At 48.0% G+C, this 57,671-nt stretch carries 51 protein-coding genes (1 of these 51 running past the window's edge); 22 read left to right on the top strand and 29 right to left on the bottom strand.

Annotated elements, in window-relative coordinates; all coding sequences use genetic code 11:
* The 7 genes from O3C43_06520 to O3C43_06490 form a co-directional block, all read left to right on the top strand.
* On the top strand, nucleotides 1–908 hold the 3' portion of the coding sequence (locus tag O3C43_06520) for a Gfo/Idh/MocA family oxidoreductase (GenBank protein ID MDA1066141.1). The gene continues 133 nt to the left of window position 1, outside the view; only the last 908 of its 1,041 coding nucleotides appear in the window; its start codon lies beyond the left edge, outside the window; it ends in the stop codon at nucleotides 906–908.
* Between the two features lie 90 nt (nucleotides 909–998).
* Nucleotides 999–1,847 (top strand): sugar phosphate isomerase/epimerase, encoded by an 849-nt coding sequence (locus O3C43_06515; protein ID MDA1066140.1) that lies wholly within the window; start codon nucleotides 999–1,001, stop codon nucleotides 1,845–1,847.
* Between the two features lie 136 nt (nucleotides 1,848–1,983).
* A complete protein-coding gene (locus O3C43_06510; protein ID MDA1066139.1) occupies nucleotides 1,984–3,912 on the top strand; it encodes a Na+:solute symporter in 1,929 nt (642 codons plus the stop codon).
* Nucleotides 3,909–5,489: a sulfatase-like hydrolase/transferase gene (locus tag O3C43_06505; GenBank protein MDA1066138.1), complete on the top strand. Its 1,581-nt coding sequence runs from the start codon at nucleotides 3,909–3,911 to the stop codon at nucleotides 5,487–5,489. Before O3C43_06510 ends, O3C43_06505 begins: the two co-directional genes overlap by 4 nt.
* A gap of 49 nt (nucleotides 5,490–5,538) precedes the next feature.
* A complete protein-coding gene (locus O3C43_06500; protein MDA1066137.1) occupies nucleotides 5,539–6,939 on the top strand; it encodes a Gfo/Idh/MocA family oxidoreductase in 1,401 nt (466 codons plus the stop codon).
* A 19-nt stretch (nucleotides 6,940–6,958) separates the two neighbouring features.
* Nucleotides 6,959–8,098, top strand: a complete 1,140-nt coding sequence (locus tag O3C43_06495; protein MDA1066136.1) for a DUF5009 domain-containing protein — start codon at nucleotides 6,959–6,961, stop codon at nucleotides 8,096–8,098.
* Nucleotides 8,099–8,112: 14 nt separating this feature from the next.
* The gene (locus O3C43_06490; protein ID MDA1066135.1) at nucleotides 8,113–9,666 is read left to right on the top strand and encodes an arylsulfatase; all 1,554 of its coding nucleotides are present in this window, start codon (nucleotides 8,113–8,115) and stop codon (nucleotides 9,664–9,666) included.
* 69 nt (nucleotides 9,667–9,735) lie between these two features.
* Here the strand turns inward: O3C43_06490 and O3C43_06485 are convergent, their stop codons facing one another.
* The 3 genes from O3C43_06485 to O3C43_06475 all read right to left on the bottom strand — a co-directional run bounded on the left by O3C43_06485 (nucleotide 9,736) and on the right by O3C43_06475 (nucleotide 12,694).
* Entirely contained in the window at nucleotides 9,736–10,332 is a 597-nt protein-coding gene (locus O3C43_06485) for a hypothetical protein (protein ID MDA1066134.1), read from the bottom strand.
* A 24-nt stretch (nucleotides 10,333–10,356) separates the two neighbouring features.
* Nucleotides 10,357–10,809 (bottom strand): hypothetical protein, encoded by a 453-nt coding sequence (locus tag O3C43_06480; protein MDA1066133.1) that lies wholly within the window; start codon nucleotides 10,807–10,809, stop codon nucleotides 10,357–10,359.
* Between the two features lie 607 nt (nucleotides 10,810–11,416).
* The gene (locus O3C43_06475; GenBank protein MDA1066132.1) at nucleotides 11,417–12,694 is read right to left on the bottom strand and encodes a serine hydrolase; all 1,278 of its coding nucleotides are present in this window, start codon (nucleotides 12,692–12,694) and stop codon (nucleotides 11,417–11,419) included.
* Between the two features lie 221 nt (nucleotides 12,695–12,915).
* Here O3C43_06475 and O3C43_06470 point away from each other — a divergent pair, with 221 nt between their 5' ends.
* The 6 genes from O3C43_06470 (at nucleotide 12,916) to O3C43_06445 (ending at nucleotide 20,427) form a co-directional block, all read left to right on the top strand.
* The gene (locus O3C43_06470) at nucleotides 12,916–14,820 is read left to right on the top strand and encodes an arylsulfatase (GenBank protein MDA1066131.1); all 1,905 of its coding nucleotides are present in this window, start codon (nucleotides 12,916–12,918) and stop codon (nucleotides 14,818–14,820) included.
* Nucleotides 14,817–16,079, top strand: coding sequence for a Gfo/Idh/MocA family oxidoreductase (locus O3C43_06465; GenBank protein MDA1066130.1), 1,263 nt, complete (start codon nucleotides 14,817–14,819; stop codon nucleotides 16,077–16,079). The genes O3C43_06470 and O3C43_06465 overlap by 4 nt, the downstream gene beginning before the upstream one ends.
* Before the next feature lie 113 nt (nucleotides 16,080–16,192).
* The gene (locus O3C43_06460; GenBank protein ID MDA1066129.1) at nucleotides 16,193–17,500 is read left to right on the top strand and encodes an MFS transporter; all 1,308 of its coding nucleotides are present in this window, start codon (nucleotides 16,193–16,195) and stop codon (nucleotides 17,498–17,500) included.
* A 116-nt stretch (nucleotides 17,501–17,616) separates the two neighbouring features.
* Nucleotides 17,617–18,642, top strand: coding sequence for a Gfo/Idh/MocA family oxidoreductase (locus O3C43_06455; GenBank protein MDA1066128.1), 1,026 nt, complete (start codon nucleotides 17,617–17,619; stop codon nucleotides 18,640–18,642).
* A gap of 7 nt (nucleotides 18,643–18,649) precedes the next feature.
* Entirely contained in the window at nucleotides 18,650–20,185 is a 1,536-nt protein-coding gene (locus tag O3C43_06450) for a sodium/solute symporter (GenBank protein ID MDA1066127.1), read from the top strand.
* A 5-nt stretch (nucleotides 20,186–20,190) separates the two neighbouring features.
* Nucleotides 20,191–20,427: a hypothetical protein gene (locus tag O3C43_06445; GenBank protein MDA1066126.1), complete on the top strand. Its 237-nt coding sequence runs from the start codon at nucleotides 20,191–20,193 to the stop codon at nucleotides 20,425–20,427.
* A gap of 117 nt (nucleotides 20,428–20,544) precedes the next feature.
* Here O3C43_06445 and O3C43_06440 read toward each other — a convergent pair whose 3' ends face one another.
* From O3C43_06440 to O3C43_06415, 6 genes are all read right to left on the bottom strand, one after another.
* Nucleotides 20,545–21,912: a DEAD/DEAH box helicase gene (locus tag O3C43_06440; protein ID MDA1066125.1), complete on the bottom strand. Its 1,368-nt coding sequence runs from the start codon at nucleotides 21,910–21,912 to the stop codon at nucleotides 20,545–20,547.
* Between the two features lie 247 nt (nucleotides 21,913–22,159).
* The gene (locus tag O3C43_06435) at nucleotides 22,160–22,948 is read right to left on the bottom strand and encodes a hypothetical protein (protein MDA1066124.1); all 789 of its coding nucleotides are present in this window, start codon (nucleotides 22,946–22,948) and stop codon (nucleotides 22,160–22,162) included.
* Between the two features lie 14 nt (nucleotides 22,949–22,962).
* Nucleotides 22,963–24,339: a sulfatase gene (locus tag O3C43_06430; protein ID MDA1066123.1), complete on the bottom strand. Its 1,377-nt coding sequence runs from the start codon at nucleotides 24,337–24,339 to the stop codon at nucleotides 22,963–22,965.
* A gap of 288 nt (nucleotides 24,340–24,627) precedes the next feature.
* A complete protein-coding gene (locus O3C43_06425) occupies nucleotides 24,628–25,161 on the bottom strand; it encodes a sulfatase-like hydrolase/transferase (protein MDA1066122.1) in 534 nt (177 codons plus the stop codon).
* Nucleotides 25,162–25,292: 131 nt separating this feature from the next.
* A complete protein-coding gene (locus O3C43_06420; protein MDA1066121.1) occupies nucleotides 25,293–26,378 on the bottom strand; it encodes an alpha/beta hydrolase in 1,086 nt (361 codons plus the stop codon).
* A gap of 226 nt (nucleotides 26,379–26,604) precedes the next feature.
* Entirely contained in the window at nucleotides 26,605–26,808 is a 204-nt protein-coding gene (locus tag O3C43_06415) for a hypothetical protein (GenBank protein ID MDA1066120.1), read from the bottom strand.
* Nucleotides 26,809–27,181: 373 nt separating this feature from the next.
* Between O3C43_06415 and O3C43_06410 the strand changes: the two genes are divergently transcribed.
* Nucleotides 27,182–27,562, top strand: coding sequence for a DoxX family protein (locus O3C43_06410; protein ID MDA1066119.1), 381 nt, complete (start codon nucleotides 27,182–27,184; stop codon nucleotides 27,560–27,562).
* Here the strand turns inward: O3C43_06410 and O3C43_06405 are convergent.
* On the bottom strand, nucleotides 27,542–27,892 hold the full coding sequence (locus tag O3C43_06405) for a DoxX family protein (protein MDA1066118.1): 351 nt from the start codon (nucleotides 27,890–27,892) through the stop codon (nucleotides 27,542–27,544). The two genes, O3C43_06410 and O3C43_06405, sit on opposite strands and share 21 nt — an antisense overlap.
* Before the next feature lie 196 nt (nucleotides 27,893–28,088).
* Here O3C43_06405 and O3C43_06400 point away from each other — a divergent pair, with 196 nt between their 5' ends.
* Together O3C43_06400 and O3C43_06395 are read left to right on the top strand one after the other, a co-directional pair.
* Nucleotides 28,089–28,277, top strand: coding sequence for a hypothetical protein (locus O3C43_06400; protein ID MDA1066117.1), 189 nt, complete (start codon nucleotides 28,089–28,091; stop codon nucleotides 28,275–28,277).
* A gap of 163 nt (nucleotides 28,278–28,440) precedes the next feature.
* Nucleotides 28,441–28,896 carry a DUF4174 domain-containing protein gene (locus O3C43_06395; GenBank protein MDA1066116.1) on the top strand — a complete coding sequence of 152 codons (456 nt, stop codon included), beginning with the start codon at nucleotides 28,441–28,443 and terminating at the stop codon, nucleotides 28,894–28,896.
* 47 nt (nucleotides 28,897–28,943) lie between these two features.
* On the opposite strand, the gene O3C43_06390 is transcribed toward O3C43_06395, so the two are convergent.
* A complete protein-coding gene (locus O3C43_06390) occupies nucleotides 28,944–29,213 on the bottom strand; it encodes a hypothetical protein (protein ID MDA1066115.1) in 270 nt (89 codons plus the stop codon).
* Nucleotides 29,214–29,329: 116 nt separating this feature from the next.
* Between O3C43_06390 and O3C43_06385 the strand changes: the two genes are divergently transcribed.
* A complete protein-coding gene (locus O3C43_06385; GenBank protein ID MDA1066114.1) occupies nucleotides 29,330–29,788 on the top strand; it encodes a hypothetical protein in 459 nt (152 codons plus the stop codon).
* Here O3C43_06385 and O3C43_06380 read toward each other — a convergent pair.
* From O3C43_06380 to prfB, 6 genes are all read right to left on the bottom strand, one after another.
* On the bottom strand, nucleotides 29,785–32,130 hold the full coding sequence (locus O3C43_06380; GenBank protein ID MDA1066113.1) for a DUF3987 domain-containing protein: 2,346 nt from the start codon (nucleotides 32,128–32,130) through the stop codon (nucleotides 29,785–29,787). The two genes, O3C43_06385 and O3C43_06380, sit on opposite strands and share 4 nt — an antisense overlap.
* Complete coding sequence (locus O3C43_06375; protein MDA1066112.1) at nucleotides 32,127–32,405, bottom strand: hypothetical protein; 279 nt, start codon at nucleotides 32,403–32,405, stop codon at nucleotides 32,127–32,129. The genes O3C43_06380 and O3C43_06375 overlap by 4 nt, the downstream gene beginning before the upstream one ends.
* Nucleotides 32,406–32,767: 362 nt before the next feature.
* The gene (locus tag O3C43_06370; protein MDA1066111.1) at nucleotides 32,768–33,439 is read right to left on the bottom strand and encodes a hypothetical protein; all 672 of its coding nucleotides are present in this window, start codon (nucleotides 33,437–33,439) and stop codon (nucleotides 32,768–32,770) included.
* Nucleotides 33,426–34,697 (bottom strand): site-specific integrase, encoded by a 1,272-nt coding sequence (locus O3C43_06365; protein ID MDA1066110.1) that lies wholly within the window; start codon nucleotides 34,695–34,697, stop codon nucleotides 33,426–33,428. Before O3C43_06365 ends, O3C43_06370 begins: the two co-directional genes overlap by 14 nt.
* Nucleotides 34,698–34,888: 191 nt before the next feature.
* Nucleotides 34,889–36,304: a hypothetical protein gene (locus O3C43_06360; GenBank protein MDA1066109.1), complete on the bottom strand. Its 1,416-nt coding sequence runs from the start codon at nucleotides 36,302–36,304 to the stop codon at nucleotides 34,889–34,891.
* Between the two features lie 2 nt (nucleotides 36,305–36,306).
* Nucleotides 36,307–37,450 (bottom strand): peptide chain release factor 2 gene (gene prfB / locus O3C43_06355; GenBank protein MDA1066108.1). Its coding sequence is split into 2 segments (ribosomal slippage): nucleotides 36,307–37,377 and nucleotides 37,379–37,450, totalling 1,143 coding nucleotides; the frame shifts between segments, so codons are not numbered across the junction.
* Nucleotides 37,451–37,544: 94 nt separating this feature from the next.
* On the opposite strand from prfB, the gene O3C43_06350 reads away from it, so the two are divergent.
* A complete protein-coding gene (locus O3C43_06350) occupies nucleotides 37,545–38,093 on the top strand; it encodes a dihydrofolate reductase family protein (GenBank protein MDA1066107.1) in 549 nt (182 codons plus the stop codon).
* Here O3C43_06350 and O3C43_06345 read toward each other — a convergent pair.
* Together O3C43_06345 and O3C43_06340 are read right to left on the bottom strand one after the other, a co-directional pair.
* Complete coding sequence (locus O3C43_06345) at nucleotides 38,090–38,833, bottom strand: phosphoadenylyl-sulfate reductase (GenBank protein MDA1066106.1); 744 nt, start codon at nucleotides 38,831–38,833, stop codon at nucleotides 38,090–38,092. The genes O3C43_06350 and O3C43_06345 overlap by 4 nt on opposite strands.
* A gap of 93 nt (nucleotides 38,834–38,926) precedes the next feature.
* A complete protein-coding gene (locus O3C43_06340; GenBank protein MDA1066105.1) occupies nucleotides 38,927–41,305 on the bottom strand; it encodes a cation-translocating P-type ATPase in 2,379 nt (792 codons plus the stop codon).
* Here O3C43_06340 and O3C43_06335 point away from each other — a divergent pair.
* Nucleotides 41,291–43,348 (top strand): DEAD/DEAH box helicase, encoded by a 2,058-nt coding sequence (locus tag O3C43_06335; GenBank protein MDA1066104.1) that lies wholly within the window; start codon nucleotides 41,291–41,293, stop codon nucleotides 43,346–43,348. The genes O3C43_06340 and O3C43_06335 overlap by 15 nt on opposite strands.
* Nucleotides 43,349–43,350: 2 nt before the next feature.
* The gene (locus tag O3C43_06330; protein ID MDA1066103.1) at nucleotides 43,351–43,887 is read left to right on the top strand and encodes a hypothetical protein; all 537 of its coding nucleotides are present in this window, start codon (nucleotides 43,351–43,353) and stop codon (nucleotides 43,885–43,887) included.
* 4 nt (nucleotides 43,888–43,891) lie between these two features.
* On the opposite strand, the gene O3C43_06325 is transcribed toward O3C43_06330, so the two are convergent.
* The 3 genes from O3C43_06325 to O3C43_06315 are packed head-to-tail and all read right to left on the bottom strand — an operon-like array spanning nucleotide 43,892 to nucleotide 46,213.
* Entirely contained in the window at nucleotides 43,892–44,818 is a 927-nt protein-coding gene (locus tag O3C43_06325) for a tyrosine recombinase XerC (protein MDA1066102.1), read from the bottom strand.
* On the bottom strand, nucleotides 44,815–45,510 hold the full coding sequence (locus tag O3C43_06320; GenBank protein ID MDA1066101.1) for a SprT family zinc-dependent metalloprotease: 696 nt from the start codon (nucleotides 45,508–45,510) through the stop codon (nucleotides 44,815–44,817). The genes O3C43_06325 and O3C43_06320 overlap by 4 nt, the downstream gene beginning before the upstream one ends.
* A 40-nt stretch (nucleotides 45,511–45,550) precedes the next feature.
* Nucleotides 45,551–46,213 carry a MazG family protein gene (locus O3C43_06315; GenBank protein MDA1066100.1) on the bottom strand — a complete coding sequence of 221 codons (663 nt, stop codon included), beginning with the start codon at nucleotides 46,211–46,213 and terminating at the stop codon, nucleotides 45,551–45,553.
* A gap of 86 nt (nucleotides 46,214–46,299) precedes the next feature.
* Between O3C43_06315 and O3C43_06310 the strand changes: the two genes are divergently transcribed.
* Nucleotides 46,300–47,088, top strand: coding sequence for an indole-3-glycerol phosphate synthase TrpC (locus tag O3C43_06310; GenBank protein MDA1066099.1), 789 nt, complete (start codon nucleotides 46,300–46,302; stop codon nucleotides 47,086–47,088).
* A gap of 18 nt (nucleotides 47,089–47,106) precedes the next feature.
* Nucleotides 47,107–47,961, top strand: coding sequence for a 16S rRNA (adenine(1518)-N(6)/adenine(1519)-N(6))-dimethyltransferase RsmA (gene rsmA, locus O3C43_06305; GenBank protein ID MDA1066098.1), 855 nt, complete (start codon nucleotides 47,107–47,109; stop codon nucleotides 47,959–47,961).
* Here the strand turns inward: rsmA and O3C43_06300 are convergent.
* The 7 genes from O3C43_06300 to O3C43_06270 all read right to left on the bottom strand — a co-directional run bounded on the left by O3C43_06300 (nucleotide 47,934) and on the right by O3C43_06270 (nucleotide 57,193).
* Nucleotides 47,934–49,313, bottom strand: a complete 1,380-nt coding sequence (locus O3C43_06300) for a nucleotide sugar dehydrogenase (GenBank protein ID MDA1066097.1) — start codon at nucleotides 49,311–49,313, stop codon at nucleotides 47,934–47,936. The two genes, rsmA and O3C43_06300, sit on opposite strands and share 28 nt — an antisense overlap.
* Before the next feature lie 31 nt (nucleotides 49,314–49,344).
* Nucleotides 49,345–50,607, bottom strand: a complete 1,263-nt coding sequence (locus O3C43_06295; GenBank protein MDA1066096.1) for a PLP-dependent aminotransferase family protein — start codon at nucleotides 50,605–50,607, stop codon at nucleotides 49,345–49,347.
* Nucleotides 50,608–50,676: 69 nt separating this feature from the next.
* Nucleotides 50,677–52,749, bottom strand: a complete 2,073-nt coding sequence (gene ftsH / locus O3C43_06290) for an ATP-dependent zinc metalloprotease FtsH (protein MDA1066095.1) — start codon at nucleotides 52,747–52,749, stop codon at nucleotides 50,677–50,679.
* 42 nt (nucleotides 52,750–52,791) lie between these two features.
* Complete coding sequence (gene tilS, locus O3C43_06285) at nucleotides 52,792–54,216, bottom strand: tRNA lysidine(34) synthetase TilS (GenBank protein ID MDA1066094.1); 1,425 nt, start codon at nucleotides 54,214–54,216, stop codon at nucleotides 52,792–52,794.
* An 8-nt stretch (nucleotides 54,217–54,224) separates the two neighbouring features.
* A complete protein-coding gene (gene serS, locus O3C43_06280) occupies nucleotides 54,225–55,487 on the bottom strand; it encodes a serine--tRNA ligase (protein ID MDA1066093.1) in 1,263 nt (420 codons plus the stop codon).
* A 141-nt stretch (nucleotides 55,488–55,628) separates the two neighbouring features.
* A complete protein-coding gene (locus O3C43_06275; protein MDA1066092.1) occupies nucleotides 55,629–56,279 on the bottom strand; it encodes a PEP-CTERM sorting domain-containing protein in 651 nt (216 codons plus the stop codon).
* A 212-nt stretch (nucleotides 56,280–56,491) separates the two neighbouring features.
* Nucleotides 56,492–57,193 carry an exosortase-associated EpsI family protein gene (locus tag O3C43_06270; GenBank protein MDA1066091.1) on the bottom strand — a complete coding sequence of 234 codons (702 nt, stop codon included), beginning with the start codon at nucleotides 57,191–57,193 and terminating at the stop codon, nucleotides 56,492–56,494.
* Between the last annotated feature and the right edge of the window lie 478 nt (nucleotides 57,194–57,671).

Raw genomic sequence — 57,671 nt, 5'->3', positions numbered from 1 at the left:
CCAGCGCCGCGAAACTACAATCCTTCGGAACACCAGCTCCCGTTTTCTCCAATTTGGAAGAAGCATTAGCCAACACCGACTGCGACTTCGTAGACATCTGCTTACCAACGAAGTTACATCGACCATTCGCCATAACCGCCATTGAGGCCGGCAAGGCTCTGTTTTGTGAAAAGCCTTTGGCTTTAACCATGGAAGAAGCAGGCGACATTCTTGCCGCAGCAAAGACTCATGGAACCATCGCTCAAGTCGGGCACTGTATCCGCTTTTGGCCCGAGTATCAGACTTTGATGGATTTTCACAAATCCGGCAGAGGAGGAAGATTGCTCAACCTTCACTTGATGCGTCGCGCCGGTCGCCCCGGTTACGGAGTCGACAACTGGCTCAACGATGCCAATCAGGCAGGAGGAGCAGCGCTCGACCTCCATATTCACGATACCGATTTTGTATTAGCGCTTCTCGGGCAACCGCTGACTTTCACCAGTCGGGTTACGGAGGATTACAGTGGTCCGGTTCATATCTTTAATCTCCTCGATTACGATGGCCTTACCGTTTCAACCGAAGGTGGTTGGAATTACCCAGCCAAGTGGGGTTTTCAAATGTCGTTTCAAGCTCTGTATGAAAATGCGGTGTTGGACTTCGATTCGAGTAACGGAAAAGGTCTCATGATCTGTGAAGGCGAAAACGAACCGCAACCTTTGGAAGTCGCCAAACCGGACTCTGGAGAATCGACCTCAGGCGAGGGCAATGTATCTGATCTCGGCGGTTATTATAACGAGCTCCTCTATTTCACCAATTGCCTAAAGGCTGGCATCGCGCCTACGATAGCTACGCTGGAAGATGCCCATGCTTCGCTTGCCCTTACGCTAAATGAAATTCAATCTGCCTGTGATAATAAATATGAAATGTAGGAGCAAACTTGTTCGCGACCGGTACGCCTGTTTATATTCGTGTCGCGAACAAGTTTGCTCCTACATTTTGAATCACCAATTCTTTCTTTTATGAAAAAATCTATAAGCATCTGGTCCTTCTACGGAGATTGGGACCTCAAACAGAAACTGCAAATTGCCAAGGACGCCGGTTTCGAAGGTTTTGAAATCGACGTAAGTGGAGACGGACCGATCAACCTGGATACCACGGAAACCGAGCTCGACCAGATAGCTGATCTCGCCAATGAAGTGGGTATCACGTTGAGCGGTTTGGCCACCGGCATGTATTGGGGATTAAATCCGGCCAGCGAAAATGAAGAAACCCGGGCCAATGCGCGGAAAGTATTAGACAAACAGATACGCACAGCTTCTCACCTGCATATTGATACCATTCTCGTCGTCCCTGGATCCGTAGGCGCCGATTTTATTCCCGGTTGCGAGGAGCTATCTTACGACAAAGTCTGGGAACGCGCGACCGCCTTCATCGAGCAAGCGGTACCGTTAGCGGAAGAATTGGGTGTAAATATCGGGATTGAAAACGTCTGGAACAAGTTCCTCTTAAGCCCGATGGAGATGAAGGTGTTTATAGACCAATTTGATACTCCCCACGTCGGGAGTTATTTCGATGCAGGAAATGTTCTGGCCACTGGTTATCCCGAACATTGGATTCCTATTCTTGGCGAACGGATCAAGCGTGTTCATTTTAAAGACTACCGCCGTGCGGTTGGTTCCGTGGATGGGTTTTGTGACCTCCTGTCAGGTGACGTCAATTGGCCCGCAGTTATGCAGGCCCTATCCGAAATTGGTTACGACGGCTGGGTCGCCGCCGAAATGATACCACCAGTACCGTTTTATAAATACGCACCTGAAACACTCATCGAAAACACCTCAAGAGCCATGGACAAAATATTCGCTCTGTGACTTTTTTTATGATTTTCTTTTACTGAACGAACTCCACGGCATCGCGAGGACGCGATGGCCCTACCCATTAGCTGTTATGGTAGGGCAACTGCGTCCCCGTAGTGCCGAAAACCACGACTGAAAATATTTCTCAATTATGCAACTTGAACTCATCGATTGGATTTTCATCATAGGATACTTCCTCGCCGTTATAGCTGTAGGATTAATTGTAGCAAAAGCGGCAGGAAAGGACAGCGGTCAGTTCTTCCTGGGAGGTCGGCAAATGCCCTGGTGGCTACTTGGCTTCTCTATGGTAGCGACAACATTCTCCACCGACACGCCGAACTTCGTAACCAATGTAGTCCGAATCGATGGCGTATCTGGAAACTGGATGTGGTGGGCATTCCTAATAACTGGAATGCTTACCGTTTTCCTATACGCCAAACTATGGCGACGATCTGAAGTGCTCACGGATATTGAGTTCTATGAATTACGATATAGTGGAAAGAGCGCTGCATTTTTAAGAGGATTTCGAGCCGTTTACTTAGGGGTTTTCTTTAACATAATGATTATGGCTGCGGTGTCATTGGCAGCCATAAAGATTGGCGGGGTCATGCTGGGCCTGAGTCCGTTACAATCCATCATGTGGGCTGGGCTTGCCACAGTTATATTTTCCTCCGCAGGAGGATTCCGTGGAGTTGTTTTCACAGATTTCCTCCTTTTCATAGTTGCGATGGTAGGTTCAATTGCAGCAGCGTATTTCGCTATTAGTCATGTGGAAATCGGATCGCTCAGCGAAATGCTGGAACATCCCAATGTAGCGGATAAACTTAGCTTTTTCCCGACCATTGAAAAAGATTCAACCGGCGCATGGACCGACGAGAGCCTCAACCTATGGATGACGCTGTTAATCATCCCTCTCGTAGTACAATGGTGGAGCGTTTGGTATCCTGGGGCCGAACCTGGTGGTGGCGGTTACGTCGCTCAACGCATGTTAGCAGCAAAAGATGAAAAACACGCCACCGGAGCGGTGCTTTTTTTCAATTTTGCCCACTACGGCCTACGTCCGTGGCCATGGATACTTGTAGCACTGGCTTCACTCATTGTGTTTCCAATGGATACAAAGGATGTCAGAGAACAAGCAGCCAATACCCTGGAGACCCCGGAAATGGTCATTCTTACAGAAAAGTTGAAAGACACTCCAGAACTAGTCAGTGATATCGAGAAACAAGTTTTAAGAGATCTTAATATTCAAAAGTCAGGTCTTACATCACTACGCCAGACCTTTTCAAATGAAGATGTCCCCGATGATAAACTAGGCCACGATCTTGCTTATCCGGCGATGCTAACCTTTCTTCCACACGGCTGGCTCGGGCTGGTTCTAGCATCATTGATTGCCGCCTACATGTCGACAATCTCAACCCACCTCAACTGGGGGTCTTCCTACGTTGCGAACGATTTCTACAAGCGCTTCCTCAAACCAGATGCCACAGAAAAACAACTGGTTACCGTCGGCCGTATTTCCACAGTAGCGATGATGATTCTGGCAGGGTTGTTGGCTCTCCAATTACAAGATGCGCTTGATACCTTTCAGATTTTACTCCAGGTCGGAGCCGGAACAGGACTCATATTTATACTTCGCTGGTTCTGGTGGCGTATCAACGCTTTCAGTGAACTGAGCGCCATGGTGGCTTCATTTGTCTTTGCCGTTGCTTTCAGAACGATTGAACACGGCATGCCTTGGTGGATGGAGCTCATTATAAGCATCGGCCTGACTACCGTTGTTTGGTTAACGGTTACCCTGATGACTCCTGCTTCGGATATGGAAACCCTAAAGAGCTTTTATAAAAAAGCTCGTCCCGGTGGAAACGGTTGGAAACCGGTTCGAAACCAACTAGACAACCTTTCAAAAAGTGAATCCTTGGCACCTCAAATACTCAATGTATTCATCGGCGTCTTTTCCGTTTACGGATTTCTGTTTGGTATAGGGAAAGTGATTTATGGAAACTACCTGATGGGTTTTGGCTTACTTGTCATCGCATCAGTACTTGGACTGCGGTTAATTTCGAAACAATCACAATCATGAACTGGAGACGTTTCTGTAGGAGCATACTTGTTCGCGCCCCCTTTGCCTGTGTCGACTTAAAAGTCGCGAACAAGTTTGCTCCTACAATTTTAGCTGTAGCGACAACACTGGCATTTATTTCAGGTTGTAGGTCGAATGAAACATCAAACTACGAAAAACCCAACATCATCCTCATCGTTTCGGATGACCAAGGCTATGCGGACATGTCGATCGCTGGAACTCTCGACGATGTTTCTACACCAAATATTGATCGTCTGGCATCGCAAGGAACACGTTTCACCCAGGCCTATGCCAGCTCCCCTATTTGCAACACCTCACGCTGCGGGATAATCACAGGTGCCTATCAGCAACGATTCGGCATGCAATGGTATGGTGGCCCCGGAATTACCAATTGGGACAACCAGACTTTGGCCGAGCTTCTAAAAAAAGCAGGTTATACCAACGGCTATGTTGGCAAAGTCCATTACGGCTCCCCCAATGGACCTGGAACCCGAAACTTTCCATTGGAACATGGTTTCGATGAATTTTTCGGATCTGAAAATGCGCGTATCCATTATCTGAAACACAGTCAGAAAATGATCGACGAATTCGATGCACTGAGAGCAACGAATCCTGAGCCGAGCAATTCCTGGGGGATGGGACCGTTTCGTGACGGCCTGGACGAAGTGGATATGGAAGGCATGAGCACTGAAATATTTGGTGAAAAAGCCAGAGATTTCATAACCCGCCAAAAGGAGAATCCGTTTTTCTTGTACCTCTCTTTCAATGCGGTTCACAATTTCACGCATCAACTCCCTCAGGAGTACCTCGATGAGCACGGACTGAAGGACTACGGAGACTGGGATCCAAAAAAAGAACCTTACATCCATTGGTATCGCCGATCAAGGCGGCCAAATAATCCCGATGGGCGTGCGCATTATTTAGGCCAGCTTCATTACCTGGACCAGGAGGTCGGACGGATATTGAAACAGGTCGAAGATCTGGGGTTAAGTGAAAACACCTTGGTAATTTATATCGGTGACAACGGAGGCTCCACTCCTATTTATGCCGACAACAGTCCCCTTCGTGGAAGTAAATTCACGCTCTACGAAGGTGGAACGCGCGTGCCAATGATTGTGAGCTGGCCCGGCACTCTTCCACAAAATGCGGTTTCGGATAATGTCGTCAGTGCCCTCGATCTTCTTCCAACTTTCTGCAATCTTACCGGGCAAGCGATACCCGCTTTTGCCGACGGATTGAATTTGATGCCACTCTTAACCGGTACTGATCCAAAGCTTGAGCACGACGTGCTACATTGGAAAACTGCGGATGAGTGGTCGGTTCGAAAGGGCGACTGGAAATTGCATCAAGTGGATGGTCCCGGTTCTTCCGAAACGGAAATGGTCGAGCTCGAGTTGGGCACCTTTCTGCGCAATCTTCGTGCGGATCCCTCAGAATCAATCAACTACCTTGATCAACACCCCGAAATCCTGGCTGAGCTCGGGAAGCTTCATGAAGCTTGGTTAGCCACCTTGCCTGTCAGCAACAGCAATGTGCCTTCACCGACCGAATGGGCCGAGCCACCCGGAAAAAAATAGAACTATCACAATCATTGCCCTAATACGAATTAACGTTTAAAAAATTATCATGAACTTCATTAACGAGTCTCGTCGTGGTTTCTTCAAAAAAGTAACCGGGTTAACCACAGGATTATTGGCTGCCTCAAGTAGTCGTCTGGCCAGTGCTCCAGCCCGACCGTCGGGAGCCCGTTACATGGGTGACTTTGCCGCACCTAAAATCGAGACCGTCCGCATAGCGTTTATTGGTGTCGGAGCTCGTGGTGTTGAGCATGCCAAACAACTCGCTGCGATCGAAGGATCCGAAGTCGTGGCCATCTGCGATCTTTTCGAAGACTACGCACTGCGCTCCAATAAAAATTGTGAAGAGGCCGGAAAGGGTAAACGGCACAAAAACATTCAACTGTTTCACGGTGAGAAAAACTTGTGGAAGAAGATGCTTCAGGAAGTTAAACCTGACGCGGTCTTCATAGCGACACCGTGGAAAGATCATGCACCCATGGCTATTGAAACGATGAAGCGTGGAGCGCACGCATTTGTTGAAGTGCCGTTAGGTCTTACGAACGAGGAACTCTGGAAACTCGTCGATACCTCCGAGGCAACAGGCAAGCACTGCATGATGATGGAGAACGTAAATTACGGTCGTGAAGAACTGTTATATCTCAATCTCTGTCGCAAAGGCATAATTGGCGAGCTACTCCACGGTGAAGCCTCTTACATTCATGAGCTGCGTTTTCAAATGGAAGAAGTCAAACGGGCAACCGGTTCCTGGAGAACCTTTTATTATGCCATGGGAAACGGAAATTTGTATCCCACGCATGGTCTAGGCCCCGTCGCCCAGTACATGAACCTTGCTCGTGGTGAGGATAACTTCGATCGCCTGGTTTCGTTTTCATCTCCTGCGAAAGGCCGCGCATTATATGCTGAAAAGAACTACCCGGCCGATCATCAATGGAACCAGCTCAGTTACGAATGCGGAGATATGAATACCTCCATCATTAAAACTAAGCTGGGTCGTACGATTATGGTACAGTGGGATGAAACGAGTCCCCGCCCCTACACACGATTAAACCTCATTCAGGGCACCAAGGGAACTTTGACTGGCTACCCTACCCGTATTGCACTCGAAGGCGGAGTGCCTGGAGCGACCAAAGATCATCACCATTGGGCCGAGGGAGAAAAGCTTGAAGCCTTCATGGAGGAACATGATCACCCTCTTTACAAACGTATGGGCTCACTCGCGGAAAGAATGGGCGGACACGGGGGCATGGACTTTCTCATGCGCTACCGCATCATCGATTGTTTGCGCAATGGCGAGCCACTCGACCAAAACCTCTACGAAGGTTGTTTCTGGAGTGCCGTCAGTCCGTTGAGCGAAGCCTCGATAGCCGAAGATGGTTCCTCGCAAAAGTTTCCAGACTTCACCCGCGGTCAGTGGAGGAAAACACTGCCCCTGGGAATTGTTTCGTAACTTCCATCGAACAACTGAAATGAGTTCACCTGACTCTTCCACTCAACAACCAGAGAGACTTCTGTCCCTGGATCTGTTTCGTGGTCTGGTCATGTTCCTCTTGGTAGCTGAAGGAGCAGGCATCTACAGAGCTCTCACCAAGGTAACTGGCGAAGACAGTTTCTTGAGCCCTTTCCTCATTCAGTTTACTCACCATCCCTGGCATGGGTTGCGTGCTTGGGATCTGGTGCAACCTGCCTTCATGTTTATCGTAGGGGTGGCCATGTTTTACTCCATCAACAAACGTCAAAACCGGGGTGATTCCTGGGGGATCATCGGGAAACATATTTATATACGTTGTCTACTTCTACTTATTTTTGGAACCGGCCTGCACTGTGTCTACGCGGGAGAGATGGTTTGGATTTTGCGCAACGTGCTCGCGCAATTGGCATTCACCATATTGATTACTTTCTGGGTCTTCCGACTACCCTGGAAAACTCAGCTTGGCATATCTATCGGGCTGATACTCATCACAGATATAAGCTACCGGGTCTTTCCACTCGAGGGATTCAATCATCCTTATACTCCCGGTGAAAACTTTGGCACCTGGATGGACACGGTGCTACGAAACCCAATTGCAGGAGGCCATTGGGTAGCGATTAACTTTGTTCCTACAGCCGCCCATACGATTTGGGGAGCCTTGATTGGGCAAATGCTAATTAGCAGCAAGCCTACTCAACACAAATTGAAGATCCTGGTATACGCAGGCCTGGGCGGACTGATTTTAGGTTATCTGCTAAACTGGGGCTTTGGTAGCGAGACCTTGCGTATCCCAATCATTAAACGCATTTGCACAGGCTCCTTTATCTACGCCAGCGGCGGTTGGTGCCTTTTGATTTTGGCACTTTTTTATTACGCAATCGATATGCGTGCCTGGAAACCCAATTGGCTGTATATCATCAACGTCGTTGGAACGAATTCGATTTTCATCTACATGACTACTCAGTTGTTGGCAGGGAAATGGCTAGGCCCCAACGTAGAGATTTACACCAACGGCATCCTGGGTCGCATCGGCTTCAATCCAACGTGGGTAGAACTTTCAACAGCCTTGATCAGCTGGTTTATTCTATGGTATTTGTGCCACTGGCTTTACAAGAAAAAGATCTTCCTGAAAATTTAAGCATCTCCCCAATCATGAAAACATACCTCGCCCCTTTGCTCGGATCACTTGCTATCCTTCTGGGCTTCATCGCCTGTGGTCCAAAAGACTCAACCGAAAAAGCTGCTCCCGCTAGGCCACCCAACATCATTTACATTCTTGCCGATGACCTGGGCTACAATGAGCTCGGTTCATACGGTCAAACGTTGATTGAAACACCGAACCTCGACGCCTTGGCAGCTGGCGGCATCCGCTTCACCAACCACTACGCCGGCTCCCCGGTCTGTGCGCCCTCGCGTTGTGTTTTATTAACGGGTAAACATAGCGGACACGCCTATATTCGAGGCAATGACGAATGGACTGAACGGGGAGACACCTGGGATTTTGCGGCGGCAGTAAAAGATCCGAATCTCGAAGGCCAACGACCAATTCCTCCTGGCACCACAACCATTGGAAGCTTGCTACAAACAGCCGGTTACAAAACAGCCCTCGTCGGCAAGTGGGGCCTGGGAGCACCGTTGACCGAAGGGATACCCAACAAGCAAGGGTTCGATTTCTTTTATGGCTACAACTGCCAGAGACAGGCACATACTTACTATCCGGTTCACCTGTGGAGAAATGAAGAGAAACACATGTTGGCAAATGAATTGGTAAAGCCACAAACACTACTGGACGAAGGAGCAAATCCAAATGCTCCATCCAGTTATGCGAAGTATCAACTAGCTGAGTACGCACCTGAGCTCATGCTCAAAGAAGCTCGCGACTTTATTTCCACCAACAAAGACATCCCCTTCTTTCTCTACTTTGCTTCGCCACTTTCTCATGTCCCTTTACAAGCACCACAACGCTGGGTCGATTATTATACCAAAAAATTTGGACCAGAAGAACCTTACCTGGGGGAAAATAGTTATTTCCCAAACCGAACCCCACGAGCGACCTACGCAGCGATGGTTTCTTACCTGGACGAATCAGTGGGTAGGCTAATTGAAACCTTAAAGGAGACCGGACAATACGAAAACACCCTGATTGTTTTTTCGAGTGACAACGGCCCCACCTACAACGGAGGTAGCGATTCAGTTTATTTTAACAGCGCTGCGCCGTTTAAAGGCGTATACGGTTACGCAAAAGGATTTGTTAACGAGGGAGGCATCCGAGTGCCGATGATCGCCAACTGGCCAGGCAAAATAGCACCTGGTCAAACCTCCGGACACATCTCCGCATTCTGGGATGTACTACCCACTCTTTGCGAAGTCTCAGGCGTAACACCTCCAGAGGATACGGATGGTATCAGTTTTCTGCCTACGCTTCTGGGAACAGCTGCACAAGTAACTCATGAATTTCTATATTGGGAGTTTCCATCCTACACAGGCCAGCAGGCAGTACGCATGGGCAAGTGGAAAGCCATGCGCAAAAACATCTTCAATGGTAATCTCAAGGTGGAACTCTATGATCTCGAAACGGATCCCGCCGAGCAACGTAATGTGGCAGCAGCGCATCCGGACGTCGTCGCTCAAATCGAAACTATACTTTTGAAAGAACACACACCGGCCGAGCTGGAGAAATTCAAAATCAAACAACTGGGAGACTAGCCTGCGTCATACTTGACAATTGACTAGTGACCCTCTCCGATTACTCCCTCGACTGCCTGGTTAGCTACTTTAATTCTTTGATCTTCGAGATATGCCGAGAGTATTTCGTTCATCGATAATGAATATGTTCCCGCAACCGACAATGTAAGTAAGATCGAATACAGGGTTTTCTAGATGATCTGCACCGAGAGCTGACATAAGCACAGCTCTAAGGAACTCAGTTCTTTCTGAAGCTATATTGGGGGAGGTATCAACGACAACGAGCCAATTTTTTTCGAACGATTCGATTTCACCGGTTTTTAGTTTGTCTGCCTTTCCCTTGATTCGTTGAGCGACTCGATTGGCCCACCTGACATCTGAAATCTCAGATTTTGCTGCTGATGGCTCGGAGATCTTATCAAGAAGTTCGTTGTTGGCTATTCTCGATTCCTTAGGGCGATCTCGCAGATCACTAGAGCAAAAACTTTCCAATCCTGCTTTCTTCGCAATCACGGTAGCTCTTTTTTGTTCTTCAGGACATCCTTCTGTAAGTTCTATTCCTGTCTTCATTCCCTGATAAGTTACAACAACGTCGGGCTTATCTCGCTGAATGGGGTCATCGAGCACGTATCCGGTTGCTTCCACGAAGTAATCAAAATGAAGTCTTTCTAGTTCGGTATCGGGCATTTTCTTAAGCTAACGCCTAGGATACTAATGGAGGGGAGGCGGAGCCTTCCCGGAATTTAGTAATCCGGTTTGTTCGCATCTATCAGTTCGGACTGTCAGAGATTCAGATACCCAATAGATCTCAATCTCGAGTTTATTCAATGCATCTCTAATTCTTTCAATCATTTCGATATGGTCACTGTTATCGGGTAAGGCTATTCCTACTGCACACTGATATTTCTGCTTCATCATTGCAGCACGAAAAAAAGCATTGGCAACATGATCCTTTACTTGGTTCCTCGTGAAAGCCAAACCGTAGCGAGATGTATGCTCTTTGGATGAACCTTCGCCCTTCGCCTCAATTCGTAATTCATTTGATCCAAGAACTGCGGCAATGTCATCACCATGAGCAGTTCCTTCGCAAGTGGAAATGATGTCCCAACCCTTAGCCACAAGATGATTTGCAACGACTTTTACGATGATGTCTTCGTAACGCATTTCTTTAGCGAACAGTGTTTTTCTAATTAACTCAGTTAATTATAACATGGTTGAGGTTGAGGGGTTTGGAGCAATGGCTTCATGGTCTTAAACCCAATAAAAACAAGGAGTTACAATCGTGCAAGTTTGAAAATCTGCGAAATATCAAACCAGAAATAGATTAACTCAAACTAGGATTTTCGACGAGTTAACTAAAACGTGGTCGGAGAAGAGCTAAAAAAGATGGAATATTTAAACAATATCCAGACCCTTAAGAGGAAAAATATCCAGGTGTATTCTAGTTCAGAGGTGTCCCTTCGTGCTCCAAGTAGTTAACAATTCATGGCCATTCTCGCTATGACTTATTTTGGGGAAACATAAACTCGTCTCAATTTTCAAATTGGTCAGATGCTTTGTTAGCAAATGGCAATGGAGGAGATTTGAAGTGCTGATATGATACACTATCAAACAACAAATGATCAAATGGGCAGCTCATTTTAGGACAGACGGCTTTGAGGGATCTGTACGGCAACCAACAGGGCCATGAGTCTATTGTCAATTTTCTAGCCGAGTTTGAATCTCTGGATTCCATCTTTAATCGAATACTGAAACTCAACAAAACGGCGGGTCATTGAGTTTTCGAAACAGCGCTTACAACCGTGTTTAAAATCAGTGTGTAGGCATCGTTAATTTCAATATTGGCTTTCCAGTTTTCCCGGTCGGGCGCGGATTTGGGCGCATCCGGGTGTAGTTCCAAACCTGTGTTTTTGGAATCGTACTGAGAGTCTCGGCCGCCCAGTTTCCAAACTACCAGGTTAAGCGAAGGCACGACAAACAATGCATGACCACCGGACCCGGTTTTCCAAAAAGCATCCCGCGGAACATTCGGATTTTGACCACCGGTATTCACATCAAATTGTAGACTGTAGGGATAGTGCGGATTGTAGGGAGAAATTTGGCGACAGTGGTCCACATAGTCAGCAGGGACGATGGATCTACCCTCCCAATTTCCACGATTCAGTAGCAGGTATCCGAATCTTAGCATATCGGTAGGGCGTACGACTACACCCCCTCCACCCGTTGTATGAACGACTTCATCGATATTCCGATATCCAAACGTAAATTCCATAAAGCCCATGGGATCTGCCAACTTCAACCGTAGGTAGTTTTCCATTTCAATTCCTGTCAGATGCCGCACCATCATGGAAACTAGGTGAATCGATGCGGTAGCATAAGAATAGCCACTACCCGGCTCAATCCAAAGAGAAGATGCAGTAGTGACGCTGCCCCTGTTAAGATAATCTTTTTTACCAACCACGTATTCATCCACCATACCCGGCCAGCCATCTAATCCTGGCGGATCTACTATTATTTCATCCCCATAAACATAGCTTGGATTGTTTCCACGAATACCTGCGGTGAAAGAAAGAAGTTGGCCGAGATTGATCTGACTTTTTGCCGGATCGCCAAGCGGAAATGCAACGGCGGGCAGGTAATCGGGATTATAAATTCTCTGATTTAGACCATCCGGGAATCGACCGGGTTGCTCGTTCATGAGTATTCCAGCGGCCATGCTCGTGAAGGGTTTTCCAACTGAAGCAAGATTGGTTAACGACTCCCGGTGCCCGAGTCCGAAATAAGCTTCATAAATCAACCAACCTTTCCGAACCACCAATAGGCCGCCATTCCTGGTGCTGGCTTTTGCAATTTCCAAAGCGTAGTCCAAACCCTCAAGCTCTACACCAGTCGTTTCCAGGATCGATTGAGGGTCCTCAAGCTTCCTCCAACCACCTTCACCGTCGGATGGAGGATAATAGACGCTTGAGGAATCGCGACCACAACTCAGGAGACAAATGCAAAATACCGGGATTATCCCAATAATATTTATGCTGCTCCTCTTTTTCATGTGAACCAATCTGCTATCATAGATGGCGTTCTATTTCAAAGGAGTAATCGAGATCAGAGAAAATGAGGACTCCTAACTCCTCTTAAAAATAAAATTACATACAAAGCTCACTCTAATCGTTATCTCCACTTGCAAAGCTCAAACGAATCAGAAGAAAATGGCTTACTAATCGGTTCGGTTTCGGTTTCCGTTTAGTAGAAAATACTCTGAGAACTTACCCTATGAACAAGCGCACTTCTTATTTCTGGTCATTATCCAGTTTCAAAAAGATCTTGATAGCTTTAATCCAATCACTCGGAATTGCGGGGACGCAACGGCCCTACCAAGATCGCGCCCAAGAGCTAGGGCCGTTGCGTCCCCTCAATTCCGCCTCCAAATGCTTAGCTCTGTCTTTGATATTCAGCTTCGGAACTGGAATCCCCTTAACCACTCAAGCTGAACGACCCAATGTAATTATCGTCATCACGGATGACCAAGGTTACGGAGATTTCGGTGCAACGGGAAATAAAATCATCGAGACGCCAAACATCGATGCCATGGCGAAAAGAAGTGTGCTCTGGGACAATTTTTATGTCAGCCCGGTCTGCTCCCCTACACGGGCCAGTATTATGACCGGTCGTTACAACCATCGTACCTATTGTGTCGATACCTGGCTGGGTCGTTCGATGATGCATACAGACGAAGTCACCATCGCCGAGATCCTTGGTGATGCTGGCTACGCAACCGGCATATTCGGTAAATGGCACCTGGGTGATAGTTATCCTATGCGAACAATCGATCAGGGATTTGAGGAATCGCTAGTACATCGAGGTGGCGGACTCGCCCAACCAGCAGATCCGATAGAGAACAATAATAACTACACCAACCCCATCCTGATACACAATGGTCACCAGACGCAGACAGAAGGCTATTGCACCGACGTTTATTTTGAGCACGCCCAAAACTGGATCCGGGAAAAGAAATTGGAGAGTCGACCATTCTTCGCCTACATTCCCACCAACGCACCTCATGGTCCCTATCACGATGTTCCAGAGGACCTCAGAAAACATTACCTCAAAAAAGATCTCGCCAGTCTTATTCGTGGAAAACCACGCGACCTGGAAAAAGAAGTGGATACATTGAGCCGTATTGCGGCCATGATCACCAATGTGGACGAAAATGTGGGACGTCTTTTTGAAACACTTAAAGAAACCGGACTTTACGAAAATACCTTGGTGTTTGTCATGACAGATAATGGACCGAATACCAAACGCTATGTAGGTGATATGCAGGGTAATAAAACAGAAGTTCTCGAAGGCGGTGTGCGCACCCCGTTATGGAGTCACTGGCCTGCCAAACTAGGAGCCGGGGAAACTGTGCACGATACTATCGCAGCTCATATCGATCTCCTACCTACTATTGTTGAAGCCTGTGAAGCTGAGTTGCCCGACGGACTACAAATCGATGGTCGCAGTATTCTACCGCAGTTACTCAACCCGGAAAAACGAATGGCACCCCGTCCACTCTTCATGCAAATCCACCGGGGAAGCCAACCCCAGCGCTATCATAATTTCATGGTGCGTGATGCTATGTGGAAACTGGTCCATCCTTCAGGGTTCGGTACTCAGACATTCAATGGAGACCCCCATTTCCAACTCTACAACCTGGACCTGGATCCGGGGGAAACAAACAATCTGGTCGCAACGATGCCCCACAAATTTAATTATCTGAAAACACTGTATGATGCCTGGTTTGACGATGTAATGTCCAACGTTCTAACCAACCCCGGTCCCCCGGACATCATCATAGACGCCCACCACGAAAACCCATCCGTACTCACTTGGCAGGATCGGGTAGCGGAGCAATGGAGTGCCGGTAGCAGCGGTCATTGGGAGTTGGATTTTGCAAAGGCCGGTCAATTCAATATTCAGGTCGATATGCCCCGGGAGTTCGCACCGAAACAAGACGGTGAACTGCTACTCTCTATCGGGAATGACGAATACAAAATAAAGATTAAAAAAGGAACCCAGTCGGTTTCCTTCCCCACCATTCAAGTATCTGAAGGACCGAAATTACTCCGGGCCGATATGCATTATTCGGAAGGTTCTATAGAAGGTGGTTATCAAGTACGTATAACAGCATTATGATTCGAATAGGCATCGTCGGCTGCGGAAGAATTCTGGCAGCGCACCTCAGAGGTTATCGTCTTCTTCGAGAAGCGGGATTCGACAACTTCCGCATAACGGCCCTATGTGCCCGAAAGACCGAAGATGCGCAAATGTATGCCAAGCGCGGAGAAGGTCCTCCTCAACGCCCGGCGGTCAGCGACTCTCCGGGTGACCCGTTGGCGATCGATGACGAATACGTCTCAGACTTCCAGGACGATGTCGATGTAGCCTTGTACGACAACTACGATGAGATGATTACCCGGGGTCCCGTCGATGCGATAAACGATTTCACCTCACATGGCATGCATCACCTGGTCGCCGAGGTTGCATGCCGCGCTGGCAAACACCTGCTGACTCAAAAACCACTCGCAGTCACCGTCGCGGCGGCTCGAAAAATGTGCGAAGATTTTGAAACGGCGGCACTGACCCTGGGCGTTTTTGAAAATGTGCGCTTTCTCGATAAAGCACGCTACCTCCGATGGCTGATTGACTCGGGCTATATTGGAACTCCGCAAATGTTTCTCTTGGGCAACGTCGGCAACTGGTGGACTCCCGACAAAGTGGTTGCCCACACACCGTGGCGTCATTTTAAAAAGCTGGCCGGCGGCATAGCGCTCGATCTCGGAGTTCATCAATTTCACTTAGCCCGATACCTGCTGGGAGATCTAAACTCCATTGCAGGCACGGCCCAGGTTATTGAATCAAAACGCCATTTCATAAATACCGCGGGCGAATCCGAAACTATCGACTGCGATGCCGACGATATTTTCAATGCGACCTTTACGAGTGCAAGCGGTGCATTTGGATCACTAACGGCAAGTTGGGCGGGTCACGGAGAGGGTATTCACTTCGGAGGCGGTCCCGTACTTTATGGAAGCAAAGGTCGCGTAATGGGAGACGCCCTTACACTGGATGATGGCTCCACCCACCCTATCGAAATGCTTTACCAGGATCAATGCGACCCGGAACGCAAGGACCGAGAATTTCCCCGTGGCATCACCAATGCCTTCGCCACAGCCCAGCTCGACTGGATCAACGCCATTCAAGAAAAACGTCCGACAGAAACGAGCGGACGTGAAGGATTAACCGATCTGGCCGCAGCATTCGCCATTCTCGAGAGCGATCTGGCAGGCCGTCGCATATCGATTGAAGAAGTTATTAATGGAACGGTATCCGAGTACCAGGTACCAATTGCTGAATATTATAATTTACACACCAAAATGCAGGAGCTGCTTTAGCTGCGATCATTGGCTTAAAATGCCAAGCTGGGGCTTGGCGTTCCCAGGAAATCGCAGCTAAAGCAGCTCCTACACAAAGCCCAAAATTTTAAACAAAATCTACCCCAACACCCATGACAGAATCTCCACCCAAAATAAAAGTAGACGCACGCCTCAGCGCCATGATGTTTATGGAGTATGGAGTCAAAGGCATGTGGATGCCATTGGCGGGAATTTTCCTGGTCACAGAGGTATCGATGGGCGGACTCGGATTTACGGAATCCGAAAAGGGAATGATCATCGGGATTCCGATGGCGATTGGATCTATTCTGGCTCCCTTTATTGCCGGGCAGTTGACCGACCGGATGTTCTCAACCCAGAAGTGTCTGGCTGTCATGCTTCTCCTGGCGGGTATTTTAAAATGGGCCACCGCTTACCAGTCGTCTTTCGCGGTTTGGATGTGTCTGTCGATCGGCTTCGCCATCCTGTATGTTCCCACCAACTCGCTGACTAACTCACTGGCCATGGAGCACATGAGCGATCCGAAGACGCAGTTTCCCCGCGTGCGACTCTGGGGAACCATCGGATGGATCGCCGTATCCTGGATTTTTCCCATGCTCTGGTTGCAGACCAACCTGCGTTTCCAGGCACTGCCTCCCTTCTTCAAGGGAGATAATGTTCCCGACGTAACCTGGAGAATGATCGATAGTCTGAAATTTGCCGGAGGACTGGCTATAATCTTCGCATTCTACTGCTGGTTCATTCTGCCAAACACACCGCCAAAAGGTAAGAACCGCAAAAAGCTAGCCTGGGTGGAGGCGATGCAACTCTTCAAAAAACGCAGTTTCCTGGTCCTCATGATTATCGCCTTACCAGTAAGTGTTTTGCAGGTATTTTATATGATGAACACCAGCCCATTCCTCAAAGCGAGCGGTTTGCAGGCCAGCTACATCATGCCGGCCATGTCACTGGGCCAGTTCTCGGAAATTGCCGCACTCGCATTTCTCGGCGTTTTGCTGACCAAGTGGGGATTCCGGACTGTCATGACGATTGGAATTTTCTGTTACGCTTTGCGTTACTTGATTTTTGGCATCCCTGGGCTGCCGGTTGAAGTCCATGTGGCAGTCCAACTTTTGCATGGACTGTGTTTCGGTTGTTTTTACGCAGGTTCTTTTATCTATGTTCAAAGAATTGCCCCGAAAGAAATTCACCACACGGCCCAGATCCTGTTTTTCTTCGTTATGCTGGGTCTGGCGCCTGCCATCACCGGTGGATTCTTGAATGGCTGGTTGGCAGATCTATGTGGTGCACCCAACGGCGTTTTGGATCTCGATTCCTATGTTCGTTTCTGGAGGGCGTGCTCCATTCTGGGATTTGTTTCCGCCATTTTGTTTTGGATTTACTTCAAAGATGAAACGAGCGATCCAGAGCCCGTTGTATAAGCTCGCATGAGCTACCTAAAATTAAATTTTCATTTTGCCTGCAATCTAAGACCTGGATAACTAATTTGCTCCTGCAAAAACAAAAAATCTCCGAACCCACATTCAACAATATCACTATGACCTCACCACTTAGAATTGGAGTCCTCGGACTCAGCCACGATCACGTTTGGGATAACTTGCCATTTCTGGTAGCGCATGAAGATGCGGAGTTGATCGCAGCGGCCGATCCGAATAACCCGTTAACTACCCGGATCGCAACTGAATACGGATGCAAAACTTACACTTCCTCCTCCGAGCTCTTGGACAAGGAACAACTGGATGCGGTTTACATTTTCAGTAGCAATTATGAAGGAGCAGAGCTGGCCATCGCAGCGATGCAAAAAAAGCTTCACGTCCTGATAGAAAAGCCGATGGCAGCCCGACTGGAGCAAGCAAATCGCATGGTTGCGGCAGCCGAGGAAAACAATGTGAAGCTGGTTATCAATTGGCCTTTCGCCTGGTGGTCCCAACTTCAGAAAGCCCTGGCTATGGTTCAGGAAGGCGCTATCGGAAAAGTCTGGGCTGTAAAATATCGAGCCGCTCACGCCGGTCCGGCTGAGTTGGGATGCTCAAAGTATTTTTGCGATTGGTTGTTCGATCCAGAACTCAATGGAGCAGGTGCCATGATGGATTACTGTTGTTACGGCAGTGTGTTGGCGGCCTCTCTGCTGGGACTGCCAGAATCAGTTACAGGCATGACAGGTGGGCAGGTGAAGGACGGACTTAAGGTCGAAGACAACGCGATCATAGCCATGAAGTATCCGTTTGGCATGTCGTCTGCCGAGGGTTCCTGGACACAGATTGGCAAGCTCACCAGTTACACTACTACCTTTTACGGTACCGAAGGCACCATGCTGGTTGAACCAAGAGAAGGAGCTCCGCTGATCCTCGCTTCGGAATCGAACCCTATGGGAAGTGAAGTACCTGTTCTCGAATCAGAGCCATACCTCCAAAACTCAGCGAACCATTTCATACATTGTATTCGAAATGACAAACAACCCTGGTTGCTTTGTGATCCTCAAAACTCCAGGGACGCGCAAGAGATTCTCGAAGCGGGTATTCGATCAGCCGAGCAAGGCAGCCACCAAAAATTGCCACTTTAAAATCTAAGTGCAATCCGGACTCACAACCCTCGATTATATCGTAGTTGCCATTTATCTAATTGGCACAGTGGGATTGGGGCTGGCTATTGGGTGGAAGTTTAAAACAGGGAAAGATTTTTTCCTGGCTGGCCGAACACTTCCGTGGTGGGCGATAGGAATGTCTCTGGTTGCAAGTGATATTGGTGGAACAGACATCATAGGAGTAGGTGGAGCCGCTTATGCTCATGGCATAGCGGTGGCTAACTTCGAGTGGATCGGATGCGTCCCTGCCATGATCATCGCCGCGTTTATTTTTGTGCCTATCTTCTGGCGCATGGGAATCTACACGATCCCTGAGTTTATGGAGCGGCGATTCAACGTCGGGGTCCGCAGTTCGCTCGGCCTGTGTTGGCTATTCTTCATGGCCTGTAACGTTGGCCTCATGCTCTATGCCTCGGCCAGGATGCTGAACACACTCACCGGGTTTTCGGAAGTCACATGCATTTTCGTAACTGCGGGGATGGTGGGAATCTATACTATAGGCGGAGGCCTCAAAGCGGTAGTGTATACGGATGTTATTCAGTGTTCCGTCATGATAGGCGGATGCTTGCTCGTACTCGGCATCGGACTTTACGATCTCGGGGGAATTGACGGCCTTCGGGAACAACTGGCCGCACTCGGGGAAAGAACAGAAAACCACACTACTCTGATTGTACCAGCCGACGCAAAGTCGCCGTTCCCGTGGCCAGCAATTTTGTTCGGCCTGGCCTTCATACTATCTCCGGCCTACTGGATCGGCAATCAGGCGATCATGCAACGATCACTCGGTGCCAAATCCCAATTCCATGCACAGGCCGCCTACGTCTGGGGAGCAATGCTTAAGATCCTCATCCCGGTCATCATCGCGATACCAGGCTTGATCGCGATTGCGAAGTTTCCAGACCTTGCGACACCGGACGCCGCTTTCCCCACCCTTGCAGCCCAACTGCTACCTACCGGTATTCGCGGGCTCTTTCTTGCTGCATTCATCGCAGCTCTGATGTCGAGCGTCGATTCCTACCTCAACGCTTCGGCCACGGTTGCCACAAAAGATTTTTACTTACGCTTTGTTAACCGTGAAGCCGACGACCAGAGAATCCTCTTCATTGGACGGACCGTGACTCTGGTCCTTATGATCTGGGGAATCGGCTTTGCATTTTTCATCCGGCAGGCTGGAGAGAACACCAGCATCTACACCATTTTCCAAACCCTTATGTCGTTTTTCCAGGGACCGGCACTCGCGATGATCCTAACCGGATTTTTCTGGAAACGCGCCAATGGTACGGGCGCCCTATGTGGATTTCTTTGCGGGATCGTCTGCTCGGTTGGACTTTTTATTCTTCACAACTGGCATGCGTCATTCGGCATAGAACCTCTCTTCCGAATCGAGGAACCATTTCTGTATTTCTCAATCTGGTCATTTGTAGTCGCATTGACAGTCATTGTCATCGTAAGTCGATTGACCCCACCCGAGCCGACGGAGAAAACCGCCTTTCTAAATCTCAAGACCGAACCTGCAATTTAAACAGCATGACACCCTTGCACCACATAGGCGATTTGTTCAGAAACTTGGTGCTGCTTGTGCCATTGTGGGCAGCCCGCACAATTTTTGTCCTCACCTTGCTTGTCGTTTTTATTTGGGTACTCAGGCTTTCTCCAGAGCGTGTGAGTCCTAATGAAATCGAGGAACGAAACTGGACCAACAATCTAAAATTGTGGGCGGCTATAGCGATAGGATTACAGATAATTATTTATCTGATCCTCTGAATCTCCTGCAGACAACGGGACACAAAACCAGGAAAAATCAGACGCAATGCGTTTCTCTTACCGAGATTCCTCCGTGCGAAAACCACACCGATGAAGCCGCGGATATTGAATCAAAAACTACCCTCTTTGACCTGCTGACGCTCTTCGACGATTACGTCTATTTCGCCCCGATGGAGCAGCGGCAGCAACCTTGGCGGTTTGCAGGGAAACCTTAGGTTTATTCGTACGATTAGGACTTCCTCCATTCCGGTTCCCATTTCGGTTTCCCCCGGACCTTCCAGAAGCGCGCAGTCTTGATCTCGCTCCGTCATTATGACGGGCTGCGATCGATGATGAATGCCTGACATGATCCGAATCAACTGGAATGCTTTGTTTGATTATCTTTTCAACGTCTCGGAGAAGATCCAATTCTTCGTGGCAACAAAAGGTAATGGCACGACCGCTGGCTCCAGCGCGAGCTGTGCGGCCGATACGGTGAACATAGTTATCCGCTTCTGAAGGCAGGTCGTAATTAACAACCAGGGTAATGTTACGCACATCGATTCCGCGGGCGGCAACATCCGTTGCGACCAGAACTGGAGTTTGCCCATTTTTGAACCGGTCGAGTGTCTTCTGTCGGGCTGCTTGTGACTTGTCACCATGAATGGCATCCGCGCGGACCCCATGACGTTCCAGTTTTTCGGCCAACTTGCGGGCACCGTGCTTGGTTCGACTGAACACCAAATTCAATTCGCCTGCATTGTCCTTCATCCTTCGACTCATCATGTCCAAGAGATGAGTAAGTTTATCTTTTTGTTCTACGAAGTGGATGTACTGATCAATCTTTTCCGCGGTTGTCACCAAGGGAGTAATACGGATTTCTTCAGGATTATGCAGAAGCGTCGAAGCAAGCTTAGTGATTTCAGGAGCCATCGTGGCTGAAAATAGCAGCGTCTGGCGTTTGCGAGGTAACAATTCACCAATCTTGCGAATGTCCCGAATAAAGCCCATATCCAACATGCGATCGGCTTCGTCGAGGACGAAGCACTCGACTCCGCCAAGTTCTATATATCCTTGTTCAATTAGATCGAGTAAACGTCCTGTGGTTGCGACTAACACATCCAACCCCCGTTTCAGACTTCTCACTTGAGGCACCTGCGATACCCCACCGTAAACCAAACCGATTTCGAAAGAAATGCGGTTACCATAGGTAGAGAAACTTTCAGCAACCTGGACGGCCAACTCGCGAGTTGGAGTGAGTATGAGATTGCGAACTTCGTAACGTCGCAGCTTCCTGCGCTCTCCCGCCAATCCGTGAAGGATCGGCAACGCGAATGCCGCGGTTTTTCCAGTACCCGTTTGAGCGCAGGCTAGTAGATCGCGTCCCTGGAGAAGGACAGGAATTGCTTTCGCCTGAATCGGCGATGGTGTGGTATAACCCTTTTCAGCTAACGCTTTTTGGATAGGGGCAGCCAAAGGCATACCCTCAAAATTTAATTCTTTCATGGTATTGGGCGGACGTCGGGACGAATTTGGTAACTGGTGCGGACGCCGCATAGGTCGATGATGATTGTATTAATTTCCCAAAATCAATCACTCATCGATGGACGACCAAGTCAGGGCAGGTTCCGTTTCGAAAGACTCCGCAATGGCGCGTGTTTTTCCGGTAACCCGAACGTAAGAAGCTTGTTGGATACGTTTAAATCCGGTCATGCAAGCTATTAATTTTTTCGAAAGCCCACAATATTGAGCCCTACCCCATCAGTTTCATAGCAGATTCCACCGAAGCGTTTTCATGTACAACCTCACGTAACGCTGCCGCAATCGCTGGAGGATGCCGATGTTGCCAAACATTTCGACCTACCGCGATTCCACTCGCTCCGCCTTCGATCGCTTTCTTTACCATGGTTAACAATGCCTCGTCATCGCCCATAGCCGCGCCGCCCAAAACAATGACGGGAACCATGGCCGCGTCTACGATCTTTTTAAAGTCATCGACACTCGCTCCGGTGGGAAAAACCGTTTTCACAACATCAGCTCCGAGTTCCGCGGCAAAGCGAACAGCAAAGGCAACGTTCTCGACGGTGTAATCGTCCGGCCTTCCAATACCCAGAGGGAGCGTTTCCAGGATTACCGGAAGCGCAAACTCTTCAGACTCCGAAATGAGAGTTGCACATTCGCGGGCATTGTCCGCTTCGTGAGGATGATGCAAATAAAACATATTCATAACCGCATGAGCTCCCACACTAGCCGCATCTTCGGCCGTAAAAAGCCTTACGGGACCTGGATCAGGATTCCCTGATTCTGCCGGTTTATATAAATCCGTTCGCAAACAAACGCCTTTGCCAACGAGTTGCTTTTGGCAGTTACGAGCGACGCCAAGATTTACCACAAATCCATCGACCCAATCTCTCACTGACTCGATCAGCTCCCCTGGTAGGGCCAATTGAGGTACAGGAATCGCAGTGCCATGATCGATGGGCAAGATGACCGTTCGGCCGTCCTCCTGGAAGAATGAGTTTAAGTAATCGGTCTTGGTCATAAGTGATAAAGTTATTAAGGAGCGGGAGGATTGATATACGTCAGCTTCGTCGGGTCATCGATTTGAGGCGCTATCGCTGCTAACTCCAAAAGCTGCTGAACTACTTCCGGATGTCCAGCCGCAAGATTCGTCGTTTCGCCAATATCATTTTCCAGGTCATAAAGCTCGATCTTCCCGGAAGGACGATCATCTACATAGCTACGAAAGACTTTGAGATCTGGCATCACCAATTTCCACTTTCCTTGTCGCACACATTGAAATTCTTCCCGGCAATAATAAAACAAATGATCCCGTGCTCCTTCATCATTCTTTCCTAAAATTAAATCGGTCTGGTCAAAACCATCGATGGGTCGATCATTCGGAACATCAAAACCTGTCAGTTTCGCAAAGGTGGGTAGTAAATCCAGGCTGCTCACAATCGCGTTGCTAACACGTCCCGCGGGAATGTGTCCTGGCCAGCGCATAATAGCAGGAACCCGAAGACCTCCTTCGTAAGTCGAACCTTTTGCAGAGCGCAAGGGTCCGGAAGTACCCCAACCGATTTGTCCATTATGCTTCGGACCCAAACTTTCCTCGAAATTGCTCCAGGGTCCATTGTCTGAAGTGAAAATCACAAGCGTGTTTTCACGAAGTCCCAGCTCATCCAGCACATCCAACAAGCGACCCGTATGATAATCCAATTCCTCAATGGTATCGTCATATAAATTTCCGCCGGACTTTCCTTTAAATTCAGGTGAAGCATCAATGATCGAGTGCACCATGGTATGCGAAAGATAAAGGAGAAATGGACCTTCCTGGTTTTCCTTCAGCCACGAGATGCCTTTGTCCGTATACAGTTTCGTAAGCGAACCCATATCGTCAGTTCCGCCAGCCGCTTCATTGTTTTCATGAAAAGTAACATTCCCGCTATCGTTTGCTCCAAGAGGTCCGAAGTAGTAATCGAAGCCCTGGTTGTTCGGCATACGTTCGATGATCGGTCGGCGATTGGAAACATCCCACTTACCGATACAGGCAGTTCGATAGCCCACATCCTGCATGAGTTCTGCGAAGGTTATTTCGCTTTCGGGCATACTCCAGCCAAGACTTCGCACCGGATACCGGGCCGTAAGCAATGCCGATCTCGATGGCCCGCAAACGGGTTGCACATAAAAATCAGTAAACCGCATGCCATCGGACGCCAGTTTATCGAGATTTGGCGAGTGTATACTTTTCGAACCATAACAACTCAGGTCGCCATATCCTTGGTCATCAGTGAAAATAATCAGTATATTGGGCGGCGACCCTTGTTTTGCGCAGCCAGAAAAGAACCAGGCGAGGGGCAAGACAATAAACAATATTTTCGGGAGGAGGTGAGTAATTCGTTTTAGGGTGGGTAATGCATAGGTGGTCATAGCTTAAAGCTATCAAGTCTGCTAAGCTCCCGACAAGTATTTAACAGAAACCTCCCCCTGTTGCTTGACCCGGCCCAATCAGAAGAATAAATACCTAAGAATGAAAATACCCTATGCTTCTTTAATTGTAGTAATCACTCTGAGCCTGATCGGCTGCTCCCCAAAACCCCCACCTCTGCGGCTTCGCCGCTAAAAAGCAAATTCCTATCAATAAAATTGACTTTCCCCGGTATATTTCAGCATGAATCACGTTTCTATTCGCAAATTCCTATCAATCTAACCCCCAAATCAGACAAATTGCTTCTCTATGCTTTCAATTTTCACTCCTCCCCCTAAAACCCCCACCTCTGCGGCTTCGCCGCTGAAAAGCAATTTCCTATCAGTAACGAATTCTTCACGCGCCCGTTTCACATTTCCGAGTCCTTTGTTCTTCAATACCGCTACGAGACTCCCGCCTTCGACCTCCTTGGGAAGAGCTTTCTTGATTCCCGCCAAATCAGCGAACGTGGGAAGCAAATCCATCGCGTTCACTCTGACATAGGAACAGGCTCCAGCCTCGATGCCGGGTCCGGCTACGATGAAAGGGACACGCAGGCCTCCTTCCCTCACGGTGCCTTTTCCTCCACTCAGTGGGGGGTTGCGTCCAGGCGTGCCGTGATCGGTGGTGTAGATAAAGTAAGTGTTGTCCTTGATTCCGAGCCGTTCCACCGCGTCAAGAACTTCACCCATGGTTTTGTCTGTGATCCCTATAAACTTGTTATCCGGGTCGGCCTGGCGGTTCCGGCCGCCTTCCTTTTCTTCCTGGTTGGGGTAGTGGGACATTTGCAGGAAAGACCCCTTCCGAGCGGGGACCCCTTCCGAGTTCTCAGGTAAACGGGCCGCAATTTTTGTTGTATAACTATTTTCGGCGGAATTCCGATTGTCGGTACTGTCGCAACGGGTGTGCTTCGGGTCTATTGGTAGGCTGACTGTTTGAATACAAAGGCTGCTTCGGCCCCCTCAGGCGCCGGAAAACCGGCATGATAAAATGTGCATTCGACCCCAATGGAATCACAGGCCCGTTTTAGCAGCTCGCCGAATTTCGGATGATGAATCCACTGGCCGAACTTTGCGTCCGGAGGGAGTGGCGTCGGCGATAAAGGACTGCGGAAGATGGACAGGATTGGTGGATCGTCCGGTGAAAGGTGCGTAAGGGGTGAGGCGTTGTGTATGAGAGCCGCTTTGCCGGGACGGGAAAGTTCCTCGACGGTTGCAACGCCAAACAACGGCAGGATCGCGCCAAAATCGTTCGCCCCGAGATGCTGCCGGACGTAGTCCGGTTCAATCGAGCACGCGGTGATGTAGGGCACCACGCAGGTCACCCGCGTCGACTGCCGCGCAATAGGATCTTCCGATGCCGGGTCAGCCTGGTCGTCGTGGAGAGCGATCCACAATGCCATGAGACCGCCGGCCGAACTGCCCGAGAGGGCGATCTGCTTTGGATCAATGTTCCACTCCTTTGCTTTCGCCCGCACAAACTGGACGGCCCGTACGCCGTCGAGTACCGGACCCGGATAAATTGCCTGGCTGCTGTAGCGATAATTGGATGACACTACCGAGATGCCGGCTTCGACGTAGGGACGGGTATCTTTGGCAAAAGATTGTTTGTCACCTCCGCGGAATCCGCCTCCGTGGAAGAAGATGACTACGGGCGTCGGGTGATCCGAAGCAGCGCGATAGAGGTCTAGAACCTGCCTTTCGTGCGCTCCATAGGGTACATTTGGCAGGGTTGGCTCTGGCACCGTGTTTTTAGTTGCATCCGCGAGTGTGGTGGTGGCGGCTGTCTGCTTGCGCGCCTGTTGCTTCTTTGCGTTGCGTGCTTTGCGAAACCGCTCGACTTCCTTAAGGGTCAATTTTTCGTCTCCGTCGGCATCTGCCTCCGGAAACCGGGCAAACAATTGTTCAAGCTCCACTTGAGACATTTCCTTTGCGTTTGTCGTCACTTGCTGAACCAGGCAAAAAACTATAATCGGGAATATGAGAAGAGATAAAGTTTTCATAGAAGTATCATCGAATTAGCAAATATGTTATATCGCCAACTCGCAGGAATCAATCCATTTGTATAAGAATTCACATTGTAGTATTTGTTTCGCTGCGTCGTAAACCCGCCTGCCTTTTAAAAGGGCGAAGGTACTTCCTCCTTCGTTGACTGAAACAGGCGGACATATACTGAAGATACGCACAAATTTCCTATTTGGATAGCGCAAAACATTGATACTGTAACTGCTATATGGATAAGAGCGGGAACGGGTTTCCCCTGTTTTGATCAATAAACTTAAGGGCTGATTCGGTGGCCCAACGGGTGAGCAGCGCCTGATCCTCGGCTTGCAACTCGGGATTAACGGCTTCCTCATTGTGGACGAAGGGCAGGGTTTTAGAAAGCCGGATCGTTGGGGGGAGGTGCGCAAATATGGGACTATAGGGCCACATGTCGTTGGAATAGGGAATTCCTTCGTACTCATCGAATTCCTGGCAAAACCCCCACCTCTGCGGCTTCGCCGCTGAAAAGCAATTTCCTATCAGTAAAAGATTCTGAATTCACGACTCCATCCTCATTGGTAGGAATTACGTAAACGAATTCCTGTGGGTTCGAATGTCTCGCCTTTTTCATAAGAACGTTATTCCTGTTTTCTGGTGACGTTCATTCGATAACTGTGACTGGCCTGTGTACCGGAAAGTCAGCGTTGAATCCTTTGACTTACGCAGCAGGGCGCTGCTAGGTTACAAGATCCTGGCTCAACCGTCTTGAGAGGCGATACGAAAACTTAACTAAAAGAATCAAAATTTATCGAAACGGACTAAAATGGACTATCTAGCAATCGTGTGTCAACTAATAGTAGGCTTGGGGATTCTCAATGTGTGGGGATTGCGGTTTAACAAACATTCTATCTATCGGGGTGGAAAGGCTAAAACCATGCAGGAAGAATTTGCGGAATACGGACTGCCAGCGTGGTCGGTAGGCGTGGTTGGATCTCTAAAGATCGCTGCGGCAGTGGGGCTCCTGATCGGGATTTTCTTGCCGCAAACCCTATTACCTTCCGCACTGGTATTGACGGTGTTGATGGTCGTCGCAATCGCTATGCATCTAAAAATAAATGATGCGCTTGTGAAGTCCTTTCCCGCCGCCTGTGTCTTGCTGCTCTGTCTTTTCCTGGCTTACTACTCATATTCGCTGCAGGTATAAATAGACGAGGAAAGCGTTGAGTATGAGGTAGAAAACTGCCGGTGACGAGCGCAGGAACCCATCCTTGATTCGTATCCTTACGACCAGTGCCAGAAGCATTTGAATCGCTAGACCTGCTGCTGCAAGAACTCCGATGATCGGAATCGTGTAGCCTACCGCGAGACCCACTACGCCACAGATTTGAAGTACTCCGGTCAGAACTCGATAGGAACCCATGCCATAGCGCTCAAATTCCAGTTTCATGCGTACGGTCGTTAGGCAGTCCATCGCATACCACAAAAAGGATAAGGCCGAGAGTGCGCTGCAGGAAAAAAGTAGAACGTTCGTCATGGATGGGTAGGTGCAAACTTTCCGTTTTACCCTTATGGGTTAGAACGCTTCGGTGCGGATTCTGGAGGTGATCTCCTTCCCGGAATCTGGTGGGCTCGAATCCGCAATTCATTTACCAAAGGGTGTCAGGATGCGCTTCTGGCTGCTGTCGTGTCAACGAGAACTCCTGCAGTTGTCTGGATTGTGGAAAACAGGGATGCATAACTCACGTTTTCGCGGTATATTGAAAACTGCTATTGTAATTCCCGGAATTTACCGAAGATCAAAACAGAAGGTGGTTTTCCGCATCAGTGGTCGCAGTTTCCCAGTGGAGATCGTTCATGTCGTATTCCGTGTGATCGTCTGGCTGAGTGCTGGGGAGGGAGTTGAAAAATCTGGTGCGTAGAGGTTTTGAACAGGTTTCTGTGTATTGACCGGGTTGCGTTAAAAGCTGAGAACCGTATTGTAGAATATGATCGAAACAACGATGATTGTAGTAATGGTAGTTCTTTGCACGTTGTCTCTGATAATGGAGGCAACAGAGGCGTATGATGATGCGACGGTCTCGAATGATTAGAGAAGGACATTCCTATTGTTTATTTGGTTACGTGGTTCTTGTCATTGGTATGGCTTCAACAGTGCTTGATTCCCTTGCGAATCCCCTGAATGACTTTCGATGGGAGAACCGTGTGATGGTGGCCCAATTGGGCGAAACTTCCTTAACGAAATTCGAGGCCGAACTCGAACGGCAGCTAGGTAGGTTGAAAGAATACCGACTGGTAGTCGTCGCTGTAACTAATGAGGAAGTAAATGTCTATGGATCCGGGGAAAAGCAGGTGAGTAATGAGGGCCTAAAGCTTGCGCTGGTGGAACAGTTGTTGGGGATGGATGTTGCTTTGATTGGCCTCGATGGTGGGGTAAAGCGTCGGTTTACGCTTTCAGGTTTCTCATGGGATAACGTGTATGGGTTGATTGATTCTATGCCTATGCGGCGGGTCGAGTTGCGTGCGCAGAAACGTATATAGATGAAACTGGTGAAGTCCTAACCGGCGTTCGGGCGAAATCCCAGGCTTCAAGTAAAGTGCTGGTCGATTAAGGTTTTTCCTTCTTCGAGTGAGAGGGTCGTGGGGAGGTTGAAGTAGAGCGATACAAAAGGACCTGCGCGTGTTTTATAGGCGGTCATTCCGAAAATATCGGCTTGCAGGTGGCGAAAGAGTTTGAAAGTCAGCGCGTAGATCAACCCTTCGGCATGCTGATCACCTTCGTATCTTAAACAAAACTGCGTTGGACGCCATTCCGTCAAAGTAACTTTGCCTCCGATGGCGGGTGGCGGCGCTCCCACTATCTGTTCTATGTCTGAGCCCTCGTGGAATCTTTCCTCGATCCATTTGGCCAGGTTCTGAGGAAAAGTTACTGATAGGAAGTTGCTTTTTAGCGGCGCAGCCGATTACTTCAGATGTGACATCAACGGAGCCATCACTTGAGGATACAAAGACATGGATTGAGGAAAATATTGAATCGTTGTTAAATACGAAAATCGTTAAAAGGGTCCGGCAAGTTGAAATAACAGCATCCCAATCAGACTTCGTAAGCTTGGAAGATGGTCAAATCAGTTTTAAGCACACCTTCAATATATTTTTAGGGCGAAATACTGAAAACTTTGAGTATTTAGTTACGATTAATTTACGTAGGGTTAGAATTTCCCAAAATGGCACACGTTTTGTGTTTGAATGTAAAAAGGGGGAGAACGCCATGAAAAGCGTCGGGACAACAACAGGATCAAAAGGACCAGCAAAATACTTCGAGGACCAAAGTTATAACTGCAAATCTACTCAGGCAGCTGATCGGATGGTAAAAGCACTTAATCACTATAAAGCCTTGTTAAGCACAAAATCGGTCAGCAGAGATTTGTTCTAGTCCATCCTTAGGCGGACATCCCCACCGTCTCGGCTAACGATTACAACCGTTGAAGGTCTACCCCCCTTTTCGTTTGAGGAAAGAGTTTCGATTTTCAGCAAATCACCGTAGCTAGTTGCCAACTCTTTTACTCTATCCGGCTTTATGTCTTTCAGTCTTTTAATGTCCCTCAGGCTTATCTGATACCCGTCTGCGGTCTGCTCTCCGTGCTGACGGGCCGTATCGATTATCCGCTCAACCTCTCCCGTTTCGATTCCCTGACGGGCTTTCATGATTATTTTTGCGGATGCTCTCCCGTAGTAGTCAGACAATTTGCAAGCCGTCTCAGCTCCCTTGACGGCCATCCGGATGTGTCCCGCGTCCGGGCCATGTTGGGCAACGTGAATAATTAGTGCGATCCTCTGAGCAATCTCCCTTCTACGAGTGTTGAAGGATGCTAATTTCGGCATTTGAATTGAGGCATCGGCATATTTATTGCCATAATCGCGAAACACTTTTTCAGCCTCAGGCGTTGGAATTACAGTCAAAGTTTCATTGATATTTAGAATCCCATGAAGACAGGCTTCCCACCGTTCCCTGACTCCGGGATCCGGCATACGGGCTGTGCCGTCATCTCTCATCGGCGGGGACTTGCTCAGACAGATAAGGAATCGTGGAAGCAAGCCGCCGGTAACGAACCGGTCGGTATTGAATAATCCGGATAGTTCGTCCGGAGTCGAAGACAGGCATACAGTCATAACTGGTTCTCTTAACATGACTGGTTCCCTGCCTACCCGGTTTACCTTCCCCGATTCGCCGGAAAACGCCTTCAGATAAAGGTGTTCATCTGTTCGATTGTTACTGTTGTTTCTTCCAAAAAGATTGGCCACAACGTCCCCGGCCTCCGAGGAGAGCAAAGCCAGATACTCATCATTGGCCTGAAGCATCATGCCTAACGCCTGCGTGGTCACGTCTTCCACCAAGAGAGACGGCACTATTGACCGAGCCTCGAGCTCTGCCATTTTCCTGTTTACCTCCTCAAGCTGTTTCGTGCAATTGGATTCGGATTCCTGCTTTGAAGGCTGAGCCAGTCGTTTCTGTTTGCCTTTCAGAATTTGAATCTGCGCGTTAACTGACGGCTTTACCCTCAGTTCCCAATGTCTTTGCATGCCGATTTCCCACTCATGCAACGGCCTGTTAATTAATTTTGAGGTAAGGGTTTTTCCACTACCACTGATTGCGGTTACAAAGCCGAATATGTTCCCAAAGGTCTCGAAAGGTGGAATCCTGAGTTTGAAACTTTTTCTCATGGCAGCCGAGACCGCACACAAGACTTGAAGTGTCGGCATGTCGGGATGAACCCCGTAGAGAGATACGGCCTCGCTTACGATTTCATTTAGCGGAAAAGGCATTTCCGGCAATTCCATCTCGGCTTCTTCCCTATCCTCAGGTTCAGCGTCCTGATAAGTTGTATTCTCTTCCTCATTCCGGCCAATAACATCTTCCAAATCAAGCGCACGATCTTCCCTGCGTGGCCGCAGAGCGGACGCCGCCGCGCTAAAGTCGCCGTCGTGTTCGAGGATCGCATAAACCGCAAACGGCTTATAAACTTTTTCCGCCTCGAAAACGGTAGAGGTCGAGAAACAACAGAACCGGCCCGGAATATGGTTGTATGATGCCGATACGCCCTTGTCTTTGCCGGGTCTCCGCCAATATTTTTCGCTTAACTTGGTCCAGCCGTGTTTTTCAAGCAGTCCTTCAAAGTTCCCGCTTTGGTCGTATTCGTCGCCCGGGGTCAACTCGCCTGAAGCAAAGGTTTCCCGCCTGGGATCTTCCTTCACGTTTTGATTGAATGACCGTGCAAGATCCAGCAAGGAGGCTTGTTCATCTTCGTTGAGGCAGGGTATTCCCTCCCAAGATCCGCGTGTAAGCTCATAGCCTTCGGATGGAGCTATTAGAAAATATCCGCCCTTTCCACGTGTCTCAATCAATACTTCCCGGTTTTGTTTTTCAGCTAACTTGGTGTTTGGGAGCGGTGCCCCGTCTGATTGCCATACCAGGTGACACCCTCCCGATGGAGTTTTCTGCCGGATCAACCGGTCAACAATATCACCAAGCCCGGATTCTTTCGCCCGTTGCTCGAATAGTGGATAAATTTCCGGCTCGTCAAAGTCGAGGCATTTTACTTTTCCACCTATCAGTGCAATGTTGCGACCGTTGCTAAACCAGGTCCGGTATAAATCCGGGTCGGGCAAATCATCTTGCCATCGCTTCCAAGGGTAAATGGCTGTCTTCCCGTTGGTCGGAATGCAGGCAATTCCTATTTCCCGGAGCTTTAGGGCGGTTTCAAGGTTCCGGTTCATATCTTCCCCTTTGTCACGGCCATAAATACATCCAGCTTGCCGGCCAGCTCGCACAGATCACGGGCGATTTCCCAACGGAACAAGTGGTATTCCCGTTGAAATTGCGACCAGGTCTTGCGCGTCATTTTCGCCTCCCAAGGCGGCATCGGGTCCCACTCCCGGACCATGTTTTTCCCATGGTTTTCAAACCTGGCTGTTACTTTGATCCTTCCGTCCAAGAATACGCCCCGCCATTTATGCTTGCAAGAGCCTTTAGAGTCCGTTGGTATTTTCATTGTCGTTTTAATTTCAAAACCGTGGTTGTCCTGGATAGATTGCCACGGTTTCCTCTTTTTTGGTTTAGGTTTGTGGTCGATTTCTTTTTCGATCCTCAAGCCATCCCTCAACCTCGGATCTATAGAAAATAATCCGCTTCGAGTTGATATGATAACATGGAATCCTTAACTTTGGAAATGCTCGCCAAAAGCTTTGACGATGAGCGTACCCAGTAAGTCTTTGGACTTCTTCAGTTGGGATTGTCTCATCGTGTGCTATTGCTGGCATTGCTCCAAATAATAGAAACAAAACAGCATTTATAAACAACCCACGAAAGGCACCTAACTACCCCAAAATTATCAGAAGTGGGGTAGTTTAAAAACTAATGTATTTTTGCCCGAGAGCCCGACTTTCTTTTTCCGCCCTTTGAAGACGGAGGAACACTTTTAAAGCCGATCTCCCCGCTATATTTGTTTTCAAAGTCTTCAATATATTTCTTCAATCTGTTTTCCCGGGAACGGATTATATTGTCCGGATCACGTTCAAGCTGTTTCAAAACATCCAAGACGTGCTGGGTAGACGGCGGAAATCCCGGAAATTGTTCCAGTTCTTCCCGCATCTCCATAACCTTTGGTTTCATGAACTTTTGCCACCGCTCCAGGTCCACCGCCCAGGGCCGATAAATTCCGGTTTGCTCAACCAAGCCCTTAAACTTTTCAGAATAAGAGAACCCCATGGTTACAATGAACGCCATGCAGACATTGTAATCGTTCTTTTTGACGGGAGCATTCAAAGCGGCCCTCTCATACATTCTGGCGAATTGCGAAATTGTTATATGGTCTTTCTTTTTTACCCACCCTGGAATATGCCCCAAGATTGCTGTTTCCGTCGGTTCCGTTTCGGTCCAATGGACTTTTAGCCGATGATTCCTTGTTGCCCAATCAAGCAAGGTGTTCTCAAGATTTCCCATCTTCCTATTGCTTTTCCAATCATCACCAAAGAACAGCTTACCCCGCAGAGCATACAACCTTTTGAATGCTTCATCCCGCGTCATAACTAACCACCTTCCCGCTTGGTCTGTACGGACTGACCTTAAACCAGGCTTGCCCCTCTTCGGTTGTCACAAGTTCCCTGTAGTGCTTGTGAATCATCTTGGCACTTGTCCCTGCCTCCAATGCCGTCCGGTCCACCTCCCCCGTTGCAGCGATCCGGCAGGAAATGAACGAATCACGAAAGCAGTTTTTATGGAGAACCAACCCCCGGCCTTTTCCGATAAAGCGAATTCGATCCATGAACATGGTCGTGCCTGGACAAACCTCCCCCACCCGATTCTCGCAAAGCATCAGCCATTCAATGGCCGTATCGCATAGCGTAACCAATCGTTTTGCAGGTGTGTTTGGCTTCGCATTCGTAACACGAACAAAGCGCCGTTCCAGACTAATATCCGCCCACAACTGCCCATGAACTTCTGACCTGCGCATTCCACATAAGCCCGCTAATACCGTTGCCGCCAGATAATGGGGAAATTCATCCCTCATCAGGTCTAAAAGCTTCTGATAATTATCTGCATCGGCAATGCCTATGTTAATATCATCCTCCTTTGCGCGGTCTGTCAGTTCGGCCTGGGTCTTAAAGTGAATCGGCAAAAAACCTCTTCTTGAAGCAAATCGAAACAAAGTCACAACCCGTTTTCTGTGGGTGTTACGGGTGCGGCCTGTGACGGATTTACGGGTTTTAATTACCGTCATGCCATTCAACCAATCTTGGATCCGAGTGGCGGTGATTCTCGTAATAGGGACATTACCCATTGCCGCATTTAAGGACGGAAAGGTGTCTTCATAACTTTTCTTCGTGGTTTTACCATCCTCCCTTTTTGATTTCAAAAATACGTCTATTACTTCGCCAACGGTGGCCTTTTTGATTTTTCCGGTGTTCCGGTCATACCAGTCCTGAGCTGCGGGGATAATCTGCCCTGCGGTCAACTCATTCGCTCTTTTCCATTCTTGGACGGCGGAAAGCAAAGGAACATCCCCTAGCAATTTCTTTGCATGGCCCAAACCCTCCAGTTCGGATTGCGTAAATTCGGGAGTCAGAACCTTTCCTAAATGCAATTCGTCGGCGGTCTTTTTCGCCAGATCCATTGCTTTTTTCAGGTCAACTTTTTGCCTCTGGGTCCATTTTCCGCCTGAGTCCTTCCAGGATACCCCGTAAATGAAACCCGATTTGGTGTCTTTGCGTGCAATCCGATAGACCTTTACGGTCACATTGCCGCGCCGAACCTCCTTAACCCACTTGGGGCCTTTACCGGCCATTGGTTTCCTTGAATAAGTTGTTTCGCATAAAAATCCCCGAAAAGAAAATGCTTACGGATGCTTACAAGTGTTTCAAGGCGAATCTCTGAAAGCCTTTTAAATACTGAAAACAAGGGGATTCAGGCTAAGGGTTCAACTCCCGGCGGGAGCGCCACTCATAATCGAAGCAAAAAAACGGAAATGGAGTCTACCTAATCAACCAATTGACACGGTAACATCGCAGCGTCGCGCATTCCGTGAATTATTTTTTTATCTGCCGGACAAAAAGTAGCGAGGATGCCAGCCAACTCGGCAGTTTCTCCATCCACAAAAAAGTAAGGACAGAGCCGAATTCGTCCTTGCATTTGGAAAACATTTTCAGGATCCGCATAGACTGGATGTGTTAATCGCTTCGGCTTACGATACTCCTGCAAAATATGCAGATGATTCTCACTCATTTCAACTGCTTGCTGAATCCCCTCTTGCCAAACTTCCCTGGATGAATCGCTCCCGAGTGTCACACTTCGAGCTCCCCATGCCGTTTCGTGAAATCCACTGATCTTTATGATCAAGTTTCGTTCCTTTTGGGAAGCATTTGAAAGATCAGACCATTCACGAATGGGTTTTCCACTCACCAGCGGACCATCCAAAACCGCTGTAGGAGGCAAAGGTGTGTGATCCATCACCCAGCTTTTGGGGATGACTTTGGACAAAGCATTGAAAGACCGTTTGGGCAAATTCTCACTCCAAAATTGTGCAAGCATACCGTGATGAAATAAACCAAGACTCAACTTCTCTTCCTGGAATGCCCTCATAGGTGGAGTAAGCTCCACTTCTTCTTTTTCCAAAGCTTCGAAGTAAAACGGGATGGTTTTCAAGTTGGGCAAGTCGAACAATTCGAAGAAACGATAAATGACATCCACCTTCTCAGGATTTCCATCAATAGACACATGCATATTATCGCCCAACGGATACACTTCATCCGGATGGAAACAATAGACGCGTTTGCCAAGTTTCTGAAGTTCATTACAGACCCAAACCATCTCTGGACGATAGGTTGCTGCCTCATCGCTGACGACGATGACAATCATCGGTGCATGTTTGTCAGGTGTCTTAGACGCAAGAGCCTTGTAGAAATACTTCAACATCAAATCCGCATTTCCAATAACGCGGTCATTCACACTTGAATACAATCGATTCAGAAAGGCGGTGAGTCCGATACCGCCAGGCACAGAATCGATTTCTGTCAGGGCAAAACCTTCTTCGGTGACTAAAAGATCTGGACGAATGACAACCGGCAGTTGTCCACGTGTCGCTTTGCATCGCCCGTGCTTAATCAGGTGATGAGGTTTACCTCTGTCGAGATAATCCGCGACCCAAGGGGCAAAGAGGTCTTTATTTCTGAGAAGTTTTTTCCCTTCTGAAGAACGAATATAAAGCGTCTCAAGTGCTTTATGAAAATCAAGACATGCTTGACCCAGGGTCCTGATTTCATCGAGTTCCTTTTGACTGATTGGCCAGGCATGAGGAGACAATTTCCAAGTTTTATCCTCGAAAAGGGAGGTGGCTTGAAATGTTTCCTTTAGGTGCTGGTAGGAATGACCGGGCACATCAAATGGACTACCCATACTTAATCTTCCATGTTGATATTTTTATTTCTCGAGATGGGACACCCTGCTCGCAGCCAGCTATAAATAAAGCGATTGATATCTCCATCCATCACACCCTGGATATCGGAAGTATCTGTGCCCGTACGAAGATCCTTCACCATTTGATACGGTTGAAAAACGTAACTGCGAATCTGATTTCCCCAGCCAATCTCTCCCTTCTCGCCATAGAATTGATCCATCTCAGCGCGCTTCTCGTCTTCCATTTTTTCGAAGAGACGAGATTTGAGAATACTCATAGCGGTCGCTCGGTTTTTATGCTGAGAGCGTTGATTCTGGCAGGCGACAACGATTCCAGAAGGTATGTGAGTCAAACGTATAGCCGATTCTGTTTTATTCACATGCTGCCCGCCGGCACCACTTGAACGGTAAGTATCAATACGAAGATCTTCCTCTTTAATCTCGATATCCACCTCACCAACAATTTCCGCAATAACGTCGACCGAGCAAAACGAAGTGTGCCGCCGTTTGTTTGAATCAAAAGGCGAGATCCGAACCAGCCGATGTACGCCTCGCTCTGCTTTAGCATATCCATAGGCGTTGATACCGCTAATAAGCATGGTCACTCGACTAAGCCCCGCCTCTTCACCTTGTTGCATATCCTGTATTTCAATCGTGTAGCCATTGCGCTCAGCCCAACGGGTATACATGCGGTAAAGCATTTCAGCCCAATCGCAGGATTCGGTACCACCGGCACCCGAGTGAATCGTTAGAAATGCATTGGCACTGTCGTGTGGCCCACTGAGGAACGAGCTAATTTCAAGCTCGTCCAATTCAACAACCAGGTTATCGACAGTTGTTTTTAGTTCTATAGAAAACTCGCCCTCCAGTTCGCCTTCCTCCTCATCGACCAACTCCATCAATGCGTTCATATCGTCCAACTTAACCTGAAAGTCTGTCATCAGTTTTACAGACCGTTTCAAGTAGTTCATGTCGATAACGGTCTTCTGGGCAGTCTCCTGGTTATTCCAGAAATCTTGTTCCCCCATGGTTGCTTCCATGGCAGCTATCTGAGTCTGTTTATTCTCGACGTCAAAGATACCTCCACAGGTAACCACCACGTTTGTTAATTTCTTCGATATTAGAACGGGTCTCAGGTGTAATCATAGGATTCACAAAGAAAAAAACTATTCCACTTTTGCAAGCCTGAACACCATTTCTTTAACTTGCACGCATCGGATTCATCACCACTTTTTACCTCATGGAAATAATTGCGATCGCAGCTACTTCCCTGGATGGATTTATTACCCGGGGTCATAAGCCGGGAACAGGTTTTACGTCAGAAGCGGATAAGGCGTGGTTTCCAAAGGCAGTAAAAGCATTCGATTTCAAAATTATGGGGCGTCGCACTTTCGACGTTTCGAGGGAATACCTACTGCCAATGGTCCTGAACGATTCAAACGATAAACGAATCGTTATCACAAATGAACCAGAGACATACAAACACCTGGAAGTACCGGATCGCTTGGAATTTACAGCAAAGACACCTTTGGAAATCGTGAAGGAAATTCAAGGAATTGGCATGACCAATCCAAGGGTAGCTATTCTTGGTGGAAGTTTTATTTACAGCGCCTTCCTCGAAGCCGGATTGATCAATGAATTTTGGATAACTGTAGAACCCTTGTTATTCGGTTCAGGAACCTCACTGGTCCATTCAGTGCCGAAAGTAGCTCTGATTCTAAAAGAATCTTTCGAATTGGGTCCGTCCACCCTATTGTTGAAATACCGTTGCGAATATTCGGTGGATTAAATCATAAAATCCGTTTGGCCGGACAATTCATGTAAACCACACTCGCGCTTCACACCATTAAAACGCGTCTCTTCTGCAGACATATCTCCCAGTAACGGACTTGAGCTATGCTTGTCACCAATTGAAACGTAACCCTGTTCCCAAAGAGGATGGTAAGGTAGATTATTGTTCGTCAGATACTGATAAATCTCCCGATCTGTCCAATCAATGATAGGGTGAATCTTAGTGATATTTCCCTGCTTCATCACTACATCCAAATGCTTCCGGGAAGACGATTGGTCTCGTCTGAGTCCAGCTAACCACCCCTTGGCCCCGAGCTCAACCAAAGCGCGGTTCATCGGTTCTACTTTGTTCATCAGATTGTATTTTTCGATACCTGCTTTCCCCTGCTCCCAGAGCTTTCCATAAAGAACTTCCTGACGGGCAGCAGTCATCTCTGATTGGTAAATACGAAGGTTTAAATCGAGGCGTCTTCGCAATTCTTCAACAAAATGATAGGTCTCAGGAAACAGGTATCCCGTGTCTACAAAAACGATCGGAATCGTGGGTGCCATGGTAGAAACCATGTGTAACATAACCGCAGATTGAGCACCAAAACTAGAACTCATTACCAAACCATCGCCAAATGTATCCAATCCCCAACGTATCCGCTCGAGGGCACTGGCGTTTTCAAGCTTTTCACTGATTGGAACAACTTCAGTAAGAATCTTTAGTTTTTCGACTAATACAGACTGGCTCATTGCATTTCTTAGGTATCTTAGGTAGCTTACTCATAAAAAGACATAAAAGTCAGGTTACAACCAAATTCTTTAGTCTGTGAAAAGTGTAAAAACTTACTCCCGTCCCATCAAAAGCCTTAAACTGTTGAGGACCACCACCACCGTACTACCTTCGTGAGCAAAAACACCAACGGTAAGCGGAATGAGGCCAAACAACGCGGCACTGGCCATTAAAAGGACTGTTCCAAGCGAAATAACGAGATTCTGCCGAATGATCGATTTGGCCTTCCGACTGAGCTCATACGCGGTCAGAAATTTTTCAATCTTGTCATTCATGAGAACAACTTCGCTTTGCTCAAGGGCCGCATCACTGCCACGAGCTCCCATCGAAACCGCTACGTAAGCAGCGGCCAAGCTTGGAGCGTCATTCACCCCGTCACCAACCATGGCCACTTTATGACCTGCCTCAGTGAGCTCTTTAATAATTTGCACCTTATCCTCAGGCAACAAACCACTTCGAACTTCCTGAATACCGATTTTTTCACCGACAGCATCCGCTGCACTACGACGATCACCCGTCAACATCATGGTTTTAATGCCAACTTCCCGCAGTCTTGCTAAGGTCTGTTTCGAGTGTTCCCGAATTTTATCCTCCAACAGAATCCTCCCTATCAGGTCTTTTTGAAATACCCAAACTTCGGTCACGGATGGAGGCGGTTCGTCGACTTTCTTAATCCAATCAGAAAAAGGGCCGGATTCCATTAATTCTCGCCGACCTAAGAAAATGGCTTCATCTCTAACCTGCCCGCGCAAACCTTTGCCACTGAATGACTGAAAATCTTCTACCGCTTCAGCAACCAAACCTTCTTTCTTTCCATAGCTGACAATCGCTCTCGCCAAAGGGTGATTCGAATGGGTCTCAAGACTGAAAGCTAATTGTAACACTTCATCACTCCTGCCATCGGGAAAACTCTCTACACCCGTAACAGACAAATCGCCTTGGGTAAGCGTCCCGGTCTTGTCCATCGCGACTACATCGACCTCAGACAATTTTTCAATGGCTGCCCCTCCCCGGAAAAGAATACCCTTTCTCGCACCCCAGGCGATCGCAGCCAAAATGGCAGATGGAATGGAAATCACCAGCGCACAAGGACTCGCGACAACCAAAAATGTCATTGCCCGATAGAACGCAGAAAACTCGCCCGCCTCTTTCTCGAAAGCTGGTAGATTCAGGACCAGCCATGAAAACAAGAAATACCCAGCGGTGATTCCGAGAATTAAATAGGTATACTTCGTCCCGAATTTATCGGTAAATCGCTGACTAGGTGCACGCAGATGCTGCGCGTTTTGGATGAGACGAATAATTTTCTGAAGCGAACTTTCTGCCGCTTGACGAACTACCCGAATATCACAAACACCCCAAAGATTAAGCGTGCCGCTGTAAACTGAATCACCCACAATCTTCTCAACCGGAACTGCCTCACCAGTCAGATTCGATTCGTCGGACGCCGTCTTTCCTGAGATGACCTCACCATCGACCGGGAATAATTCGTCTGGTTTTACGCGGAGTATTTGACCGGGCAATATCGATTCCACCGGGCGCACGACCACTTCCCCATCCACGTCAACGAGGTTAGCAGTCTTCGGTGCGGCGCGTGTAAGAGCATCGATTTCACGATGAGTCCGATGCTCCGCATAATGCTCAAGGGCCCCGGATAACGAAAACAGAAATAATAATAGAGCGCCTTCCGCCCACGAACCAATGGCAACGGCACCCAGGGCGACCGACAACATCAGGAAATGAATATCCAATTGCCCACGCTTGATATTCTCAAACGCATCTACCGTGGCATCCCATCCACCGCTGATTAAAGCTATAGAATAGAGAACGTAAACAACCCATAGGGGGATAGCTGAAGATAATCCGACGAGAACACCCGCCAATAAAGTAACCCCGCATATTCCGGCCAGAAGAGCCATAAACTTCCACTCTTCCTCCGAGTCTTCGACCGTACTTTCTTCCGAGGGCCATTCATATTCGCGCCAGGTCCACAACGAACGAACAGCAGGACATTGAGTTTTTTCAACGACGGTTTCGTCATTTCTGGAATGCACCCAAATACCGTCCATCGATAAATGTGTACCTTCCGCAGGGTTGGCTCTTAATTCATTTTCTACCGCGTTCAGCAAGGTCTGCAAAGATCCTTCCAAGGCTGCATTCTGATCCTTTGTAAAGGTGGCAACAGAAACAGTGTGAGTTTCAGCACTTATTTTTATCGCCTGAATTTCCTTCTGCTCACTCAAAAAATTCCTGAGATCTCTCACCCATGAAGGTTCCTCTTTGCTGCCAATATTTACCATGATCGGGAGATGCTGAAGGGCAAAAGGAAAGAGGCAACCTAATTTAGAATCATTCCAAAAAGCTTCCTGCTCTGGTTTTGGATCGACTCTTTCGACCGCGAAACTTTGATCCTCCGCATGATAGGTTTTCAAAATGAAATCGAAGCAGATTCGGCACCTGATCTTCTCTTTGATTTAGTCACGAAAATTTTCAGTGAAGGAGGATGGCTGCAAACAACCCTGGGGATGGAGTACCGGCCTCAACAGGAAACCATGGCCCGAGAAGTCATCGGAGCATTCACTAACCATCAACCGCTCCTTTTCGAAGCAGGTACAGGCGTAGGAAAAAGCCTGGCTTATTTAATTCCCGCTATCCTCATTGCCATGCGTAATAAGCGGCAGGGAATCGTGGCAACCAACACGATTTCACTTCAGGAGCAAATCAAGGATAACGACCTAAAGATTTGTAGAAACCTCTTTTCAAAAGTACCAGAACTACAAGCCTACCTCAAATTCAAAGTGGCCATTCTTGTGGGTAAAGGAAACTACCTATGCACCACGCGCCTGGATCAAGCCATTGCACAAAAAACAGAGCTTATCCCGAGCGATGAACAATCTGAACTTGAGCGCATTGTCCAATGGTCACTGGATACCAAAGTAGGCATTCGGCAAGAACTGGTTCCTCCTCCATCCTTTGAAGTTTGGGACTGGGTGAGCGCTGACTCTTCGGCCTGTAACAAAAAACACTGCGATCCGAAAGTGTGTCATTACCAAAAGGCGCGCACAAAAATTCGCGATGCCCACATACTCATCTTAAATCATAGTTTGCTGTTTTCTCTGCTCGGCTCCGGCATGCCCGTGCCAAAGGGCCGTGGAATTTTGTATCCTGAGGACTTTGTAATCCTTGATGAAGCGCACACGGTTCCGGGCGTGGCAACCGATCATTACGGCCTGGGTATCAGCTCGTATGGAGTCAACCGAACCCTATCATTTCTATACAATCCAAAGCGCAAAAAAGGTCTGCTCCGGCGCCATGGAACCACGGGTGATTGCAACCTGGTAGTACGGGTGCGAAATGAAGCGGATGTATTCTTTAGCCTGGTAAGGCAGATGTTCCTCGAGAAACGCGAGATTGCCCGGATCTATACGCCCGACTGGTTGGATCCCGTGTTACTCCCACAAATTAGAGGCCTGATCATCCGCATAAAAGAGATTGCAATTCACCTGGATGATGGACCCGAGAAATCCATTGTTGAAGATCAACGCGATCGACTCACAGATCTGTGCAACAGCATCCGTCAATTTATCAGCCAATCGTTGGACGAACAAGTCTATTGGGCAGAGCGAGGCGGCCGGGGAGGAAAAATCGTATACTTACGCAGTGCTCCCATCGACATTTCTGAATATCTGAAAGAAAGTCTTTTCATGCGTCAAACGGGAGTGATTCTGACCAGTGCGACGCTGGCAGCCGGTCCCAACATGGAGAATTTCCAAAAACAGATTGGCGCAGAAAAGGAGTTAACCTACCAGGTAACTTCACCATTTGATTACGAACATAACGTACAGGTGTTTGTAGCTGACGACGCTCCTCCCCAGTTAAGGGATGGTCGTCAAGACCTCGACTACCTGGAGGAAATGATCCTCTTCTGTGTGGAGCAAGTCGAAGGAGGAAGCCTGGTGCTTTTCACTAATTACTACGATCTTAACCAAATTGCCCGACGAATCGAAACCGAACTCGAAAACCTGGGTCGCCCACTTTTCCAGCAAGGTAGAGATTTTTCGCGCTCAGAGCTCACCCGAGAATTTGCCAAATCCGGAAACGGAGTCCTACTCGGCACCGAGAGTTTTTGGGCAGGAGTAGATGTTCCCGGTCCGGCCCTTTCCCAGGTTATTATAACCAAGCTGCCGTTTGAAAATCCTTCTCACCCCGTTGCAGAAGCAAAAAGCGACTGGATGAAAAAACAAGGGAAGAGTCCATTCATGGAACTCACCCTACCCGACGCTCTGATTAAGTTTCGTCAAGGCATTGGCCGGCTTATCCGGAAGAAAGATGACAAAGGGTTCATAACCCTCCTCGACTCAAGAGTTTTTACCAAACAGTATGGCATTCAATTCTTGAATACGCTTCCTAAAAAAGATTATCACCGGTTCAACAAAGAAAATCGGGGCTGGGTATTCGACCACGCACACTATTAGCCATGAGCAACGATTCTCGTTTAACCACACTTCAAGCTTCTCTCGCTGAAAACCCCTACACCGGGCAGGTAACCTCCCTATGCCTGCGCATAGACGATGGAGTTCGAGAGTATCCTGACTCCATTGACATAGATGTAGAAAAAGGTGCCATAGGTGATCGCTGGATTTGGAGAACATGGAAGTATCTTGAAAACGGAGATTCTGACCCTCGAGTCCAGGTGGCCGTTTGTAACTCACGAATCATCCGCCTCTTCCAAAAAGAGAAAAACAACCACTACCATCCTGGTGATAACATTATGGTGGATCGCGATCTGAACGCAGAGGAGTTCCCCGTAGGTGGTCGCTTCAACGTTGGATCTGTTACATTAGAAGTCACAGATGTTTTCAACGATGCCTGCGCTAAATTTGCCGGAGAATTTGGGAAAGATATCCTGAAATGGATCAATCTCCCGGAATATCGATGTTTAAACCTTCGCGGGATTTATTGCAGAGTTATTGAAGGTGGAAAGATTCGGATTAGCGACAAGCTCGTAGTTTAAAAAGTTATGCCCTGGGATGCGCTTTGCTGTGTGCATCTTTTAATCGGCCCAACGTTACGTGGGTATAAATCTGGGTGGTCGAAAGACTCGCATGACCAAGGAGGTCCTGGACCAGACGTAAATCAGCTCCATGATTCAATAAATGAGTAGCAAATGAATGTCGAATTTTGTGCGGTGTTAAATCGAGAGGCAAATCGGCTAAAGCAAGGTACTGTTTGACCATGAGTTGAACCTGCCGTACTCGGATCCGATTTTTTTTATTTCCTAAAACAACCGGATCCTCATATCCCGTAGCCGGGGCATATTCCTGACGAAACTTTTCGAGCACCACCATCGCAATCTTTCCCAGCGGACATAAGCGTTCCTTGTTACCCTTACCCAGGACACGGGCAACTCCACGTTGAAAATCGATCGCTCCGTAATTGAGGCCGGCTAACTCACTCACACGCAAACCTGCACCGTAGAGCAACTCCAACACCAGGCGATCGCGCCAGACAAGCCAGGGATCAAGCGTTTCATTATCGAGCAATTTCATAGGCCCGGCAAGCAACTGACTCATTTGCTTCTCCGTTAAAAACTTGGGCAAAGGTTTGGCGAGTTTAGGTAACACGATCCCGGTAAAGGGATTTTTTTTTATGAGCTTTTGCGTCTGCAAATACTTCGAATAGGTCTTCAACGCGGAAAAGTGATTATGAATCGTTCGACGGGAATGAGACCCTTGGCGCTCGATGAGAAATCGTTTTAGCTGTGTTGCTGATAAGTCCTCCCACTCACCGTCCCAACGCGTATTCGCCTTCATCCAAAAGGAGAAATCTCGAATGGCCTGTCCATAGTTTCGAACCGTATAGGCAGACAGTCTACGTTCTTTCTCAAGGTGTGACAGAAAAGGATCCAATCCTTTGATCAACAGATCTGGCGATTCTTCGGTCACTCTGATCGCCCGAGTGAAATGATTGTTCGACCAACCATATTTAACCGACGATCATGAAGCTTGCTGCGGGAATCATAGCTGTTCAACAAACTCCAGAAATCTCTGGAATGATTCATTTCCTTCAAATGCGCCAGCTCATGAAGGATGACGTAATCCTGCACTCCAGTTGTCAGGAGTATGAGTCTCCAGTTCAAAGAGATGCTTCGCGAGGGAGAGCAGGATCCCCAACGGCTGGATTGGTCACGCACGGTAACGCGACTTGGGGGATGAATAATCTTCTTTTCGCTACAAAGAAATTCAAGGCGCTCGGTGAGGCAGAGTTTGGCCAGCTTCTTGAGGGCCTCTCGAATACGGGCTTCATGGATATTATGCGGGTCGTAACGAAAGACGACTTTTTCTTTCTCCCGTTTGTATTCAAAATAAGGGCACCCGCTTGTAAAAGCAAAGGTTACACGACACCGCCTTCCATTTAATGTGAACACAGGCTTGTTCAGAAGATATTCCAAAATGGATGTCGGAGAAGGCGCTTTCGACATTTGGTCGAGCAGCCAATCCCCGCATTGATCAAGAAACGCGAGAGCTACTTTGAGCGATGCGCGATAGGGCACGATCACAAGTGCTTGATTTTGTGCGCCGAGACGAACCGTGATACGACGAGCGCGTTTAGATCGACGAAGGTAGTACGGTATCATTATCGGACCATTCGAAGTCCGCACGGTGTGAAACCTGGTCTCAGTATCTTTCTTCAATCTTTTTAATAATATGGTTGGCATAGCGTCTTAATGCCGATTCAGGATCAATTCCAGCAATGCGGCAAGAAGCCGCCATTTCAAATAATGTTTTGCCGACAGATTCTTCGCTTATCTGTTGAGCCTGAATGGCCACGGATTGTTCATTCACAAGGGACTCGGTATCCAGGCCTTTCTTTTGAATCTGTTTATAGACATCTCTGGCACGGAGCAAGGATGGCAATTGGGGCGGTAAGTGTTTGAACATCTTTCCTTCGGACTGGTTTCCGTTCTTTTGTTCAGTAGCTTTTATCTCGTCCCACTTCTTCAAAACTGCGGTGGAATCCTTCAAATTTAAATCATCCGGGCCAAACACATGCGGATGGCGTCGAATCAGTTTTTCGTTCACTTCATCGCAAACGGCATCAAAATCGAATGTTCCCTTCTCGCTGGCAATCTGAGCGTGCATTATGACCTGCAACAGCACATCGCCAAGCTCTTCCCGCATGTGATCCATATCCAAGGTATCCAGGGTCTCCAGGAGTTCACAGCATTCATCTATCAAACACACAGCCAAAGACTGATGGGTCTGTTCAATGTCCCATGGACACCCATCAGGGGCTCTGAGTGCGGCCACAGTTTCGCGCAAAGCATTGATTGAGCTCACAGTTGTATTTTTTTGTTGGATAGGCAGGATTATTAAGTTCTTGGTTATAACAGTTCCTTAAATAAATAAAGAACGAATCCCGAAGAATGGACAAATTGAATGAGATAATGGCGTACAAAAGGCTGGAGATCGCCGACCGCGTACGCGAGGTGCAGGACTCCGAATTGGAGGCTTTTATTGATCCGGACCGCCCATCCCTGTTCCAAGCTCTTTTCGGTCACGACAAGGTTTCCGTAATTTCCGAAATAAAGCGCAAATCCCCATCTGCAGGTGACATTGCAGCGGGAGCATCTGCCCTGGCTCAGGGAGGACATTATGTGGACGCACAGACGGACGCTATCTCCGTTCTTACGGATGAACGGTTTTTTTCAGGATCGATAAACGACCTGCAAGACGTAACCAACCTGATAAAAGGTTCTCAAGCGAGGGTCCCTTGTTTGAGGAAAGACTTTTTCGTGCATCCGATCCAAATAGTGGAGGCTGCCCAAGCAGGGGCCAGTGCCATACTGATCATCGTCCGCGCACTGACGGATAAGGAGATTCAAATGCTTTATAGGAGCGCGAATGCGGCCGGCCTTGATTCTATCTTTGAAATTCACAACGAAGACGACCTTGCACGAGCAGTCCAAGCTGAAGCGCGCATTATCGGCGTGAATAACCGCAACCTCGCAACTTTCACGACTGACCTGGCATTATCTGAAGCGCTGATTCCAAAAATCCCCGAAGGTTGTGTAAGTATTGCAGAATCGGGGATTGTTTCCATCGAGGATGTTAAGCGCGTTAAGGCAGCTGGTGCTCAAGCTGTCCTCATCGGACAAGCGCTAATGGAGCACGCTGATCCGGGAGCGTTTATCCGAGAAATCCACAATTTGTAAGCTCTCCTGCGCTAAAGGATGGATTATCCAACCCTAACTGTCGTTAAAGCTCTCCTGGAGTCCCGTCAACTCGCTCCCAGGAAACGATTTGGGCAAAATTTTCTGATTGAAGCCAACATTGCTCGAAAGTCACTCGAACTAGCTGAAATAACACCAGGAGACACCGTGGTGGAAATCGGCCCGGGCCTGGGTGCGTTAAGCCAACTTTTGCTTCAGGCAGGCTGCCAGGTTTACGCTATAGAAATGGATTCCGGGTTTTTTCGCTACTTGGAAGAAGTGGTCCTGCCTGAGTACCCACAACATTTTAATTTGAAGCACGGCGACGCGATGGACGCACCGCTTGCAGAGGTCCCAACTGAAGACAAGCCTTTCAAAATCGTTGCGAACTTACCCTATGCTATTTCCACACCTTGGTTGGATGCGGTTCTATCCGGTCCCCTTCCATCGCGCATGGTGATAATGTTACAAAAAGAAGCAGCTAATCGATTTATTGCCGCAAGCGATTCAGGCAACTACGGACCCATTTCAATATTTCTAAAATCAGCTTATGATGTGGAGGCAGTCCATAAGGTGAGTGCCAATTGCTTTTACCCCAAACCAGAGGTGGGCTCAGCATTGTTGAGTATAAAGATTAAGGACAGTCCCATCCTGTTTTCGAAGACGATAAAGGACGGTATCCGGCAAATATTCAGACAAAGACGAAAGCAGATAAGCTCCATCATTCCCAAGATCGATGCTGCCGGGCTTTTCTTGCCATGGCTCGAAGATCTTATTGCCAACGGCCTGAAGCCTACTACTCGACCAGAATCGATAAAGATAGAAGACTGGCAAAAGCTGGCTAAGAATCAGGTATTGGACTTACCAATTGCGTAAGTCTTGAAGCCAATTTTTGCAAGAGCTGCTCGATCGAGAATATTTCGGCCATCGAAAATGCATGCCGGTTTCTCCATTGAATCGAATACCCGCTGAAAATCCAGATCCTTAAACATATCCCACTCCGTTAGAACGGCCACAGCGTGAGCTCCCGCACATGCGGCGTAGGCGTCTTCGGCAATTTCAACATTTCGGTTCGGGACACCATTTTCGTCTTCCTGAGTTTGACCCAAATCTGTAAAAATCAGATTGTGAGCGACTTGTGGATCGAAAATCGAAACGGTGGCGTTCTCCGCAATAAGATCCTGACAGACATAAATCGATGAAGACTCGCGCGTGTCATTGGTATCCTTTTTGAAAGCAAAACCAAGAATGGCAATTTTCTTCCCGTTAACTGTATTAAAAAGCGTTTCTACTATTTTGGCTGAAAATCGTTTTTTCTGGTAATCATTCATCTCAACCACCTTGCACCAATAGTCGGCAACTTCCTGAAGACCATAATATTCACAGAGGTAAACAAGATTCAAAATATCCTTCTGGAAACAAGATCCTCCAAAGCCAACCGAGGCTTTTAAAAATTTTGGCCCAATTCGGCTATCCGTTCCAATCGCCTTTGAAACCTCATCCACATCCGCACCAGTCGCCTCACATAAAGCACTCATTGCATTAATTGAAGAAATCCGTTGAGCCAAGAATGCATTGGCGGTTAGCTTGGATAGCTCAGATGACCAAAGGTTCGTCTTAAGGATTCGTTCGGTAGGAATCCAATTTGCATACACACTGGCCAAGGTATCAATGGCTCTGAGACCTTCAGGAGTTTGATCTCCGCCAATCAATATACGGTCCGCATGATGCAGGTCATTAATTGCGGTCCCTTCCGCAAGAAACTCCGGATTTGAAAGCACCTGAAACTGAGCAGTGTCGCTTTCATTCAAAATGGCTTTTATGGCATCGGCTGTTCGAACGGGAATAGTGGATTTCTCCACAATGATTTTTGGACCCTTTGCCATTTGCGCAATATCACGTGCACACTTTTCAATATACACAAGATCCGCGGCTCGACCGGCGCCAATACCGTATTTTTTTGTAGGTGTTCCTACAGCAACAAAAATAATGTCCGCCTCTGCGATAGCGGTTTCACGGTCGGTTGAGAAAAACAAGTTGGTTCCCCGTCGGCCATCGACGACTTTCTGGAGTCCCGGTTCGAAAATCGGTAAATTCCCGTTATTCCAAGCCTCGATTTTGGATGCGTCTACATCGACCACGGTAACCGTAATGTGAGGACATTTTTCTGCGATTACCGCCATGGTAGGCCCACCTACATAGCCTGCGCCGATGCAACATATTTTCATAACTCAGATAAGATAAGATTAAAGATATTGGTTATTTGAACTTTCGCATTACTTTGGCAAGGCGGTGTCCTGCTTCAACCAAATCGTTCTGTTCAAGTACTCCAAAAGATAAACGGATGTAGTTTTTGGGGCCTCCAGGCGCAAAACATAAATCACCTGGAACATAAAGAACTCCTCCTTTTACAGCATTTTCAAAAAAAGCTCCTTCCCGGGAAGTATCAACAGCGTCGGGCCCCTTGAGCCAAAGAAACATGCCACCATCCGGTTTCTGCCAATCCCAACCCAATTCGGGCAGCCCTTCGCCGATGAGGGTTTGATGCAAGGTTTCCATTTTTTCCAAATAACGAGAACGACTTTTAACCAGATGAGCATCATAGGCACCATCCAAAGTAACCTGCTCCACGATGGCTTGATTAAAATTAGAAGTACCGAAGTCATGATGGCCTTTTATACTAGCCATTTTTGACAGGACTTGGGAGTGGTCACAGATGACATACCCAACCTTTAATCCAGTGGCAAACGGCTTTGTAAAAGTGCCAAAGAAGAGCCGGGGAAAGGAATCAAATTCCTCAATAGCCAGGATACTCATCGAGGCAAAACGCTCCTCAAAAAAGAGTTCGAAATAGGCACCATCCTCAAGTACCGGAATAATCAGGTCTGCTTCTTTCAAGACCGTGGCCACCTCAACCTTTTTTTCCGTGGTCAAACAACGGGTTGACGGGTTTGAATACCAGGATTCCAAGTACACTGCTTTAACCCGGTTTATCGACCCATCCGCCTTGAACGTTTCTATTAACGCCGCAGTAGCTTTTGTATCGATTTCATCATGTTCATCCAAAGGAAGGCCAACCGCGGTTATCCCCAGTCCCTTCAAAAGCTCCAGGAAAACAAAATAACTCGGACTTTCGACCAGAACGATGTCACCAGGATCACATAACACCTGCATGGCCATGTAGAGTGACTGCTGGGAGCCATTCGTAATCATGACATTATCAGGGTGGTAGGATGGACTCTGGTGGTGATCCATCCTGCTCAAACGTTGGGCCACGAACTTTCTTAGATCAGGTCGACCCATGGTTGTGCCGTACTGAAGATACTCCGGGGAACGACCATTCGTGACCAGGGACACAGCTACATCCCGAACAGCCTGAACAGGTAAGGCCTCGGTGTCCGTAAACCCGGCCGCCAAAGAAAGAATCTGCTTGTTTTCCAAAGCGACCTTCATGATTTCGCTGATAACCGGAGGCTCTGCAAGCTGTCCGATCCGAGAGTAGCTAATATCTGGCTTCGTCATTGAATGGTGGGCACGATGCCCAAGCATCCTTGAATCATCAAGCCCTAAGAAACAGTCAAAGAGGAAGGTTTAGGCAATGGCACCAGCGGCGTCCGTTGAAGGTCCAATCTCGGGTTTTTTCTTTTTGGCGGCGGCTTCCTTCTCAACTTCTTCGACTTTATCCTGTCCTTTACGAATCAGATCATTGTTTTCGAAAGGAGAAGTAATCTTACCATCTTTGAGCGCTTCATGAACATGGACAGCCTCAATGGTTTCGTATTCGAGAAGCGCCTCAGCTATCAATTTTAATGCATCATGGTGTTCTTCGATGATGCCCTTGGCCCGCTCATACTGAGCGTTAATGATTGCGCGGATATTTTCGTCTATCTTCCTCGCGGTCTCCTCACTGTAATTTTGCGTACGGGTGATTTCACGGGCCAGAAACATATGCTCTTGATTTTCACCAAGGGCGACAGGTCCCAAGTCGCCCATACCCCAATCGCAAACCATGTGACGTGCGGTCTTGGTGGCCATCTTGATATCTCCCGAAGCTCCGTTGCTAAAGTCGCCTGTTTCGATTTCTTCGCCGAGACGACCGCCCATGGCCATACAGATTTCATCAAGTAATTCCTTTTTGGAGCGGCCTAAAATATCCTTGGTAGGAGTGAACATGGTCATCCCCAAAGCGCGTCCACGTGGGATTATCGTTACCTTGTAGAGGGCTAACTTCTTGTCTCCCAGAACGGCTTGAACCAAGGCATGGCCCGCTTCGTGGAATGCAGTCATCCGACGATCTTCTTCGTCCATGAGTTTTCGGCGTTCACGACCAAAGCTAATTTTGTCGCGCGCCTCATCCATATCATGGCGATCGACCTCCTTCTTGTCATAACGAGCGGCGATCAACGCACCCTCATTCAAGAGATTTGCCAGATCGGCACCTGAAAAACCTGTAGTGCCCTGCGCGACAACCCGGAGATCTACACCTGCACCCAATTTTATTTTTTTGGCGTGCACCTTCAATATGGCTTCCCGGCCATTTAGATCGGGCAAGTCGATAAGCACCTGACGGTCAAAACGACCCGGGCGAAGCAGTGCTCCATCCAATACATCCGGGCGATTCGTTGCAGCAATGATAACCACACCTTCGTGTCCATCGAATCCATCCATCTCAACCAAAAGGGAATTCAAAGTTTGCTCGCGCTCGTCGTTACCGCCACCGAGGCCTGCGCCACGTTGGCGACCCACCGCATCGATTTCATCAATGAATACAATACAGGGTGCATGTTTGCGTGCCTGCTCGAACATGTCACGCACTCGACTCGCACCTACGCCTACAAACATTTCTACAAAATCTGAACCGCTAATGGTGAAAAAAGGAACTTCCGCTTCCCCGGCAACAGCACGGGCGATGAGCGTCTTACCCGTTCCAGGAGGTCCGACCATGAGAATCCCCTTGGGGATTTGCCCCCCGATACGTTGGAATTTTTTAGGATCTTTAAGAAAGTCAACGACCTCTCCTACTTCTTCTTTAGCTTCATCGCAACCAGCCACGTCTTTAAAAGAAACTTTATCCCGATCGCGAGTGAGTAGCTTGGCTTTACTTTTGCCAAAGCTCATAGCTCCACGGCCAGCCATTCTCAACTGACGGACAAACAGAAAATAGAGAAGTCCAATGATGAGAATAAAAGGAACAATTCCGAGCAGGAGATCCGTCATTGCGCTGCTACTCTTCTCCTCAGAAAATTTTCCAGACTCCTGAAGCTTTTGATACACATCTCCGGTCAAGCGACCATCGGAGCGAAACCGAATAGGTTCCTTTTCAGAATCTTGATTTGTAGAAACATAAGTGGAAGCATCTGGATCAACTGGGACCTCCATCCGGGGATCAACATACAGTTCTCCCGTAATAATTGACCATTCCCATGAGCCTCCGGAAGGATCCGATTTGATTATGCCAGACTTGATATTTCCGCGATCAAGTTCGGTAAACACTTCATGAGGTTCCAGTGAAATTATACGGCCTTTGGTCCGCGGACCGAGCATAAACAAGCTCGCGATGGCCAATACAACAAGAAGCCAGATCATGGCAACTTTCGGTTGGAAGCGATCAGGTGGACTATTTTTTAATGGGCGGCGGCCCTCAGAGTCGTTTTCAGTAGGCATGTCTTAATATCAGAAAATTTGTAGCTTAGAACAATCTTAGTGTCAGAAGGTATAAGTCAATTGCAGGATTTCTTTTGTTTTTTCAGTTACGCGGACGAGATGGTTCACCGGAAGCCCGGGACACCAAAGGATTAGTGAATCATTCGTAGTGACCACCGGTAGTTTATTTCGTTCCTCTTTTGGTATTTTACGATCTCCAAACAAATCTTGAAGTTTCCTATTTCCAGGGGCGTTGAGCGCCTGATAGCGATCTCCTGGTTGCCAAAACCGGATAATAAAGGATTCATGTGGGATACGGTCACAGTCTAATAGAACCGTTGTACTCTCCGAATATTTCCCATTTTTAAGATCTCCCAGTAATTTTTCCGAGGATTGCGTCCATTGGGAGCTAAGTTTTGCGCCTGATGGCAGCGAAAGTGTTTCGTTCGGACTTAGGCTGAAACGCTCAACTCGAAGAAAATCCTGATCGAAATCCTTCTCAAACGAAATACGCCTGCCATTCACACGAATAAATCCTTCGCTAGCGCTCCATTGTCCTTTTCCCAGATCAGCCAATCTATCCAACACTTCATTTACGACAGAGGTGGAAATCGAACCATCCAGCTTCCTTGAGGCAATCCACATTTGAAACCAACGCCGAAGCACGGCTCTTGGTCCATCAACTTCCATCAGTTCCGCAGGATTATCGGAGGGAGAGGGAAACGCTGATTGCCCTAATTGATGCTCAATCGCTTCATCCGCCTCTTCCAAAAAAGCTCTCACCTGAGCGGCAGCTCGTCCGAGGTCAAACTGAGTTGCTTCCTGCCATGCCGGAATCACTTCGTTCCGCAAACGATTTCGATCAAAACGCGAATCTGCATTAGAAGCATCTTCCCGCCAGGGAATCGCAGCATCGGACAATGCGGTTTCAATAGCCGCTTTTGAAAGGGTAAGAAGTGGCCGAACCATCGTTTTTCCGTTTGCAAATTCAGTCACCGGTTTTGGGGCGGAAAGGCCTTTCAGATTACTGGCTCGAGCAATCCGCAACAGTAAGGTTTCCAGTATATCATCCTGTTGGTGACCAGAAATGATGAGGGCACCCTTCTTTTCGAAAACAAATGCATCAAAAAAGGCATGGCGCGCTTTTCGTGCCCGTTCCTCAGATACGGAGATTGAATCATCTCTGTCCTTCCATAAACCACCAACGAATTCCAATTCCAGTCCTTTGGCCACTTCCTCCACAAAAGCAGCATCTTGTTCTGATGCCTCACCTCGAAGTAAGTGATTAAAATGCAACACCGTAATCCGCGAACGCAGTTCCGGGAAATGCGCAAAAACCAATAAGAGTACAGCCAATGAATCTGATCCACCTGAACAGGCAACGCCCAGAGAACCGGTGGAGGACCCGATCTTTTCGGTAGCCTTGAGATGAAGCCCCGACTTCGAAATCGAATCTGCCAGTGCGTCCGCTTTATTAGGCCAGTCCATGATTCATCTTAGGTTAAATAATCTTCCCCGAAATAATCGACCAACACAGCAGGAATTTTAACCCGTCCATCTTCCTGCAAATTATTTTCAAGAATCGCAGCCAATACACGGGGAACGGCGAGAGCAGAACCATTCAAGGTATGCACATGAACGGGCTTCTCTCCTTGAGAACGAAAGCGGATGTTTGCCCGCCGTGCCTGAAAGGATTCAAAATTGCTACAACTGGAAACCTCCAACCACCGTTCCTGGCCGGCAGCCCAGACTTCCAAATCATATTTCTTGGTCTGAGTGAAACCTAGGTCACCGGTGCACATAAGCAGAACGCGGTACGGAAGCTCCAGTTTCTGAAGCAATCTTTCGGCATGGTCGCGAAGACTTTCCAACTCGTCATAGGACTCCCCGGGTTTGACCCATTTTACCAATTCCACTTTATCGAACTGGTGGGTGCGATTCAAACCGCGTACGTCTTTACCATGACTTCCCGCCTCGCGACGAAAACACGGCGTGTAACAAGCACGATAGATTGGAAGGTCCGCCTCATCCAGAATCTCGTCCCGGTAGAAATTCGTGACCGGGACTTCAGAGGTGGGGATCATGTAAAACCCTTCCTGAGGGATCACATACATCTGCCCTTCCTTATCCGGCAACTGTCCCGTTGCCCGGGCGCTGGCTTCGTTTACAACCAACGGAGCCATGAGCTCCTCGAAACCATTGTTGCGAGCCTCGTCCAGGTAAAAATTGATTAAACTCCGGATAAGCCGAGCCAAGCCACCCTGAAAAAACGGCCATCCAGCACCAGTAACTTTGGAGCCTCGAGGAAAGTCTGAGAGTCGGTTGAAAACATCCGAATCGTAATGAGCCACCGCGTGAGGGCTTGCACTGGCGATATCGCCCCAGGATGAATGAACTACATTTCCTTCCGGTGTTGGAGCAACGGGCACTGAACTGTGAGCGATATTGGGAATAGAAAGTAGCGCCTGTTCCCACTTTTCTTCGAGCTCCTTTAAGGATGAGTCTCCCTCTTTGACGTTTGATGCGACAGCACGCATTTCTTCAAGCTTTGCCAGAAACTCTGGAGACCCTTTTCCCAAAGCAGCCATTTCGGAGTTCACGCTCTTCTGCTGGGCGCGCAGTTGCTCCACAGTTGTAATCAACTGCCGACGTTCTATGTCCATCGCCAAAATCGCATCCAGGTCGCAATCGCTGCCCTTGTTGGCTATGGCCTCGCGAACCCGCTCCGGTTCTTCTCTCAGGATCTTAGTATCAATCATCGATTATCCAGGTTAAAAAGCGCGCAACCTTAGCCGCGTGCACTCTGGAATTCCAAGGATAAAGTATTCGTCTTTTTGCCGTCTGAAAGTTCCGGTATCTTTGGAAACAATAAACACACACTGCGAATCCTGCCAGTATCCTCAAGCTCTACGCTTTAACATCACAACTGCCAGGGCAATTCCACCGAATATTAATGCGTAAGTGGATGGTTCGGGGATAACTTCCCCACCAAGAACAATATCGGTGTCGCTGTTACTCTTAAATTTTATGTCTCCATTATTGGAACCCGAATCCCAGCCATAAATGCGCACTTCGACGGTTCCAGTCACATTAGTGAGGCTGCTAAGATCAAAAGTCACCGTTCCATAGCCAGGGTCTCCAGAAATATTGAAAGTATCCACCTCATTCCCGCCAGTAAAGCCAGCGACACTGGTAAAAACAGCAAACTTGTCCGGCCCATTCGAACCGCCGGTATCTCGGCCGCGAAAATCAAAGGTGAGGTCTCCAAAATTAGCAGCACGTCCAACATCAACGGTTACGTCGAAGGCGATGTAATCGTTATTGGCAACATCAAGTGAACTGTTGGTACTCCAACTTCTGAACTCGATACCGTGGTTCTCATTTCGCCTTAGCAGGCCTGACCCGACCGAAATATTCGAAGCGCTCATACTTCCAGCGGGATAGGAGGCAAATGAGGAAGCCAAAATAGTATTTTGATAAGTGATTCCGTCAAAATCCCATACGACCAGTTGACCCTTCAATCCCGAAAAGGTACAACAAAGAGTGCTCATTAATAAAATTATTTTCATAGCGGGTATTACCAAAACCCGCAAAAAACAGGCTACTGGACATCACTCAAAAAAGGGGTCCGCACTTTTTATCATATTATTATCAAGCTCTTCAGACTACTTTTACGGAGAAATTAATTCACGATTTTGTTTCATCCATCGCAGATGCATTTTCGATACCAGTATTTTAAAAGTACTCTTATTTCTGACTGCACTTACATCTCTGTCTGAGCATCATTTAACCCAAGCATGCCCAAGCTTTCGACTATCTTCCTGAAGCCTGGATCAGTCATCAGATCTTCGAACGCATGGGTACTCGAAATACGAAAAAAGAATTGCTCGTCCTGACTTTGGAATCCGGTTTGAGAAATTATTTCCGGCAATTCAATCAAGGAACCGGCATTTCGGGTAATCTTTAAATTATTGCCGCCGACCAGATGCCAGAAAGCAACATGCACCTTGCCTCCATTCTTTTCCATCAGTCGATATTTTCCCGAAATCAGTTTCCGACCATTGGGAAACGCGAGTGGGTAATCATCCAAACCTTGATCGATGTTCCAACCACCATTCACCCAACAACTGTCGGGGACATGCCACTGCACATCGCGCACATCCACTTTTCCGGGGCTCCAGTATGCTGCCCATACTGCTACCATCACTTCTCCGGATATGTATACGCGGTACAGACCTTCATCAAATGCCAAATCGCGATCAATCACCTTCAACACCTCCTCGGACTCCGATAACGGAGGATCGATCCAATCCCAATCATCAAGATCCGAAGGCAACTTTGATTTAAAATCAGGCAAGGTGAACAAAGGGTCTGCTTTCCTGGGCAGAATAGTAAATAACGCCAAAGCGAAAAGTGCGATTCCGCAAAACACGAGCAGGTATAACTTTGGCGAAGTAAATGGCATAAATTAATGGTCGATTGAAACTCTTAAGGAGAGTTGTGAAGGCGCAAAGACATTTCGTCAGAGGGCGAACGAAATATTTCCAGAGACAAAAAAACCTGCATGAAGCAGGTTTCCTATCACAACCAGACGATGTTTAACGGACAATAAACAATAATGGTTTTAAGTTACGGCAATCGTTTCCCCGCGGGTTGGCATCGTTCAAAGATTCTCATCGGTCAAAAAATTGCCTCACTTTACGCAACGGTTTCAGCAGTCGAAATCCAAACGCAGGCTTTAGCTCATTTAATTCCCAGGCCCTGCGATCCATTCTATTGGCAATCATCCGATTTTTAAACGATGCGTTGGACATTCCGCCCATACGCATATTCACCTTCACATTTGGAATATATTTAATCCGTTTTCCGTCAGTAGCACGGTATAATTATTTAGAGCGTATAATGCGTATGGTTACAGGGATTGATAAATAAACTTGCCCTCG

This window comes from Verrucomicrobiota bacterium (assembly GCA_027622555.1).
In the GTDB taxonomy this organism is placed as follows: Bacteria; Verrucomicrobiota; Verrucomicrobiia; order Opitutales; family UBA2995; genus UBA2995.
The sequence above is the reverse complement of the archived record's forward strand: the minus strand, read 5'-3'. Positions and strand labels throughout refer to the sequence as shown.

Excerpts from the sequence above, each read along its gene's own strand:
- O3C43_06515 (MDA1066140.1), top strand. The coding sequence starts at position 999 with ATGAAAAAATCTATAAGCATCTGGTCCTTCTACGGAGATTGGGACCTC.
- O3C43_06510 (MDA1066139.1), top strand. The coding sequence starts at position 1,984 with ATGCAACTTGAACTCATCGATTGGATTTTCATCATAGGATACTTCCTC.
- O3C43_06505 (MDA1066138.1), top strand. The coding sequence starts at position 3,909 with ATGAACTGGAGACGTTTCTGTAGGAGCATACTTGTTCGCGCCCCCTTT.
- O3C43_06500 (MDA1066137.1), top strand. The coding sequence starts at position 5,539 with ATGAACTTCATTAACGAGTCTCGTCGTGGTTTCTTCAAAAAAGTAACC.
- O3C43_06495 (MDA1066136.1), top strand. The coding sequence starts at position 6,959 with ATGAGTTCACCTGACTCTTCCACTCAACAACCAGAGAGACTTCTGTCC.
- O3C43_06490 (MDA1066135.1), top strand. The coding sequence starts at position 8,113 with ATGAAAACATACCTCGCCCCTTTGCTCGGATCACTTGCTATCCTTCTG.
- O3C43_06485 (MDA1066134.1), bottom strand. The coding sequence starts at position 10,332 with ATGCCCGATACCGAACTAGAAAGACTTCATTTTGATTACTTCGTGGAA.
- O3C43_06480 (MDA1066133.1), bottom strand. The coding sequence starts at position 10,809 with ATGCGTTACGAAGACATCATCGTAAAAGTCGTTGCAAATCATCTTGTG.
- O3C43_06475 (MDA1066132.1), bottom strand. The coding sequence starts at position 12,694 with ATGAAAAAGAGGAGCAGCATAAATATTATTGGGATAATCCCGGTATTT.
- O3C43_06470 (MDA1066131.1), top strand. The coding sequence starts at position 12,916 with ATGAACAAGCGCACTTCTTATTTCTGGTCATTATCCAGTTTCAAAAAG.
- O3C43_06465 (MDA1066130.1), top strand. The coding sequence starts at position 14,817 with ATGATTCGAATAGGCATCGTCGGCTGCGGAAGAATTCTGGCAGCGCAC.
- O3C43_06460 (MDA1066129.1), top strand. The coding sequence starts at position 16,193 with ATGACAGAATCTCCACCCAAAATAAAAGTAGACGCACGCCTCAGCGCC.
- O3C43_06455 (MDA1066128.1), top strand. The coding sequence starts at position 17,617 with ATGACCTCACCACTTAGAATTGGAGTCCTCGGACTCAGCCACGATCAC.
- O3C43_06445 (MDA1066126.1), top strand. The coding sequence starts at position 20,191 with ATGACACCCTTGCACCACATAGGCGATTTGTTCAGAAACTTGGTGCTG.
- O3C43_06440 (MDA1066125.1), bottom strand. The coding sequence starts at position 21,912 with ATGAAAGAATTAAATTTTGAGGGTATGCCTTTGGCTGCCCCTATCCAA.
- O3C43_06435 (MDA1066124.1), bottom strand. The coding sequence starts at position 22,948 with ATGACCAAGACCGATTACTTAAACTCATTCTTCCAGGAGGACGGCCGA.
- O3C43_06430 (MDA1066123.1), bottom strand. The coding sequence starts at position 24,339 with ATGACCACCTATGCATTACCCACCCTAAAACGAATTACTCACCTCCTC.
- O3C43_06425 (MDA1066122.1), bottom strand. The coding sequence starts at position 25,161 with ATGTCCCACTACCCCAACCAGGAAGAAAAGGAAGGCGGCCGGAACCGC.
- O3C43_06420 (MDA1066121.1), bottom strand. The coding sequence starts at position 26,378 with ATGAAAACTTTATCTCTTCTCATATTCCCGATTATAGTTTTTTGCCTG.
- O3C43_06415 (MDA1066120.1), bottom strand. The coding sequence starts at position 26,808 with ATGTGGCCCTATAGTCCCATATTTGCGCACCTCCCCCCAACGATCCGG.
- O3C43_06410 (MDA1066119.1), top strand. The coding sequence starts at position 27,182 with ATGGACTATCTAGCAATCGTGTGTCAACTAATAGTAGGCTTGGGGATT.
- O3C43_06405 (MDA1066118.1), bottom strand. The coding sequence starts at position 27,892 with ATGACGAACGTTCTACTTTTTTCCTGCAGCGCACTCTCGGCCTTATCC.
- O3C43_06400 (MDA1066117.1), top strand. The coding sequence starts at position 28,089 with ATGCATAACTCACGTTTTCGCGGTATATTGAAAACTGCTATTGTAATT.
- O3C43_06395 (MDA1066116.1), top strand. The coding sequence starts at position 28,441 with ATGATTAGAGAAGGACATTCCTATTGTTTATTTGGTTACGTGGTTCTT.
- O3C43_06380 (MDA1066113.1), bottom strand. The coding sequence starts at position 32,130 with ATGAACCGGAACCTTGAAACCGCCCTAAAGCTCCGGGAAATAGGAATT.
- O3C43_06375 (MDA1066112.1), bottom strand. The coding sequence starts at position 32,405 with ATGAAAATACCAACGGACTCTAAAGGCTCTTGCAAGCATAAATGGCGG.
- O3C43_06370 (MDA1066111.1), bottom strand. The coding sequence starts at position 33,439 with ATGACGCGGGATGAAGCATTCAAAAGGTTGTATGCTCTGCGGGGTAAG.
- O3C43_06365 (MDA1066110.1), bottom strand. The coding sequence starts at position 34,697 with ATGGCCGGTAAAGGCCCCAAGTGGGTTAAGGAGGTTCGGCGCGGCAAT.
- O3C43_06360 (MDA1066109.1), bottom strand. The coding sequence starts at position 36,304 with ATGGGTAGTCCATTTGATGTGCCCGGTCATTCCTACCAGCACCTAAAG.
- O3C43_06350 (MDA1066107.1), top strand. The coding sequence starts at position 37,545 with ATGGAAATAATTGCGATCGCAGCTACTTCCCTGGATGGATTTATTACC.
- O3C43_06345 (MDA1066106.1), bottom strand. The coding sequence starts at position 38,833 with ATGAGCCAGTCTGTATTAGTCGAAAAACTAAAGATTCTTACTGAAGTT.
- O3C43_06335 (MDA1066104.1), top strand. The coding sequence starts at position 41,291 with ATGATAGGTTTTCAAAATGAAATCGAAGCAGATTCGGCACCTGATCTT.
- O3C43_06330 (MDA1066103.1), top strand. The coding sequence starts at position 43,351 with ATGAGCAACGATTCTCGTTTAACCACACTTCAAGCTTCTCTCGCTGAA.
- O3C43_06320 (MDA1066101.1), bottom strand. The coding sequence starts at position 45,510 with ATGATACCGTACTACCTTCGTCGATCTAAACGCGCTCGTCGTATCACG.
- O3C43_06310 (MDA1066099.1), top strand. The coding sequence starts at position 46,300 with ATGGACAAATTGAATGAGATAATGGCGTACAAAAGGCTGGAGATCGCC.
- rsmA (MDA1066098.1), top strand. The coding sequence starts at position 47,107 with ATGGATTATCCAACCCTAACTGTCGTTAAAGCTCTCCTGGAGTCCCGT.
- O3C43_06300 (MDA1066097.1), bottom strand. The coding sequence starts at position 49,313 with ATGAAAATATGTTGCATCGGCGCAGGCTATGTAGGTGGGCCTACCATG.
- O3C43_06295 (MDA1066096.1), bottom strand. The coding sequence starts at position 50,607 with ATGACGAAGCCAGATATTAGCTACTCTCGGATCGGACAGCTTGCAGAG.
- ftsH (MDA1066095.1), bottom strand. The coding sequence starts at position 52,749 with ATGCCTACTGAAAACGACTCTGAGGGCCGCCGCCCATTAAAAAATAGT.
- tilS (MDA1066094.1), bottom strand. The coding sequence starts at position 54,216 with ATGGACTGGCCTAATAAAGCGGACGCACTGGCAGATTCGATTTCGAAG.
- serS (MDA1066093.1), bottom strand. The coding sequence starts at position 55,487 with ATGATTGATACTAAGATCCTGAGAGAAGAACCGGAGCGGGTTCGCGAG.
- O3C43_06275 (MDA1066092.1), bottom strand. The coding sequence starts at position 56,279 with ATGAGCACTCTTTGTTGTACCTTTTCGGGATTGAAGGGTCAACTGGTC.
- O3C43_06270 (MDA1066091.1), bottom strand. The coding sequence starts at position 57,193 with ATGCCATTTACTTCGCCAAAGTTATACCTGCTCGTGTTTTGCGGAATC.